Genomic DNA, 57671 nt, shown 5'->3' on the forward strand with positions numbered 1-57671 from the left:
ATGGTAGGCGCCGAACCGAACGCCGTAACGGCGCATGGAGGCACGCGCATCCTGATCCAGCGACTTCACCTCTTCGGTGACGTCACGGCGGAACAGAACGCCCAGGTTTTCCACGAGCTGGAACGCCAGACCCTTGGCAAGACCCTGCAGATCTTCGGCGCGCTGAAGATCGTCGAGCGGCTTCAGGATCGTGCTGATATGATGATTCACGAAGCGCTCGATGCGAGCGGCGACATGATCGCGCGCATTGCCGGTCAACTGCTCGTCGGCGAGCAGGATGACGCGCGGACGCATGATGTGATCGCTACCCGACAGACGCGCAACGGGATCGCCGAGCCAGCGCACGAGTCCATCGGCGCTGATCGCAAGATCGCTGTTGCCGGCCGCATGTATGCGAGCCGCGCGTGCCTCGAATTCCAGCGCAAGCGCCTTCAGCGAGGCGGTCTGGACAGCCTTCGCGTCCGGCCCCTCGGTTCCCGAGATCGGCGTGAACCGGAATCCGGTCAACTGTCCCACATGATGTCCCTCGACGAAGACATCCCCATTTACACTGATTTCAGCTTCCAGCATCGCATTCTCTCTCAGGCGCTTCATGAGCACAGATGTCCTGCGATCAACAAAGCGTTTCGTCAACCTCTCATGTAACGCGTCGGACAATCGATCTTCGATTTCCCGCGTCTTTTCTTGCCAGTGTGTCGGATCGGCAAGCCAGCCGGGCCGGTTCGACACATAGGTCCAAGTCCTTATCTGCGCGATTCGCGCCGAAAGCGTGTCGATCTCGCCATCCGTCCGATCGGCGCGGTGCACCTGCTCGGCAAGGAAATCCTCTTTCACCGTGCCATAGCGCACGAGATCGGAAAAGAGGGTGGCAATGAGATCGGCATGCTGGGCGGGAGTTATGCGCCGATAGTCCGGAAGCGCACAGGCTTCCCATAATTTCTCAACCCTGGCCGGGCTGCTGGCTAAATCGACAATCTCCAGATCGCGTGACAGATATTCCAACGCCTGCTGGTCTACCGCAGGCAGCGCCCGCGTCAAGCCCTGCACGCGCGGCGCGTCTTCAAGACTGCCGCGCAAAGCAGCGATCGAGGAGAAATCGAAATTCTTGGTGCGCCACTGCAGCACCTTCACCGTGTCGAATTCATGACCCTCGATCCGACGAACCAGTTCGTCGTCGAAGGGATCCACATGACCCGTCACCCCGAAGGTTCCGTCTTTCAAGTGACGGCCGGCGCGGCCAGCGATCTGGCCGAGCTCTCCGGGATTGAGATTGCGAAACTGATAGCCGTCGAATTTGCGATCCTGGGCGAAGGCCACATGGTCGACATCGAGATTGAGGCCCATGCCGATCGCATCCGTCGCCACCAGATACTCGACGTCGCCGGCCTGATAGAGCGCCACCTGCGCATTGCGGGTTCGCGGGCTGAGCGCCCCGAGAACGACGGCGGCGCCACCGCGCTGTCGGCGGATAAGCTCGGCGATCGCATAGACCTCGTCGGCGGAAAAGGCGACGATCGCCGTGCGCTGCGGTAGCCGCGTGATCTTTTTCTGGCCGGCATAAAAGAGATGCGAAAGCCTTGGCCGCTCAAGAACGGTAATCCCCGGGAGCAATTGCTCGAGGATCGGCCGCATCGTACCGGCGCCGAGCAGCAGCGTCTCATCCCGCCCGCGCAGGTGCAGGATACGGTCTGTGAAGATGTGGCCACGCTCTAGGTCGCCCGCCAGCTGCACCTCGTCGATCGCGACGAAGGCGGCGCGCGTTTCGCGCGGCATCGCCTCCACGGTGCAGACCGAGTAGCGCGCATTGGGCGGCGAGATCTTTTCTTCCCCGGTGACCAGCGCCACATGCTGCGCCCCGACCTTCTCGACGACACGCGTATAGACCTCGCGCGCAAGCAGCCGCAACGGCAGGCCGATAACGCCGCTGCCGTGCGCCACCATCCGCTCGATGGCATAATGGGTCTTGCCGGTATTGGTCGGTCCGAGCACCGCGATTACACCGCGTCCGCTCAGGATCATAGGCTGCGAGTTTTGAGTCATAGGTCCGTGCATGGGCGAGAAACTACCGTCTTCCGATCAGCAAGCTTCTCCGGGAAGAAAGGAAGAGATGACGACCATATGTGACAAAGGCAAGACCTGAATAAAAAAACAGCGCCAGCAACAATCGATTTTATCAGTGACGATCTCAACCGGAAGATACATTATCGCTGCACTCTCTGCGAGTCCCGACGATTCCGGAACAGCTTGAGAACGAATCGGAGACGAATCGATGACTCCATGAGGTTCCGCATTCGTTCACTACTACATATGGATTTCCAGCGAGAGAATCCCACCAAATCATGAATCGATTTTTCCATGCTTTTCGACGAGAAACAGCGTCAAGCATTGAATCCTACCTAAATGACATTCGAGACGACACTATGGTTAATGATCTGTAAAGTCTTACGATTCTCTGTTTGCCGACAACCGGATTAACGAATGGGCCAAAGCCGGAACGAATCGGAGACGAATCGCTGATTCCAATCGTTTCTACCTTTGTTCGCCACAACATGTAGTGGTTTTGAATTCACGACATACCGGACTCTGAATGGTTGAGACGACGAATCCCGCCTGAATCATGGATTGCGATTAACCTTTAGGCGAGATCAGGCTGAGCGAAGCAAGAAACACAATCAAAGGATGCATTCATTAACACTTCGACCAAAGCCGGAACGAACGGGCGACGAATCGCTGACTGCGCCGCGTATTTCATTTGTTCACGGCTACATATTGTAGCTAGCCGCGAAATTATTTCGATATGGCCACGCCGCCTCAAAAGCATAGCCGTCGGAAACCTCTTAAAATTAACGATTACGCCTAGCGGTCACCACTTTTCGGCGATCGACCCGAGCGATTGTTGCATGGCGGAAGTTATGGGGAGGACAGGAAAGGGCATACCGTCATCAACCCAAGCCCAAACACGGAACGAATCACAGACGAATCGCCGACATCCAGGCTTTCCTGTTTCGTTCCCTACAAGCTATTGTATTATAACGATATTTTAACCATAGACACAGATCGATTTCCTGCTCGCTCCTAAAAACAATCGTCTGCTGCGTTATCGCTTCGCTGTTGTGGAAGCAGGCCTACATTCCGATTTTTATTTCTCAACCGGAACAATTCGAAGCGAGGCAAGTTTCTACGATCAGAAATGCAAAGAACTCCGCTTGTTCGCAACGAACGGACCAAGCTGGAGCCGCTGAAATGTTTCGCCGGCTGCAGAAAGCTTCGGCGGAATATCAAGCAAGGGACACTGGAGGACACGGAAATGCTTGGTACAGTATTGCTTGTCATACTCATTCTGCTGTTGATCGGCGCCTTTCCGAGCTGGGGTTACAGCCGCGGTTGGGGCTATGGCCCATCCGGCGGTCTCGGGCTGGTCCTCGTCATTGTCCTCATACTGCTATTGATGGGGCGGATTTGATCCGCTGAATGATTATTCAAACCTCGCAACACCAGGGAGCTAAAACCATGAAAAAGATCATTGTCGCGATTGCGCTCATCGGCGGGCTGGCATCTTGCACGTCGACCGAAAAAGGCACCGCCATCGGCGCCGGCACCGGTGCTTTGATTGGCGGCGTCGCCACCCACAGCTGGGGTGGCGCAGCGGTCGGCGCAGTCGCGGGCGGCGTCGTCGGCAATCTCATCGGTCGCTCCGAAGATCGCGCCGGCTACTGCATCTATCGCGACCGTTACGGCCGTCGCTACGAGGCTCGTTGCCGCTAACACGAAGCATCATCACTGGCCGGCTGTTATCTAGCCGGCCAGTGATGATTTTCAGAACATCAGCAAGATCGTTCGGGACGACAGAGCCCGACCGTTTCCGTCTCCCCGCACCGACGCGCGGGCGGAGAGCAGAATAGCAGTGTTTTGAGAAAGGAACGGCATAATGGCCGCAATCATCGCAAGCATTGCAGCAGTCGCACTCATCGGCACCACATTTTATGTGCTCATCAGTGCGGCCAGGGCACGCTACAATGAAAAACGCGAGACGGCATTTGAAGCCGTCATTCTGGAATTCAAGCCGCGGCAACGCCAGGCGGCCAGCTCTGGCAGGCGTTGATTGCCGGCAGCCCGGCAATCTCCGTGGCGATCAAGACATAAACCTAAACGACGAACTGACCGCCATTGGCGCTGATCGTCGATCCGGTGATGAAACCTGCATCGTCGCCGGCTAGAAAGACCGCGATGCGAGCAATTTCTTCCGGCTCGCCCAGGCGACCCACCGGGATTTGCGGGATGATTCGCTCGTTCAGAACCTTTTCCGGCACGGCCAGCACCATTTCCGTTCCAATGTAGCCGGGGCAAATGGCGTTGACCGTGATATTCTTGGCCGCACCTTCCTGCGCAAGCGCCTTGGTGAAACCGAGATCGCCGGCCTTCGCGGCGGAATAGTTCGCCTGTCCCATCTGCCCCTTCTGACCGTTGATCGAAGAGATGTTGATGACGCGGCCGAAGCTGCGATCACGCATGCCCTGCCAGACATGATGGGTCATGTTGAACAGGCCGGTGAGGTTGGTATTGATGACCTCATGCCACTGCTGTGGCGTCATCTTGTGGAACATGGCGTCACGGGTGATGCCGGCATTGTTGACCAGAACCTCGACATGACCGAGATCGTGCTCGACCTTGGCGATACCCTTGCCGCACGCCTCATAGTCGCTCACGTCCCACTTGTAGACGGAGATGCCGGTGACCTCATGGAAAGCCCGGGCTTTCTCCTCGTTGCCGGCATAAGTTGCCGCCACCTTGTAGCCTGCATTGCGCAGCGCCATCGAAATGGCCGCTCCGATACCGCGCGTTCCTCCGGTTACCAATGCCACCCTGCTCATGCGCCACTCCCCTTTGTTGCTGCGGGGACGGGAGACCGATCGTCAGGTCGCCCGCTCCGCTTTCATCGCATCTTCTGGAAATTTCGTCTGGAACGCGCTTCAGAGCGCCTCGAAGCACATGGCGACACCCATGCCGCCGCCGATGCACAGGGTAGCCAGCCCCTTGCGGGCGCCGCGACGCTTCATTTCGAACAGCAGCGTATTGAGGATACGCGCGCCGGACGCGCCGATCGGATGGCCGATGGCGATGGCGCCGCCATTGACGTTGACGATCGACGTATCCCAACCGAGGTCCTTGTTGACGGCGCAAGCCTGAGCGGCAAAAGCCTCGTTGGCTTCGACGAGATCGATATCGCCGACGGACCAGCCAGCCTTTTCCAGAGCCTTTCGCGATGCCGGGATCGGGCCAGTGCCCATGATCTGAGGATCGACGCCGGCGGTTGCCCAGGACACGATGCGGGCAAGCGGCTGGATGCCGCGGCGCGAAGCCTCGGCCTCGGTCATCAGAACGGCGGCGGCAGCGCCGTCATTGAGGCCAGAAGCGTTGCCGGCGGTGACCGTGCCTTCCTTGTCGAAGGCTGGACGGAGCTTCACCATGGCGTCGATCGTCGCGCCGTGGCGGATATACTCGTCGGCATCGACGGTGACGTCGCCCTTGCGGGTCTGGATCGTGAAGGGGACGATCTCGTCCTTGAAGCGGCCTGCCTTCTGGGCAGCCTCTGCCTTGTTCTGCGAGGAAACGGCAAACTGATCCTGATCCTCACGCGAAAGTTGCCACTGGCGTGCGACGTTCTCGGCGGTGATGCCCATGTGATAGCCATGGAAAGCATCCATAAGGCCGTCCTTGATCATGGTGTCGACCATTTTCATGTCGCCCATCTTGGTGCCGGCGCGAAGGTGCGCGGCGTGCGGCGCCATCGACATGGATTCCTGACCGCCTGCGACGATGATTTTCGCGTCCCCGGTCAGGATCTGCTGCATCCCGAGTGCGACGGCGCGCAGGCCGGAACCGCAAAGCTGGTTCACGCCCCAGGCGGTGGCCTCCTGCGGAATGCCAGCCTTCATGGCAGCCTGGCGAGCCGGGTTCTGGCCTTCGCCTGCCTGCAGCACCTGGCCGAGGATCACTTCGTCCACTTCCCTGGCTTCGACCCCTGCGCGCTCCAGCGCACCCTTGATGGCGGTCGCGCCGAGTTCATGAGCGGGGACGGTCGCAAATGCTCCGTTGAAGGAACCGACGGCCGTGCGGGCGGCGCTGGCGACGACGATGGATGTACTGCTCATGGAAGCCTCCTCACAAAAATGAACGTGTATATGAGGCGAAACTGTCAAAGCTTTGCGCCGGAGTCAAACTGCAAGAAATCCCCGGCCGCAGATTTCATGAAGCCGTCACTGCCCACGAGAAATGCAATCAAAGGAAAGGGCTTGCCGCATCGCACAAACCGATTGTCACCAAGCTTCTTTTGCGTCTACACTCGGCGGTGGAGGAGTATTCCATACAATCAGACGGGGCCAGGAGACTGATAATGGCAAAAAATGAGGGCCAGATCGTAATCAAGAAATACGCCAATCGCCGCCTATACAACACTGGCACCAGCACATACGTGACGCTGGATGACCTGGCGGAGATGGTCAAGAAGGGTGAGGAATTTACCGTACAGGATGCCAAGAGCGGTGAGGATATTACGCATTCCGTCCTGACGCAGATTATTTTCGAGCAGGAATCGAAGACCGGAAACACGCTGCTGCCAATCTCTTTCCTGCGGCAGTTGATCGGCTACTACGGCGATCAGATGCAGATGGTCGTGCCGAGCTTCCTCGAGCATTCCATGCGCTCCTTCACCGAACAGCAGACCCAGATGCGCGAGCAGATCAATCGTGCCTTCGGCGAAACGCCGCTCGGCAAGAACCTGCAATTGCCCATGCAGATGGTCGAGGAGCAGGTTCGCCGCAACACCGAGATGTTCCAGCAGGCCATGCAGATGTTTTCGCCTTTCATGAAGCAGCCGGCGAAAGAAACACGCAAGGCGGAAGCCAAGGATATCGACGAACTGAAAGAACAGCTTCGCGCCATGCAGAGCAAGCTGGACAGCCTCTGAAACGGACCTCGCATCCAAGGCGGATGCGAGCGCTTCCACGGCTCTTTTCTCAAGGAATTTCAGTTTCTCAAGAAATTTCAGGCCCAAACGAAAGCGCAAAATAAAAAAGGCTGGCGAAACGCCAGCCTTTTTTATTCATGCCATCAAGGCAGCGCTGAATTATGCGCTTTCCTTCGGCGTCAGGACCTGGCGGCCACGGTACATACCGGTCTTCAGATCGATATGGTGCGGGCGGCGCAGTTCGCCGGAGTTCTTGTCTTCAACGTAGGTCGAAGCCTTCAGTGCGTCAGCCGAACGGCGCATACCGCGCTTGGACGGGCTCGTTTTTCTCTTCGGTACAGCCATTTTCGTTACTCCACTTTGCGGATGAAACATGTTAGCGGCCAGCCAGGCGGCCGAAACAGACATGCATCAATTTCGGAAATTGGGGCGGCTTATACATGGCGGATGGGGCTTTGACCAGTCCCTTCCAGCATTTTTTGGCCGCCACGTCCGATTCAGACGCGATGGTGCCGAATCAGCGGTTCAGGCCTCCTCCTCCGGCACGATCCACGTTTCCTGCAGCGCCGCTTCCTCCCACTTCTTCCATGCGGGCAGCGCCTTCATCGCAGCCATATAATCCTTCGTGTCCGCGGAGGTCGCTATATCGTATTTTTCAAAGCGGCTGACGACCGGCGCGAACATCGCATCCGCTCCCGAAAATGCGCCAAACAGGAATGGCCCGCCGGAGCGGGAGCGTGCCTCTTGCCAGATCGTTTCGATCCGCGCGACATCCTCCATGACGCCTTCGGGCAAATCGAGGCGGCTCACCGGGCGCCGCATGTTCATCGGGCAGGCATTGCGCAACGCGCGAAAGCCCGACAGCATTTCCATACTGTAGGCGCGTGCCAGAGCCCGTGACTGCCTGTCCTTCGGCAAAAGCCCGGCATCGGGGAAAAGCTCGGCCACATATTCGATAATCGCAAGCGATTCCCAGATCTTGAATTCGCCATGGGCAAGCATCGGCACCCGGCCCGTCGGCGAAACCGCCCGGATATTCGGGTTGCCAGCAGGAAAATCGAAGGGGATCAGCACCTCCTCGAAGGCAACACCGCATCCCTCAAGCGCGATCCAGGGCCGGAATGACCAAGAAGAATAATTCTTGTTGCCGATATAGAGGGTCAGCTTGTCCATGTTCCCTGCTCCCTTGCTGCTATTTGGCGTCGAAGACCAGAAGCTCTTCGAAATGGTTCATATCCTCAAAAGAGCAGAAAGCCGGCGGCCGCAGCTCCAGAACGGGCACCTCGGCGCGAAGCTCGGCGGCCACCTCGTCGAGCATGGCCTGCCAGCGTGGCAGCGCCTCGTCCGACAAACGCTCGATGACATAGGTGAAGGTGATGTGAAAGGCATAGGTTTCATGATCGGCATGACGATAGCCCAGAAGATCGGCCAGCGCATCGCGCCATTGGCGCATGATCTTGCGATCTGCTTCCGTCGCGCCGTCGACTAGGAGACCGCTCGGACGCGCCTTCATCACGGCCACCTTGAATGGATCGCGCATGGAGAAGGTCTTCAGCCGCTCATCCATGATCTCCGTCATCTCGTCGATCGGCGTATCGAGCGGCAGATCTGGCGGCCAGTGGGGCTGCGTCCGCCGATATTCGATGATGCCCTGAAACAGGGTCATGTGCAGGCTGGAGACGGGCGTGAAGGCAAATTGCCCTGCTTCCGGCATCGCGAGATATTTCTCCCGCGCAGCAACCAACGCTCGCTGTGTCCTCGTCCCCTCCATCACATGACAGACGACGGTATTGCCGGGCTCTGGCTGAAATACACCAGAGATATTGTATCGCGTGCCGAGATGCCTCGGCAGCTCTGGATGCAGGCTCTTGGAGTATTGCAGCAGTTCGGGCGAAAAGGCGGAGAAATCCATGAGGCTTGTCCGATCGACATTGGCAGGTCATCCGCCCTTACGTTACGAGCAAGAATGCCAGATGACGATCATCCGATCGAACGACAAGTTCTGATCTCAATCATAAAGGCATTTGATATATGCATCGGCGTTGTGCGCCCTGCGCTGGATCAGGGAAGCGAGCTGGCTCAGACCCCGCCCCGGCTTGCTCGCCACGCGATCGATCGGGTTCGGCAGCGACACGGCAAGAAGCGCGGCCTGGCGTGCCGTCAATTTGGATGCCGGCACTTTGAAATGGTAGCGCGCCGCAGCCTCGATGCCGTAGATGCCAGGCCCCCACTCCGCAACGTTGAGATAGAGCTCCATCATCCGGCGTTTCGACCAAACCGCGGAGGCGGAGACGGCCAAGGGCAGTTCCAGCGTCTTGCGCACGAAGGAGCGGCTGTTCCAGAGAAACAGGTTCTTCACGGTCTGCATGGGAATGGTGCTGCCGCCGCGCGTGGATTTACCCTGCAGCGTCTCCTGCACCAGCATCCGCATCTCGCCCCAATCGACGCCGCCATGGAAACAGAACTGGCCGTCTTCGGACACCATCACCGATTTCACCAGCACCGGTGCGATATTGTCGAGCGAAACCCAACGTCGGTCATATCCCTGAAACGTCGCAGCATCGCGCAACATCAGCGTCGAAATGGGATGAATGAACGGCAACAGATAGAAAACGATGAGAACATAGGGCAGCAGCAACAGGCCGATCAGCACGAGAACGATGCGCTGCCAGAGAGGACGATCCCGAAAGCGCGCCAAAAGGGAGGTCCGTTGCGGCACCTCGGCTTCCTCCTCATTGTCCGTCGATATGTCCAATTGCCTGACGTCCACGGTCGCTCCATCCCGGCACGGCTTTTCAATGCATCCGGGAAACGCTCTGATGCTTTACCCGTCATACCGTCTACATAAAGCAATGACCAGAGTGCGACGTCATTCCCCACCCGGCTGTTGACAATTCTCGTTGCCAGCCACCGCCTCTCATGCCAAACAGCGGCCATGGACAGCACCTCTTCCTCATTCGAACATCGCCTCAAGGATCATGCGGGCAAGACCGAAGCTCTTTTGAAGCAGCTTCTCGCCGATGCCAACCTTGATGACGAGATCGTTCGGCCGAACAGGCTGCTGAGCGCCATGCGCCATGGCGTCCTGAACGGCGGCAAGAGGCTACGACCTTTTCTTGTCACGGAATCGGCCGCCCTGCTCGGCGGGAAGGCGGATGCCGCCCTCAGGATCGGCGCGGCCCTTGAATGCGTGCACTGTTATTCGCTCGTGCATGACGATCTGCCGGCCATGGACGACGACGACCTGCGCCGCGGACAGCCGACGGTCCACATCGCTTTCGACTACGCAACGGCGATCCTGGCCGGTGATAGCCTGCTGACCTATGCTTTCGACATCATCGCGGCGCCTGAAACGGAGCTGCCGGCAGATCGGAAAATGGCGCTGGTGCTCGCCTTGTCGCGCGCAGCAGGCATTGGCGGCATGGCCGGCGGCCAGGCGCTCGATCTTGCGGCGGAGAAAGAAACGCCGGATGAAACCGGCATCACGACGCTGCAGGCGATGAAGACCGGCGCGCTGATCCGCTTTGCCTGTGAGGCCGGCGCGATCATCGCCGGTGCCACGACGGACGATCGCAAACGCCTGCGCATCTTCGGCGAAAAGATCGGCCTCGCCTTCCAGCTGGCCGACGATCTGCTTGATCTGACGGCCGACGCGGCCACGCTGGGCAAGGCGACCGGCAAGGATGCAGCCCGCGGTAAGGCTACGCTCGTTGGGCTGCATGGGCAGGAATGGGCGGAGACAACGCTTGCAAAGCTGGTGAGCGACGCGGGCGATCTTCTCTCCGGCTACGGCAACAAAGCTGACGTCCTGATAGAGACGGCGCGCTTCGTCGCAAACCGCAAGAACTGACAGCCCTTCGACAGCCACCCACTTCAGGCAAACCGGTTACGGTTTGTTGCGGACGAGATCGTGGTCGAACAGGCTCTTTCCGCAATCGGTGATCGTCAGTGACGAGGGACGCGGCGAGAAACCGAGCAGCTTGCGCGCCTTCTGCGACGTCAAACCGAACTTTCTGCCGATAAGCGGCACCAGCGGCCGCAGATCCCTGAGGAACGGCGCAAGAAGCCGCACGAGAATGCTCGGCATGCGCCGTATCGGGGCTTTGGCTCCGCGCGCGCCCAAGCCTTGTCGTAAGGCTTTCGCGATCTCCTCGAGCCACAAAAACTCGCCGGCGACGATGAAACGCTGGCCAGCGGCATCCGGCGAGATCATCGCCTGCACATGCATATCGGCAATATCGCGAACGTCGACCACCCAGAAGCCAAGCCGTGGCAGGAATTTGGGTTTGCCAAGCAGCAGGTCACGAATGATGCGCACCGAGCCCAGATTGCCGGCCGTCAGCAGCGGGCCAAAGACCGCGCCCGGCAGCACGGTCGAAAATTCCGTCGCGCCGCCATTGGCTTCCATGAACTCCCACGCCGCACGCTCTGCCAGAATCTTCGACACACGATAGATATCGAACTGAGGATCGTGCGGATCGGCCCACATCGTCTCGTCGCTGACGAGATTGAGTTCCAGCGGCGGACGAGCGGTGGCGGCCGCCGAAGTCATCACCACCCGCTTGACTCTCGCATCGACAGCAGCCTTCAGGACCCGCAGCGTGCCCTGACGCGCAGGGCGAACAAAGGCCTCACGATCGCCGGCTGGAGCATTGCTTAACGGCGAGGCGACATGGAGCACATAATCGCAGCCTGCCATCGCCTCGGCCCATCCTCTATCGTCCAGAAGTTCGGCGGCATGGAAGGACAGGTTGGACGTATCCTTCACGATGGAAGCGATCGCGGCACGCGCTGCGGGTTCTTTTGATAGATCGCGCACAGTCGTGCGCACGAGGTAGCCGCGCTGAAGCAGGGCGGCGATGCACCATCCAGCGACAAAGCCTGTGCCGCCGGTAACGAGAACTGTCTCTTTCATCGAATCTCCAAGGCCGTACAGGCCGTTTATTGACCATTAGTATACAAGCGTATACATTAGGAAACAAGATAAGTCTACGGCGGTATATTTGGATGGAAATACATGGATCCGAGGACACACCCCGACCGCGCAACGCAGCCGCCACGCGCGCCGCTATTCTTGAATCTGCAAGGCTTGCCTTCATCCGCTCAGGCTACGAGGGAGCCGGCGTTCGCGAGATTGCAAAAGGCGCCGGCGTTACCGCCATGCTCATCAATCGCTACTTCGGCTCAAAGGAAGAGTTGTTCGCCGAGGTGCTCGAGCGGGCCAATGAAAACCCCATCATCGCCACAAGCGACAATCTTCGCTCGCCCGACAGGGCAAGGATTGTCGCAAGAATGTTGCTGGAGGTGACGGCGCCCAACGCGACGGCTCTGGATGGCTTCATGATCATGCTGCGCTCAGCCTCGAGCGACGCCGCTCTCGAAATCGGCCGAAAGGTCGTCGAAAAGCAAAATCAGCGTAACATCACGGCCGCCCTGTCAGGCAAGGCGGCGCCGCAACGGGCAGCAGTTCTTCTATCGCTGGTCGCTGGCGTACAGATCATGCGGCAGATGATAGGCCTCACGGCCATGAACGCGGAGGCATCCGCGGAATTGCAGGCAATCCTGGAGCCGATCGTGCGCCAACTTATGGATGCCGAAGAAACGGCAAAACTTGGCTAATCGCTGCGGCGATCCATTCAGCGATGGAATGTCACCATCACAAGAATCCATGCGTCGACGGGTGATTTTCGCCGTACGTTATGACAAGTTCGCAAGCTGAATTGGTTCGCAGCCGTGGAATTATCCGCGTCGACGAATGCCCCGGAAAGTTATTCTCCATGCGCGAAGCCCTCGCCTATCTGCCGCAGATCCTGCCGGCCTACATCGCCTATATCGTTGCCGTCGTCAGCCCCGGTCCGGCCATCATGGCCATCATCGGCACCTCGATGACCCATGGCCGCAAGGCCGGGATGACCATCTCGCTCGGCATTTTCGGGGGATCGTTGACATGGGCGATTGCCGCCGCAGCCGGCCTTGCCACGTTGCTGCAGACCTATGCGATGGCGCTGGAAGTTCTGAAAATCTTCGGCGGCCTCTATCTGCTTTATCTGGCCTATAAGGCATTCCGCGCCGTGCGCTCCAACGGCGACCTGCCGACCGCAACCAGCGAAACGAAGGTACCGACGTTCAAGTCGCTGGTTCTGCGCGGCTATGGCATCCACGTCACCAACCCGAAGGCAATTTTCGCCTGGCTGGCCATCATCGCGCTCGGCATGCCGCAGGGTGCGCCCGCGTCTGTCGCAGCGCTGATCATCGTCGTCTGCTGCGCGACGGGTTTTCTGGTGTTCATGGGCTATTCGGCGCTGTTTTCGACGCCGCATGCGCTGCGGATATACCGCAATGCGCGTCGCTGGATCGAGGGCGCCATGGCCGGCTTCTACTGCTTTGCCGGCATCAAGCTGCTGACCGGCAGTCTCTGAACCCAATCAGAGCGGCGGATCACTCCGCCGCGACGTTCTTCTGGCCGAACCGCTTCTCGATGTAGTCGGCAACCAGCGCTTCGAAATCCGACGCGATATTCGGGCCGCGCAGCGTCATGGCCTTCTGGCCGTCGATGAAGACAGGGGCGGCCGGCGTCTCGCCGGTGCCGGGCAGCGAAATACCGATATCGGCATGCTTGCTTTCGCCCGGGCCGTTGACGATGCAGCCCATGACGGCCACGTTCAGCGCCTCGACGCCCGGATATTTCTCGCGCCAGACCGGCATGTTCTTGCGGATGTCGTTCTGGATGTTCTGCGCCAGTTCCTGGAAGACCGTCGACGTCGTACGGCCGCAGCCGGGACAAGCGGCGACGACGGGGATGAACTGGCGGAAACCCATGACCTGCAACAGTTCCTGCGCCACCTGCACTTCGCGGGTGCGGTCGCCGTTTGGCTCCGGCGTCAAGGAAACGCGGATCGTGTCGCCGATACCGTGCTGCAGCACATAACCCATGGCGGCGGACGAGGCGACGATGCCCTTGGAACCCATGCCGGCTTCGGTCAGGCCGAGATGCAGCGCATGGTCGGAACGCTCCGACAGCATGGAATAGACGGCGATCAGATCCTGCACCTGGCTGACCTTGGCCGACAGGATGATGCGGTTGCGCGGCAGGCCGATTTCCTCTGCAAGGCTGGCGGAGATCAGCGCCGACTGCACGATCGTCTCCCGCGTCACCTGCCGGGCCGACAGCGGCGAACCTTCGGCGGCATTCTTGTCCATCAGCGCGGTCAGGAGGTCCTGATCGAGCGAACCCCAGTTGACGCCGATGCGCACCGGCTTGTCGTAGCGGATCGCCATCTCGATGATTTCGGCGAACTGCTTGTCCTTCTTGTCCTTGAAGCCGACATTGCCGGGATTGATGCGGTATTTCGCCAGCGCCTCGGCGCAGGCAGGATGATCGGCAAGCAGCTTGTGGCCGATATAATGAAAATCGCCGATCAGCGGCACATCCATGCCGAGGCGCAGCAACCGTTCGCGAATCTTCGGCACGGCGGCAGCGCTTTCATCGCGGTCGACGGTGATGCGCACCAGCTCGGAACCGGATTTATAAAGGGCGGCGACCTGGGCGACGGTCGAATCGATATCGGCCGTGTCGGTATTGGTCATGGACTGCACGACCACGGGCGCACCGCCGCCGACAATCACGCCGCCAACATCGACGGCAACGGAGGAACGGCGCGGTTTCGGATCGAAATCGGTGACGGACGACATGGAAAGCTCTCGCAGGCCTCGGAAATGGATGCCTTTCAGGTGGATCACGAAACGGTCGTTGTCAACCGCGGCGACAATCTCTTTTGATCGGACGAAGCCATCCGCTATCGGGCAAAAGCGACGAAATTAATGCGAGCTCTCTCCGATGCCGTCAGCGTAGCGCGCCAGCGACGAGAAGGCCAGCACCACGAGCAGCAGCACCGGCAGCGCCATCAGGACCGGTGAGAAGCCGACATGCTCGGCGGCAAAGCCGATCGCGGACGGCGCGACCAGCATGCCGGAGTAGCCCATGGTGGTGACAACCGAGATGCCGATACCGGGTTGCAAACCGGGGATATTGCCGGCTGCAGAAAAGGCGATCGGCACCATGTTGGAAATACCGATACCGCAGAGCGCAAATCCGAGAATGGCGATTTCCGCATTCGGCGCAAGTGCGGCGGTCAGCATGCCGACGATGGCAAAGACCGTGCAGACGCGCAGCGTCTTGATGGCGCCAAGCCAATCGCGCACGAAATCGCCGGCAAAGCGCATTGTCGCCATGGTAGCGGAGAAGGCGGCAAAGCCAAAGCCTGAGAGCGCAACGGACGCGCCCTTTTCCTGGCCGAGATAGAGGGCGCTCCAATCGAGCACCGCGCCTTCCGGCACCATGCAGAACAATGCGACCATGCCGAGCAGCCACGGCAGCGGGATCATCGGCAGCTTCGCCTTCGGCCGCGCATCGTCGGGATGCGGTTGATCGCCGAGGACCATCGGCCACGCGACGACGAGAAAAAGGACGCCAAGGGCGGTAGACACCTCGGCATGGCCGAGAACGCCCCAGCGCGAAATCAGCAGGCCGCCGATCGCCGAACCGAGCAGGCCGCCAAGGCTCCAGAAGGCATGACAGGACGACATGATTGCCCGGCGCATGGATTTTTCGACCGAGACCGCATTGGCGTTCATCGCCACATCCATAGCGCCGATGAAACCACCGAAAAGGAAGAGGGCAATCGCCGCGGTCAAGACATTCGGCGCCAGCGTCAGCGCCAGGATCATCGGCAACAGCAACACCGCAAAAACACGCACGACGACGCGCGATCCCCGCGCCGCGATCTGGGCGCCGGCCAGCGGCATCATGACGAGCGAACCGACACCGAAAACGAGGATCATCAGGCCAAGCTCGAATTTCGACAAATGCAGCCGCTCGGCAAATTCCGGAATCTTCGGCGCCCAGCAACCCACCGTAAAGCCGTTCAGCAAGAACAACAGCGAGACAGCGGCGCGCGATTTCGTGAAAAACCCGCTCCTTCGCGCCTCAAGCCCCTCCGTTCTGATCATCTCGCCCATAAAAGCTCCTCCGATTCCGTGCCGCAGTCTATTTAAATCGATTGAAATCTCAACGACCGAAACAGGTGGAAACGGTCACATTTCGTCTCTGTCTGTTAAAGCGGAGGCAAAGACGCCACAACCCCGAATAAATAATTCGTGACCCGTGTGCCACGATGAAAAGTCCTATTGACGGCGAAAAAACAGGCTCCTATCGCTTTAGACCTGAAACAATCTTCAGCAGGCCCGAGTCGGGCCATCCCTTTGGTGCTTCCGTGAAAAACCCAATCAGCTATGGCATCCTGCTTACGGTGTTTGCCTACATGCTGTTTACCGCCCACGATTCGGCGGTGAAGCTGCTCGTCGCCTCGATCCCGGTCTGGCAAGTACTGTTCATCCGAAGCTGCACCATCCTCGCCGGATGCTTCGTCTTCGAAGGGCCTTCACTCGTTCACAAAGTGGCGCGCTCGCCGATCCTGAAGCCGATGATTCTGCGAAGCATCATCATCCTGATCGCCTGGATTTCCTATTATTCGGCCGCCTCATATCTGCAGCTTGCGGAAGTGACGACGCTTTATTACGCAGCCCCGATCGTCGGCACGATTCTCGCGACCATCGTCCTGCGCGAAAAGGTTACCTTTACCCGCTGGATGGCGGTCGGCGTCGGCTTTTGCGGCGTGGTGATCGCCTCCAATCCCGTCGGCCTGTCGATCTCCTGGCCGGTCTATCTGGCGCTGCAGGCGGCCGTCCTCTGGGCAAGCGGCATGGTGCTGCTGCGCAAGACGGCGCTGCACGAGAAGAGCCATATCCAGATGGCCGTCTCCAACGTCATGTTCATCATCCTGACCGCCGGCATGGCAATCGCCCATTGGCAGACGCCGACGCTCTTTCAGGTCGTGCTGCTTGTACTGACCGGCATCATCGCCGGCGCCGGCCAGCTCGCCCTCTTCGAAGGCATGCGCCAGGCCCCCGTCTCGGTGCTGGCGCCGTTCGAATACACCTCGCTCGTCTGGGCCTTCCTGCTCGGCTACCTGATCTGGGGCGACATCCCCGGCGCCAACACATTTATCGGCGCTATTTTGATCCTGAGCGCCGGGTTCATTATTATCATTAGCGAGCGGTTGAAGCGGCGGGCCGCCACCGCTTGAGGCTGAGCGCTGGACGGTGATTGTCGGTCGCGTTACGTGCTGTCGTTATCGATCAGCCGTGCTCGCGGTTCGATAGCAATTTCCGTCCCGGTGGAACGGTAACCTCGCGCCATCAGCGGACATTCGTTTAAGGCGACGTATGGTCCCGATTTGTGGCCCAAAGCGGACTGTCAAGCTTCAGACGGCGGATCGCCGCAGCGGACATTCATGCAAGTCAGTCGGTGATAGGATTGCGTCCGATGGCTGCCGCTCGACCCGTACGAAACGAAGTTTACGAAGCATTTTGAACCGGCCTCATTGTCTCGTAACATCCGGGTGGTCATTCTTAAACTTTCTTATATCCTGGAGCTACGAACTGACCGGAGAAGAAATTTGATAATTCAGCCAACCCTTCTCAAAACGGCCGCGCAAAATGTGTCTTCTCGGGTGTTTGTTTGTGGCCCCGGCTATTCTTCAGTTGGGATAGCTGTTCGAGATATGGCTCGCGACGCGCTTCAAAAAATACCGAATGTGAAAGCACTTTACGGAGAAGAGATTGAGAGCCAAAGCAGCTATAGGAAGCAGTCAACAGACCTGCAAACGCTCGAGGTTCGGTTTGCTCATGACGTCGACTTTACGCTGCTGATTCTTGAATCCCCCGGCTCTATTGCGGAACTCGGGACTTTCACACAGCTTTCCGGAATCAGAGAGCGACTGGTTGTTTTGCTGTCAGGAAGGTTCTATCGCGCGGAAAGCTACATTTCGAGGGGGCCGTTAAGCTTGCTCACCCGCCTTAATCCAAACAGTGTTATTTACTTTGACGCAGAGAACGAAAGCGAAATGTTGGATCGCGTCAGATACCCACTTACGTTTTTTAAGTACGCGCAATATTTGAAGCGTTTCGATTATCTGAAAAATACGATGCTTAGATACCAGCAAATACCTTCAGATTATTCATCTTACATTAAGCCAATTCGCGACCAATACCAGATGGCAGCCACATTGATTGCCATTTTGACGGAGGATAGGCCAAGTTACGCCGATCTTCTGCTTTCTTCTGGGCTTCACCCAGATCAATTGAACTCGGCCCTGCATGGTCTCTACAACGCCGGCAAGATCAAAAAAGTTGGCTCAGGTCGCTATCGTTCAGTGAACGGCTTCGTGGATGACCTTTTGGAACCTTTTAGCACTACGGCGATCAGCAAAACTCGGTCAAAGAGGCTTGCAGCAGCTTGACGTCGCACACCGCTAAAGTAATGTCTGCACATTCCTAGCAATTCCCTGTAAGGGGAGACGCAATGTCATCGTTGCGGGCACGCGAAGTACGCAGAAGCCTGCCATGCAATAAATAGAAAAGAGGCCTTTCTCTTTTGCAATTTATTGCCTGGCATCGAGAGAGAGAAGAAGTAGGAATGGGTGCTGCGGACGACTGCAAGGACTTGGCGTCTATCGCTAATTACTTGGGGTTCGCTCCGCAGCATATCTTCTATTTGGTTGAAGAGCCTGAAAGATGCTACGTCTCTATTGAGATACCGAAAAACTCTGATCCAAGTAAATTACGAAAATTGGACATCCCAATATCGGAGTTGAAAGGGGTTCAGAGAGCAATTAACAAGAAAATCCTTTCTGAGTTCTCTATTGATGAGTGTGTGCATTCATATATAGCCGCTCGATCAATTCTGACGGCCGCCAGAGAATTTTGCCCCGGCCGCGCTGTTCTAAAGGTCGATATTGAAAATTTCTTTCCGTCCATCACCTTCAAGCGAGTTTTAGGTCTCTTTAGGTCTATGGGCTTTACAGGCCAAGCTTCTTTTATACTTGCTAGATTAACCACGTTTGGTGATCGCTTGGCTCAAAGCGCTCCTACAAGCCCTTCAATATCCAATCTGATCATGAGAGGCATCGACCTCCGTTTAAAAAAATTGGCCGCTACATGGGAATTAAGTTACCTAAGATATAGCGACGATATGTTCTTCCATAAGGAGAAGAACTTCAATCATCCGAAGCTTGCCTCTTACATCATGAAAATCATCAAAGATGGCGGCTTTGCGGTTAACGAGGGAAAAACTAGGTATCATCCAAAAGGGTTGCCGCGAACTACTCTGGGGCTTCTGACACATGGCGAGAAGCCAAAGATACCGGGAAGTCAGCGCCATATTTACCGGTCTATGTTTTTCAAAGCATCAAGGAACATCCATTGGGCACACGAAAACAGAGACCGGCTGCGGGGTATTGCTGAGTGGTACAAGTGTGTTTATGGCCGAGATGACACTTATATTCAGTACCGAGCGATTCTTAACAATGAAGCCCGTTTAAGAATTCACGCCTCCTATCAGAGCCAGTAGTGAACGGAAATCCAGCTGCGATCTTGTAACATAAAAGGTCTTTTCTGCGATTAGCATATACCTCGGCGGAATTCTGCCTTCACCCAATTTTCTCGTTCGATCTACTAGCAATAAAAGGCAGCTTTTCAAAACCGCCTGCAACTTGGCGAACGACCGAAATGAAGGCGCGAAGCCACCCGTCTGCTTGCTACCTCAGATGTCCGCTTCGGGCCGAAGGCGCAAGTTTCGCTGGTTTGCGAACACAGCAAAGTACAGCAGCGGCGCCCGCTGCGGTCTTGTCTTCATGCCAAACTCACCACCCCTCCCCCACTTTTTGAGAAAAATATTCACAATTGCCCTTTTATCGCGCAGTTTTCTACGCTTCCGCGATGCAATTTTTCTGCGATGTATGCGACATTGAATGAAACCGCTCCAGAAACGGAAGAAAACGATGAACTGGTTGAAGACTGTTGCCGCCGCCGCCCTCGTGCAGGCTGCCTTCCTGCTTCCCGCCCATGCCGGCGACAACCTCAAGGCGATCCAGGCCGCCGGCGTGCTGAAGGTCGGCACGGAAGGCACCTATGCGCCCTTCACCTACCATGACGCGGACAACAAGCTCACCGGCTTCGATGTCGAGATCGCCGAGGCGATCGCCGCCAAGCTCGGCGTCAAGGCGCAGTTCCTCGAAGGCAAGTGGGACGGCCTGATCGCCGGCCTCGACGCCAACCGCTACGACACCGTTATCAACGAAGTCGGTATCACCGACGCCCGCAAGCAGAAGTACGACTTCTCCGATCCCTATATCGCCTCCAAGGCCGTGCTGATCGTCAAGGACAGCAATACCGACATCAAGGATTTCGCCGATCTCAAGGGCAAGAAGTCCGCGCAGTCGCTGACCAGCAATTTCGGCAAGCTCGCAACCGAGTCCGGCGCCGAGCTCGTCGGCACCGACGGCTTCGACCAGTCGATCCAGCTGGTGCTGACCGGCCGCGCCGACGCCACGATCAACGACAGCCTCTCCTTCCTCGATTTCAAGAAGCACAAGCCCGACGCGCCGGTGAAGATCGTCGCCCAGCAGGCCAATGCCGATTATTCCGGCGCCATCATCCGCAAGGGTGAACCGGAGCTGCTGGCCGCCATCAACAAGGCGATCGCCGATATCAAGGCCGACGGCACCTATGACAAGATCTCGAAGAAGTACTTCGGACAGGACGTTTCAAAGTAAGTAGGCATAGGCAGCGACATAAAACTGTGAAAAAGATGCGTCCGGGGTCATCTCCGGACGCATTCTCTTATCGAAAGGGCGCTTCTGCGTGGAGCACTGGTTGCAATTGATGTGGGAGTCTCTGGGCACGCTGCTTTGGGCGGGGCTCGTCTTCACCATCCCGCTCACCTTGATTACCTTCGTCCTCGGCCTCCTGCTCGGCCTGCTCACCGCCGTCGTCAGGCTGTTCGGTCCGCCGCCGCTGGTAGCCGTCGCGCGCTTTTACGTCTGGGTCATTCGTGGCACGCCGCTCCTGGTGCAGCTCTTCGTTATCTTCTACGGCCTGCCGAGCCTCGGCATCCTGCTCGACGCCTTTCCGGCCGCCATCATCGGCTTCACGCTGAGCGTCGGCGCTTACACGTCCGAAATTATCCGCGCCGTCATTTCCTCCGTGCCGAAGGGCCAGTGGGAGGCCGCCTATTCCATCGGCATGACCTGGCGCCAGGCCATGAGCCGCACCATCCTGCCGCAGGCCGCCCGCGTCGCCGTGCCGCCGCTGTCCAACACCTTCATCTCGCTGGTGAAGGATACTTCGCTTGCTGCCGCCATCACCGTGCCGGAGCTGTTCCAGGCAGCACAGCGCATCGTCGCGACCACCTATGAGCCGTTGATCCTCTATATCGAGGCCGCCATCATCTATCTGGTGCTCAGTACTTTCCTGTCGACGCTGCAGGGCCACCTCGAACGCCGTTTCGCCCGCTCCGGCGGCACGCTGGAGGCACAGTCATGATCGAGCTCTCGCATATCGAAAAGCATTTCGGCGATAATGTCATCCTGAAGGACATCAGCCTCACCATTCCCGAGGGCACGGTGACGGCGCTTGTCGGCCCCTCGGGCGGCGGCAAGAGCACGCTGCTGCGCTGCATCAACCTGCTGGAGATCCCGACCGCGGGAACGATCCGCATCGGCGAGGAAACGGCGACTTTCCAGCCGGGCAAGAAGCCGGCATGGCAGGAGATCCAAAAGATCCGCCGGCAGACCGGCATGGTCTTCCAGAATTTCCAGCTCTTTCCACATCAGACCGCTATTCAGAACGTCATGGAGGGCCTAACGACCGTGTTGCGCTGGCCGGCCGAGAAGGCACGCGCCCGCGCCGTCGAGCTTTTGACCAAAGTCGGCATGGCGCACAAGATCGATGCGTGGCCCTCGACCCTGTCGGGAGGCCAGCAGCAACGCGTTGCCATCGCCCGGGCGCTTGCACCTTCGCCGCGCGTTCTGCTTTGTGACGAGCCGACTTCGGCGCTCGATCCGGAACTCGCCGCCGAAGTCGTCGACGTGCTTGGCAAGCTCGCCAACGAAGGCACGACCATGGTCATGGCGACGCACGACCTGCGCCTTGCCTCGAAGATCGCCAACAACGTCGTCTTCCTCGAGGCTGGCAACATCGTCGAGACCGGATCTTCCCGCAACGTCTTCAGCGCGCCGACCCAGGAGCGCACCAAGCGCTTCATTTCGACGCTGAATGCCGGTCACAGCTACGACATCTGACGCATGTCGCATAAAGCGTCGGAAGCGAAGCCTGGAGATCGCGACGCGTTTCTAGCCGATTGACCGTAAAAATGCGGGCAGGCGGCTCTGCTGCATGCCGATAAAACGCGCATTGACCGAACGCAACTTTCCAACTAGCTCTAATGGCATGAACACGGCACTCGTTCTCGTAGTGGTAGGAAGGCGCATGGGCAGGATGGTGTAACCATCCGGCGAAAGCACCCATGCGCGGTAAGCAGGCTCCTGACGGGGCCTTTTTTATTGCCCGGAATCCGGGCCTAGCCTCGTCAGGTCTTCCTCGATCTTCCCCACCCAACGACGGACAAGGCCATGACGCGCACCAATAGCTGCATCGACCATTCAGCCACACAGGCAACGAACAATACGATCAAAGAAAGAGCCGCCACACCGCCGCGGCTGACGACCCTCATCCTGCTCTCGGCATTGGCCGTGCTGCCCGTGAATATGATCCTGCCATCCCTGCCGAAGATATCGGCGGCGTTCCATGCCGATTTCGCCTTGGTCAATCTCTCGGTCGCCGGCTTTTCCGTCGTCACCGCATTCCTGGAAGCTATCGGCGGCGCGATATCGGATCGGTTCGGCCGCAGGCCTGTGGTGCTGACGGCGCTCGGCATCTTCATCGTCGCATCGATCGGCTGCGTTTTTGCGCCCGATATCGGCACCTTTCTCGTCTTCCGTTCGATGCAGGCGTGTATCGGGCCGTGCTATTCGGTCGCTCTCGTCATCATCAAGGAAAATGCCAGTGAGCGCGAGGCGGCCAGCAAGTTCGGCTATCTCGCCATGGGATGGGCGCTCGCCCCCATGGTCGGACCGTTGTTCGGTGGCTCCCTGGATGAGGTCTTCGGCTGGCAGGCAAGCTTCGTCGTCCTTGCCGGTCTCGGCGTTGCCGCTTTTCTCCTCTCCATGCGCGAGCTCAGAGGATCGAAAGCGCCACCCTTCGAAGGGCGGAGGAACTATCTTTCCGCCTATGGGCTGCTGCTTTGCTCGGCGCGGTTCTGGGCGTACACGCTCTGCATGGCCTGCTCTATGGGCGTTCTCTATGTCTTCCTCGGCGGAGCGCCGCTTACGATAGGCGATGCGCTCGGCGGCTCCAGCGCCCTTCTCGGCTTTTACATGGGCTTGGTTCCCGCCGGCTTCATTCTCGGCAGCTTTCTGGCGGGGCGCTATGGAGCAAGAGTCCCGCTTGGCACGATCCTCGTCGTTGCCCGACTGCTTACCTGCATCGGTCTCGCAATCGGCTTTGCTTTGTCATTGTCGGGAACGACCCAGGTTTTGGCGCTGTTCGGCCCCTGCATCTTCATCGGCATCGGCAATGGCCTGACCATGCCAGCGGCCAATAGCGGCGCGATGTCGGTGAGATCCGATCTTGTCGGCACGGCCGCGGGTCTCGCCGCAGCACTTCGAATTGCCGGTGGCGCAGTCATCGGCTCTATCGGCGGGATATTTCTGGCGCAATCGGCGACGATCCACACGCTCTTCGCCTTGATGCTCGTCTCCGCATTACTTGCGCTCATGACCGCGGTGTGGGCGGCCATGATCGAGAAGCGGACCTAGTCGGGCCTATCCGATGCGCTTGCTCATGTGCACGAGGAAACCGTCCTTCAACGGCTCCTCACGGTCGATCGCATAGCCGTATCTGAGATAGAGCTGCACGTTTTCAGCAAAGCGTTTGTTGGTGTAGAGCCTGAGTTCGCTCAGACCGAGCATGGCCGCGACCTGCTCAGCATGGGCCAGCAGCGTCTTGCCGATGCCCTGTCCCTGATGCCGTGGCGACACCGCGACATTCTCAATCAGCAGATGATCCTCGCCCGGGACCATCTCGATCAGGGCCACAAGCTCGCCACCCGTCTCCAGCAGATCGATGCGATGCTTGCGCACCGCCTCGGTATAGTCAGCCATCATCGGCAGCGGCTCACGTCCGATCAAAGGCACCCATTTGCCATAGGCTTCGCGCGTCAATGCTCTGATGGCATCGACATCGGCATCGCTCGCCGCTCGCAAGGAAATCACTCCCGTCACTCCTCCACTTCCATAGTTCCTGACGTCAGTTGCGGCATTCCGCACTGTCGTCGTCGACGGCCGTTACAAGCTAGACCTCTTGTCGATATCATCGTTCACGCAGGCATAATCCGGTAGCCGCCGGAAACCTCCTGCACGCGCCCGAAGCTGGTAATATGGCTGCCGGCGACGATCCAGCCTTCACGAGCGGCATCCTCCAAAACGGCCTGTCGCGTTCTGACCGCCAATGCCGGGTCGAGATCATAAGCCACGCCGATCTTCGGATCGCCAGGCTGCAGCGTCCCAAGATGCAAAGCGTCGCCCCAGAGCAGCAGCGACGTGTCATCGCCACGAATGAGATACCCGGTGTGACCGGGCGTGTGTCCCGGCAGCGGACGCGCCTCGATACCGGGCAGCACCTCGCCTGTCCCGATCGGCCGTAGGCGAGATCCATAAACCCGCAGCAACTGCTCCGTCACCTTGAAACCACCGCGTCGTGGTTCCGGCATCGCCTCACGCGCAGCCGCATCGGTGAAATGGGAGAGATCCAGCTCCGGGATGAACACCTCGGCATGCGGAAAATAGGGCGCTTCGTCGTCGAAAAGGCCAAGGGCGTGATCGCCGTGGGGATGCGTGAGCAGAATGCTCTGGATTTCGCCCGCCGCGATTCCCGCTTCGTGCAACGCCGATCGCACATGACCGAGTTTCGAGCCCCAGGAAGAACCTGTCCCCGCATCGACGAGGATCAGACCGGAAGGCCCGCGCAGAAGAAAGCAGTTCACATCAAACTGCAGCGTTGGCTTCCCCCACGCTTCGATCGCCCGTCGGCGCGCTGCATCGCCATCGGCGTGAATCAAGATCTCCGCCGAAGCCTGGAAGAGCCCGTCGAGCAGCAGGGTAATATCGTATGGTCCGATATGTCGGGAACGATCGGTCATGGAACGCGTCCGCTTGAAAAGCTGAATAAAAAGGGCCGGATTAAAGCCGGCCCTTTTCGTATCTCTATGGACGTTTAGGCGCCGTAGACGACGAGCAGATCCTTCGCATCGATCTGATCGCCGGCGCGCACCAGCACCTCGGAGATGGTGCCGTCCTTTTCGGCGTGCAGCGCCGTTTCCATCTTCATGGCTTCGATCGACACGAGCACGTCGCCGGCCTTGATCGCCTGTCCGGACGAAACGAAGACGGTGGAAATGACGCCCGGCATCGGCGCGCCGACATGGGCGGCGTTGCCGGTTTCGGCCTTGCGGCGAACCGCGCTGCCGGAAGCACCGTGAGCGCGATCCGGCACCTTGATGCGGCGCGGCTGGCCGTTGAGTTCGAAGAACACGGTCACCATGCCCTTGTCATCGGTTGCCGTCATCGCCTGATTGACGATCACGAGCGTCTTGCCCTTCTCGATTTCGGCAAACAGCTCGTCACCTTCCTTGAGGCCGTAGAAGTAAGCCGGCGTCGGCAGCACGGAAACCGGACCGTAGGTGTCGGCCGCCAGCGCATAGTCGGTGAAGACCTTCGGATACATCAGATAGGATGCGAACTCGAAATCGTCGACCTGACGCTCCAGCTTGGTTTCGATCGCCTTGCGCTCGGCATCGAGATCGGCTTCGGCGAGCAGCGAGCCCGGACGGACGACATAGGGCTTGTCGCCCTTCAGCGCCTTCTTCTGCAGAGCTTCCGGCCATCCGGCCGGCGGCTGGCCGAGATCGCCCTTCAGCATGGAAACAACCGAATCCGGGAAAGCGATGTCCTTCGCCGGGTTTTCGACGTCGGCAACCGTGAGATCCTGGCTCACCATCATCAGCGCCATGTCACCGACCACCTTGGAGGACGGCGTCACCTTGACGATGTCGCCGAACATCTGGTTGGCGTCGGCATAGGCCTGCGCCACCTGGTGCCAGCGGGTCTCAAGACCAAGCGAACGAGCCTGTTCCTTGAGATTGGTGAACTGACCGCCCGGCATTTCGTGCAGATAGACTTCCGACGCCGGTCCCTTGAGATCGCTTTCGAAGGCGGCGTACTGGTGACGCACCGCTTCCCAGTAGAAGGAGATGCGGCGGATCCATTCGGGATCGAGGCCCGGATCGCGCTCGGTGCCCTTCAGCGCTTCGACGATGGAGCCGAGGCAGGGCTGCGACGTATTGCCGGAGAGCGCATCCATAGCGGCATCGACGGCATCGACGCCGGCATCGACAGCCGCGAGCACGGTCGCCGCTGCAATGCCCGACGTGTCATGCGTGTGGAAGTGGATCGGCAGTCCGGTCGCCTCGCGCAACGCCTTGAACAGCACCTTGGCCGCAGCCGGCTTCAGCAAGCCGGCCATGTCCTTCAGCGCGATAATATGGGCGCCGGCCTTTTCCAGCTCGACGGCGAGATCCGTATAATACTTCAGATCGTATTTCGGGCGTGCGGAGTTGAGAATGTCGCCCGTATAGCAGATCGCCGCTTCGCAAAGCTTGTTCTCTTCGGCGACGGCATCCATCGACACGCGCATGTTCTCGACCCAGTTCAGGCAGTCGAAAACGCGGAAGAGATCGACGCCGCCCTTGGCGGCCTGGCGCACGAAGTGCTTCACGACATTATCGGGATAGTTCGTGTAGCCGACGCCGTTGGCGCCGCGCAGCAGCATCTGCAGCAGGAGGTTCGGCGCGCCCTCGCGGATCAGCGACAGGCGCTCCCAAGGATCTTCCGTCAAGAAGCGCATGGAAACGTCGAACGTCGCACCGCCCCAGCATTCCAGCGAGAGCAGTTGCGGCAGCGCGCGCGCATAGGTTCCGGCGATGCCGGCGATGTCATAGGTGCGCATGCGCGTCGCCAGCAGCGATTGATGGCCGTCGCGCATGGTTGTGTCTGTCATCAGAACACGCTTCTCGTTGCGCATCCATTCGGCGAACTTCTGCGGGCCGAGCTTGTCGAGCAACTGCTTGGTGCCATAAGGAATATTGCTGTCGATGTAGGGCCGTACCGGATCGGCCGCCTTCGACGAGGGTTCCGGGCGACCGCGTGTTTCAGGATGGCCGTTGACCGTGACGTCGGCAAGATAGGTCAGAAGCTTCGTCGCACGATCCTGGCGCTTGACCTGCTGGAACAGCTCCGGCGTCGTGTCGATGAAACGCGTCGTATAGCTGTTGTCGCGGAATTTCGGATGCGTGATGATCGCTTCCAGGAAGGTCAGGTTGGTGGCGACGCCGCGGATACGGAATTCGCGCAGAGCGCGGTGCATGCGCGAAATCGCTTCCTGCGGGTTCGGCGCCCAGGCCGTCACCTTGACCAGCAGCGGATCGTAGTAGCGGGTGATGATCGCGCCCGAATAGGAGGTGCCACCGTCGAGACGGATGCCGAAGCCCGAAGCCGAGCGATAGGCGGTGATGCGGCCATAATCCGGGATGAAGTTGTGTTCCGGATCTTCCGTCGTCACGCGGCACTGCAGCGCATGGCCGTTGAGGCGGATGTCCGCCTGCTTCGGAACGCCCGATTCCGGCGTGCCGATGGCAAAGCCGTCGAGAATGTGGATCTGTGCCTTGACGATATCGATGCCGGTGACGACCTCCGTCACCGTGTGCTCGACCTGGATGCGCGGATTGACTTCGATAAAGTAGAATTTGCCGGTATCGGCATCCATCAGATATTCGACGGTGCCGGCGCCGACATAATTCGTGGCTTCCGCGATCTTCAGCGAATAGGCGGCCAGCTCCTGGCGCTGCGCATCGCTGAGATAAGGCGCCGGAGCGCGCTCGACGACTTTCTGGTTACGGCGCTGAACTGAACAGTCGCGCTCAAACAGATGCACGACATTGCCATGCGTATCACCGAGGATCTGGCTTTCGACGTGGCGCGCGCGCTCGACCAGCTTTTCGAGATAGACCTCGTCCTTGCCGAAAGCGGCCTTCGCCTCGCGCTTGGCTTCCGTCACCTCCTTGGCGAGATCGGCCTCGGAGCGAATGACGCGCATACCGCGGCCACCACCGCCCCAGGATGCCTTGAGCATCACCGGGTAGCCGATTTCCTCGGCCATGCGGGCAACTTCCTTCATATCCTCAGGCAACGGCTCGGTGGCCGGAACGACGGGAACACCGACCGAGACCGCCAGATTGCGCGCGGCAACCTTGTTGCCGAGTTGGCGCATCGTATCGGCGCGCGGGCCGATGAAGATGATGCCGGCGGCATCGCAGGCATCCACGAACTCCGGGCTTTCCGACAGGAGGCCGTAACCCGGATGGATGGCATCCGCACCCGAAAGCTTGGCGACGCGGATAACTTCCTCGATCGAGAGGTAGCTCTCGATCGGTCCGAGATCGCGGGCGAGATGCGGGCCGCGACCGACCTGGTAGCTTTCGTCGGCCTTGAACCGATGGAGCGCAAGTTTGTCTTCCTCGGCCCAGATGGCGACCGTTTTTATGCCAAGCTCGTTAGCGGCGCGGAACACGCGGATAGCGATTTCGGAACGGTTGGCGACCAGGATCTTGGAAATAGGCAATGCGCTCTCCTCACGACATCGAAAACGGGCAATGCTGCACCCGCGAAGAAAATTCTTAACTTCTTGTCACAGGAAGTTCAATTTCCTCATGCTGCCAGAAATCAAAATAGTTGCCGCTACGGAATAAGACCGTTTCTGAAAGCGATTGCGACAATGTGCTGTCGATTTTTGGCGTCGAGCTTGTCCTGAATGCTGTTCATGTACCAATCGACGGTATGATTGGAGATCGCCAGCAGCCGGCTGATCTCGATAGAGGTCATGCCGTCGGCCAGGTGGCTCAGCACTTCCATCTCCCGCTTGGTGAGCTTTGCCGCAAGACTGGATCCCTCTTCCAGTGCCTGCGCTTCGTCGTTCAGCTCCAGCAGCCGCCAGAACGCCTTTCTCGCCACCGCATCGAAAAGCGACAGTTCCGTCGGCGAGAGATCCACAGCCTCTCCGCCGATCGTCAAACTGCCGAGCAGGCCGTTGCGGCCGTGGATCGGGAAGATATAGCCGTCGACCAGCCCGTTGGCACGGGCATCCGCCATCATCTGCTCCATCCGCCGGCGCAGAGGATCGCTCTTCAATGCCGTTACCGCATCGCGCCAGCGGAATGGACGCTGCGCCCGGCTGAGATAGCGGGCGACGGGATCGACAAGCATGTAGCGCTTGTTTTCATAGGTGACCGGCCAATTTTCCGGCCAGCGGCTGGCAAGCATGAAACTTGAGATCTCGACATTTGGTCGCGGCTGCTTCAGCAGGCCGTAGAAATCGAACTTATAGGAGCGAAGCACTTGCTCGAGCTCGGAGACGACACTTTTGGTGGTCTTGCACTCTTCAATGATGACAAGAAGTTGCAATAACGAATGGATATTCACATCTACCCCTTGGACCTGGCGGCCCGGATTACTGGCGGACGGACCTTCGATCGATGTCCGTCTGGCCCCACAGCATGCCCCGAAGGCCGGCAACATACTCACATGGCCGCAAAATTGAACGCCCTTGGCGAAATTTTTGTCATTCAACTATGAATGGCAATCCTTGCGCGATATGACAACGCGGCGCCAAAGCCTTACATAAACTGTCACATTTTAGCGGCGGCCGATAGAGAAAGCTTCGCGCTCGCCCGCGCAAGATGCAAAAAATTCCGATGAAAAAACAGCGTTGGATTCCGTTAATCGCCGGTTCAGGTAGCAATCTGTAGCATCCGATCATTCCGAGTTTTGTTGATGCACAGAGGTGTCTGACGTGTCACTGTTCAAAGTCTATGCAAGAGCCCTGAAGTATCTTGGCGCGTATCGATACCGCGTTTGGATGGTCGTAATTGCCAACATCGCCTTGGCGATGACGACCATCTATGAGCCGGTTCTGTTCGGCCGCATCTTCGATGCCATTGCCAAGAAAGAGGCCGTGACGCCGACCATGATCCTATGGGCCGGCTTCGCAGTCTTCAGTGCTGTCGCTTTCATCGTGGTGTCCCGCGAGGCGGATCGCCTTGCGCATGGTCGCCGCGCTTCCCTGCTGACCGAAGCTTTCGGCCGCATCATTTCGATGCCGCTCTCCTGGCATAGCCAGCGCGGCACCGCGAGTGCGCTGAACACGCTGCTGCGCGCTTGCGAAGCACTGTTCGGCCTGTGGCTCGAATTCATGCGCAATCACCTGACGACCGCCGTTGCGCTCGTGGTCATGATCCCGACCGCGATTGCCATGGACCTGCGTCTGTCGGGCGTTCTCATCCTGCTTGGCGCCTTCTACTGGGTCATCGGCCGTCTGGTTATGAGCCGTACGAAGGATGGCCAGACTTCGGTCGAAAGCCATTACAACACGGTTTTCTCGCATGTGAGCGACTCGATCAGCAACGTTTCGGTGCTGCACAGCTACAACCGCATCGAAGCTGAAACCAAGGCGCTGAAGTCCTTTACCGAACGCCTGCTGCAAGCCCAGTACCCGGTTCTCGACTGGTGGGCACTTGCCGGCGCGCTGAACCGTACCGCATCCACGGTTGCCATGATGGCCATCCTCATGATCGGTACTGTTCTCGTACAGGACGGCAGCCTCAGCCTTGGCGCACTGATCACCTTTATCGCCTTCGCCAACGTGCTGATCGCTCGCCTGGAGCAGCTGCGCAACTTCGCCAACCAGATTTTCGAGGCTCGCGCCAAGCTTGAAGACTTCTACACGCTGGAAGATTCCGTCCGCGACCGCGAAGAGCCTGCCGGCCTTGCCGAAATCAAGGACGTCAAGGGCGAGGTTGAATTCCGCAATGTCTCGTTTGGCTTTGCCAACACCTCGCAGGGTCTGCACGACATCTCCTTCAAGGTGAAGGCCGGTCAGACGGTTGCCATCGTCGGCCCGACCGGCGCCGGCAAGACGACGCTCGTCAACCTGCTGCAGCGCGTATTCGACCCGCAGTCCGGTCAGATCCTCGTCGACGGTAACGACATCACCAAGGTGACGCGCCGCTCGCTGCGCCGCTACATCGCCACCGTCTTCCAGGATGCCGGCCTGCTGAACCGCTCGATCAGCGACAACATCCGCCTCGGCCGCGAAGGTGCGACCCAGGAAGAAATGGTCCGCGCCGCTCAGGCCGCCGCCGCCAACGACTTTATCGAAACCCGCGAGAGCGGTTACGAGACCCGTGTCGGCGAGCGTGGCAACAAGCTTTCGGGTGGTGAACGTCAGCGTATCGCGATCGCTCGCGCTATTTTGAAGGACGCGCCGATCCTTGTCTTAGACGAGGCAACCAGCGCGCTCGACGTCGAAACGGAAAACCGGGTCAAGGCGGCTATCGACAATCTGCGTCAGAACCGCACGACCTTCATTATCGCCCACCGCCTGTCGACGGTTCGCGAAGCCGATATCGTTCTCTTCCTCGACAATGGTCGCGTCATCGAGAACGGCAGCTTCAGCGAACTCAGCCAGAGCAACGGCCGCTTCGCCGCCCTGCTCCGCGCCAGCGGCATCCTGACGGACGAAGAAGTCCGCAAGGCACATGCAACGGAAAACGAAGCCGCCTGATCTTCGCAAGGGGCCCAAGATCGAAGCCGGGAGAGCACCGCTCTCCCGGCTTTTTTATTGCGCGGCCGATGGCTGAACGGATGGCGCTGCCAGCGAGACACGATGCCGGGTTCGATATCTGCCCCCTAAAACCCAACCGTCTCCTGGTTGAAATAGCGCTCTCTCCCCGCAGGCGAAGAGAAGGTTGAGTTGAGGGGTATCGCCTGTGAAAAGCTGCGCGAAGCAGACGCTGCCCATCAAGCACGAAAAAGGCCCGGCGGGAAAACCGGGCCTTTCCGTTTTCTGATCGGAGGTCAATACGGTCGGACGCTACCAGGAGTTAGCATCGGCGCCCGACCGGAGTTGAGGATCAGAACTTGCGCTCGAAGCGAAGGACGCCAGCCCACTGATCGGCATCGGCGGCATCCCAGTTCGTGTAGGACACTTCCGGCTCGATCAGCAGATCCTTGACCGGACGCCATGCGACGTTGGCGGTGGCGGCGAAGATCTTCGAGTCGGTGTAGGCAACCTGGGCATTAGCCTGCAGCTTCGGCGTCAGCTGGTAGCTTGCGCCGGTCCAGAAGGCCCAATCGCCCCAGCCGCAATCCGCACCGTTGGTCGGGCAGGCTGCGCGGTTGCTGTTGAGATAAGAGCCGGCATACTTGTTCAGCTTGTCGCCGTTCGTGTTCCAGCCGCCCATGAGGAAGGCCTTGAAGGCGCCGAAATCGGCATCGATACGAGCCTTGATCGCGCCTTCTTCAACGACGCTGTCATAGCCGCCGATAACGCGCAGCGTCCATGCACCCGTCTTGTAACCGGCGCCGAGAACGACGTCCGGAGCATAGTGGTCACCCTTGCCGGTGCGCCATGCGCCGCCGTAGGAAGACGTATCGCTCGACGAGTTGGAATCTTCCAGCGAGATCACAGCCGTGAAACCGTTGCCGGCATCGTACTTGTAAGTCAGCTGGTTGAGTTCCTTCGGGCCGTCATAGATGACGTCGTCGTTGATGACGTTGCCGGCGTAGCCCATGAAGTAGTTGTACTGCGAGTCGGCCTTACCGACGAGGAAGCCGCCGAGGCTGATATTGGCCCAGAGCAGCTTGGTGCTGGTGGTGTTGCCGTCATTCCAGTCCCAACGGATGACCGTGTTGGTCTTCAGCGGGCCGTATTCAGTGTCGCTTGCGGTATCGACGCTCAGTTCCGCACGGGTATGCCAGAGCGTACCGATGTGGCTGTTTGCGTTGTAGGCATCATACCATTCGCCCTCGGTGCGGACGCGTCCGCCGACCTTCAGGCAGGTTTCGGTGCCGGGAATGAAGAAGTAGCCAGGGCCGTAAGCATCGCAGATACGAACGTATTCCAGCGGTTCCGGCTCGGCAGCCACGATGGCGTCAGCCGCCTGCGCTCCCGAAACAGCTGCCAGGGCGGCGGCCGAACCGAGAAGAAGACTTCTGATATTCATAGATTACTCCAATCCAGTAGCGATTGGGCATGAGTCATCGCGCCGAGAAATCGACGTCCCTACCCCATTCCCGATGTGATAATCCCCACGAATGCCGCGCGCACCCCTTCGGATACGCCAGCGACGCGATGCCGGCGCTCCCCGAGCGACGTCACATCGTCGATATAACAATTAAATTTTGCACAACAAGATTTTGGGCACTCTAATTTCTGCTGCGACGCATCCAAAAAATTTTGCGTTGCAGGAAAATCACGTCACAATTCCTTCGTGAAATTGTCACATGCCAAAAATTACAGGAAATCAGAGAGTTGAGCCGTGCATAAGACACGGCTCAATCATAGCCTCAGGAATGCTTTCCGATCGAGGCTGAGAGGGCGCCGGTGTTCGGCGAGGCCTTCTGGGCGCGCTGGCCGGCAGCGTGAAGGCGTTTGTTTTCCAGATGGTAGGCGTAGAGGAACTGCGCAGCGATGCCGATGACGACGTAAATTGCGCCCACGACCGGGCTTTTATTCGTCACGTAAAGCAGAACCTGGCCAGCCATGGCGAGAATCGTGCCGGCAACGAAGATATTCAGCGAATGGCGGCCAAGAATGGTCAGCGGGTGATGGGCCGAACGCCGTAGGAATTGCGAGATGGCCGGGACGCTGACGATGAGATAGGCAAGCGCCAGAACATGCAGCAACCGCGGCAGAGATAGAAATGTCTTGTCGAAGCCGGTCACCACGGTCGGCAGGCCGAGCATCGCCAGATAGTCGCCAAGGACCCAGAGCTTGTCTGTCACCCAGATGAAGGACAGCAGCACATAGGCGCCAGTCAGTGCGATCAAAAAAGGGTTCGCCGGAATCCGACCGCCGCGTTTCACGTGCATCACGGCGACGAAGCCGATAACGAACAGCAACTGCCAGGACAGCGGATTGAGGAACCAGAAGCCTTCAAGCAGGGTCGTGTGCGGAGCAATGGAATAAACGCCCGATATGAGCCAGACGCTGGCGGAGATCAGAAGCAGCAGGATCGGATTTTTCGCTTCCAGCAGCATGATGAGCGGCAGCATCAAAAACAGCGCCGCGTACATGGGGAGGATATTGTTATAACCGATTTGATGGCCAAGTGTCAGCAGCGCCGGGATACCGCCGGCCGGGTCCATGAGCAGCGCAAGGATATTGACCTCGCACAGCAGGCCTTTCTGGTGAAAGATCCACGCGCCGGAGATGAACAACACGAGCGTCACGAAGGTGGTGATCATATGCGCGGTGTAGAGAGTGAAAGCGCGTTTGACCGCCTTCCAGGTCATGGCGATCCGATTGCCGGGCGAAAAGCGCGTTCCGTAGGCAAGCGCCACGGACATGCCTGAAATCAGCACGAAAGCTTCGGCCCCATCCGAGAAGCCAAAGTTTTTCGAGGTCAGCATTTCAAACAACTGACCCGGTACGTGATTGATGAAGATCATGATCAGGGCGATAGCCCTGAGAACATCCAGCCGTGTATCCCGCGTCGATACCGGCTTCGGCACACTGACTGGCCTTGCCAACGCCGGGCCGATTTCTGCCCTCGAGTCCATCAAACTCTCCTGTTCCGACAATCAAATGCAACCGGGGCCAAAGAGTTCCCTCCTGGTCCCAATCGTCGAAGCAAAACAGTGCAGAAAAAGCGACTGTCCGATCGGGTGATCGTTTTAGAATCGGGCGAACGCCCTGTCATTATTCTGGCCGAGTATCCGTTCGCATCGGGCGCTTTTGAGACGGAAATGCGGTATTTTCCGCCCAAAGGGCAAGTTCCGCCGCAAACACCGGCGATGACTTTGATGCAAATGCCTGAAACACCTGCGATCACGACTCGATATATTGGCCAGCTGACATGCAGATATCAGCGCCGGCCGCCAAGGCCAATCATTTTCCCTGATTCATTAGATATCAGTCGCGGCGACGGAGAGCTTTACACGTTAGCTATCGCTTGATCACGATCATGTGCACGAACACACGCCGACAGCGTCGCTCAATCCCATCAGTTGGATTTTGATGGTGAAGCCAAACCCACGCGCGCTTAACATGGTGATGTCAGGATGCGCTAGGGCGCAAACACCCTCCTAGAAGGCGGAAGCTTTGCTACCGTCAAATCCCGCATTCGGGATCGCGATTATGGGCAGAGGTTAATCTCCGGCGCACCTAAATGGCGGCGGTAGATTGGATCAAACGACGATGCCGCAAACAATCGCGGCAACGAACAGAAACGCCGCCGAAAATAGAACAACGTGAACGGCCGTCTGAATCTTGTGCCGCGTCTTTGCGGCCCGCTTGGAACCATCGAACTGATTCACATGCGTATTCGACATACCCAAATTCGCCATGTGTTGCCTCCGTTCGTTTTTCTTATGCGTCTGAACCTAGAGCGGACATTCATACATTTCCTATCAACTAGGTAGAGATGAATTTCCGTCCAGAAGTTCGCTCGAGAAAAAATAAACCACTGGATTTCTGGGGCTCAAAAGATCGGGATGATGCCGATCAGCAGAGAATGCGACGAGCCCAAATCAAGCTGCGCTCTATAGCGCCGTTGTCCACCGCCTGCTCTTCGGCAGGTCCGGTCTGGCGCAGGCACTTGTCGTCCGAATGGGAGGAAGACCGTGCACCTTCGCGCTTTGCCGGAGCCGGCGGATGAAGATAGCCCATGGTCATGCCACCCATGAAAAACATGCTCTGCCTCCACTTGCGTCTGACCCGTTTTCAGGATCACGAAAGTTAACCGCCATTAACGAGATCATGACAGAATTGCGGCACGTGTCAATAGTCTACACGATTAGTCGTGTTTCAGGGCCGATTCCTTAACGCTCACCGGCACTTGAAGCTCGTCCGCTCAGGCGCGGACGAACCCCTTGCTCGCAATCATCAGATTGCGCGTGTAGTCTTCCTTGACGTCACCCGACGCCAACTCTTTTGCCGTCAATCTCTCGACGACGGCGCCGTTGCGCATGACGGCCAGACGCTCGCACATATGGGTGACGACCCCGAGATCGTGGCTCACCATCACGAAGGTCAGGTTGCGGTCCTTGCGCACCTGTTCGAGAAGGTTGAGCACTTCGGCCTGCACCGAGGCATCGAGCGCCGATGTCGGCTCGTCGAGCAGCAGGATCGACGGTTCGACGATCAGGGCGCGGGCAATGGCAACGCGCTGGCGTTGACCGCCGGAGAGCTGATGCGGATAGCGGAAGCGGAAACCGGTTCCCAGACCCACTTCGTCGAGCGCTCTCGCAATACGGGTTTCCGTATCGCTGATCCCGTGGATGGCCAACGGTTCCAGAAGCAACCGGTCGATCGTCTGGCGCGGATGCAGCGATCCGTAGGGATCCTGAAACACCATCTGCACCTGACGATAAAAGTCCTTGCTGCGCTTTGCGCCGCGCAGCCGCTCGGCGCCGATGCGGATCGTTCCATCGCTGACCGGCGCAAGACCGGCGACGGCCCTCAGCAGCGTCGATTTACCAGAGCCGGATTCGCCGACGAGACCGAAGGATTCGCCTTCGTTTACCTCGACCTTGACGGCATCCAGCGCATAATAGCCGTCATAGACGACGCTGAGACCATCAACTGCAAGTGCCGCCGTCATGCCGCCCACTCCGGTTTGCGGTCGAGAACCGGCAGCGGGTGACGATTCTGTCCGATGACGGGCATGCAGTTCAGCAAGCCGCGGGTGTAGGGATGCTGCGCGTTGTTCAATTCGGAAGCCTTGAGTTCTTCCACGACCTTGCCGGCATACATGACGATGACGCGATCGCAGAAGGACGACACCAGACGCAGATCGTGCGAGACGAAAATCAAGCCCATGCCCCGCTCCGAGACGAGCTTGTCCATGATCTTGAGCACATCGAGCTGCACTGTGACGTCGAGTGCCGAAGTCGGCTCGTCGGCGATCAGGAGCTCCGGTCCGGCAATCAACATCATGGCGATCATGACACGCTGCCCCATACCACCGGATACCTCGTGCGGATGCAGGCCATAGACACGCGCGGGATCGCGAATCTGCACCGCTTCGAGCATGGCCAGGGCGCGATCGCGCGCCTCCGCCTTGCCGATCTTCTCATGCGTGCGCAGCGTCTCGGTGATCTGCTTGCCGATGGTCATGACGGGATCGAGCGAATATTTCGGATCCTGCAGCACCATGGCGATGCGCTTTCCCCGCAGCGCGCGACGCTCTCTGGCCGAAACCGACAGGAGCTCGATACCGCTGAAATCCAGCTTGTCGGCCGTGACGATGCCATGCGGCGGCGTCAGCCCCATGATCGCGCGGCCGGTCTGCGACTTGCCGGAACCGCTCTCGCCGACAATCCCCAGCCGTTCGCGGCCGAGCGTGAAGGACACGCCGCGCACGGCGTCGATGACGCCGGTGCGGGTTGGGTAACGAACCCTGAGATTCTCGACGGTCAAAAGTGTCGTCATTGGCCGCTCTCCTTCGGATCGAGCGCATCGCGCAGACCATCGCCGAGCAGGTTGAAGCCGAGGCTGACAATGAGGATCGCGATGCCGGGCATGGCGGCCACCCACCATTGGTCGAGATAGTATTTGAAGCCGCTTGCGATCATGACGCCCCATTCCGGCAACGGCGGCTGCGCGCCGAGGCCGAGGAAACCGAGACCGGCAGCCGTCAGGATCACGCCGGCCATGTCGAGCGTGACACGAACGATGACCGACGAGATGCAGAGCGGCATGATGTGGCGGAAGATGATGCGCAACGAGGAAGCGCCCATCAGCTTTACCGCCGCGATATAATCGGAGTGCCGCACGGTCATCGTTTCCGCACGCGCCAGGCGCGCATAAGGCGGCCATGAGGTGATCGCAATGGCGATGACGGCGTTTTCGATACCGGCCCCGAGCGCGCCGGCGAAGGCGAGCGCCAGCACCAGCTTCGGGAAGGCGAGGAAGATATCCGTGACGCGCATCAGGATCGTATCGACCCAGCCGCCCATATAACCGGATACCATGCCGATGATCAGCCCGATCGGCGCCGATATGATCGCCACCAGCACGACGATGTAGAGCGTCCAGCGCGAACCATAGATCAGGCGCGAGAGAATATCGCGGCCGAGATCGTCGGTGCCGAGCAGGTAGCCGGGCGTGCCGGGCGGTTTCAGATAGGCGTTCGTAAGGTCGCCGATCACGGGGGAGTGCGGTGCGATGACATCTGCCAGCGCCGCTATCAGCACGAGCGCGACGATGATCAGCAGGCCGAGGACGGCCAGACGATTGGCGGAAAACTGGCGCCACGTAACATAGGCGCGTCCAAGTCTCGCCTGCCGGCGGGACTGCGGCCGCTCGGAGAGCAGCCAGTCCCTCAGGCTGGGTTGGGTGGTCTCAACAGTCATTTACGTCGAGTCCTTGGATCGAGAGTCCGATACAGGAGATCGGAAATGAGATTGATGCCGATGAAGACAGTGCCGACGACGATGGTGCCGCCAAGAACGGCGTTCATGTCGGCATTGCGCAGCGAGCTGGTGATGTAGAAGCCGATACCGGGCCAGGAAAAGACGATCTCCGTCAGTACCGACCCTTCGAGCAACCCGGCATAGGAAAGCGCGATCACGGTAATCAGCGGCACCATGGCGCTGCGAAGAGCATGGCCCCAGATGACCCGCGTTTCCGAAAGCCCCTTGGCGCGAGCAGCGACGATATATTCCTGCCCCAGCTCGTTCAGCATGAAGCTGCGCGTCATGCGGCTGATATAGGCCAGCGAGAAATAGCCGAGCAGCGACGCCGGCAGAATGATGTGACGGAAGACATCCCAGAAGACGTCCCACTGCCCCTGCATGGCGCTGTCGAGCAGGAAAAAGCCCGTGATCGGCTCGAAGGTATATTCAAACGCGATGTCGATGCGGCCCGGGTAAGCCACCCAGTTCAGCTTCGCATAGAAGATGACGAGCGACACCATAGCCAACCAGAAGACCGGCACGGAATAGCCGACAAGGCCGATGACACGGACGATCTGGTCGATGAAACTGTTGCGCCGCACGGCGGCGAGAACCCCGAAGGGAACGCCGAACAGCGCGCCGATGATCGTGCCGACGGTCGCAAGCTCCATCGTCGCCGGGAAGACCCGCTTGATGTCGTCCATGACCGGATTGGTCGTCAGCACCGACGTGCCGAAATCGCCGCTGAGCGCGCTCAGCAGATAATAATAGAACTGCAGATAAAGCGGCTGGTCGAGATGCATCTCGCGCCGAAGACGCTCCAGCACCTGTTGCGGCGCGTGATCGCCGGCGATCGCCAGTGCCGGATCGATCGGTATGACGCGGCCGATGAAGAAGGTGACGGCCAGAAGGCCGAGATAGGTGGTGACTGCCACGACGAGAAATCGCAGCAGCCCCATGAAAAAGGGAGCGGCACGGCCCTTCTTGGGCCGCACCTGCATTTTCCGTTCAACACTGCTCAAAAGACTAATCCCGTCGGACCATCACTTGGAGACCGGCCAGACGAAGTTGTTATCAAAGCTCGGGCCGAGCTTGAAATCCTTCACGTCCTTGCGATAGCCGGCAACTTCCGTCTGCTGATAGAGAATGACGAACGGGCTGGCATCCAGGAACTTCTTCTGAATTTCCTGATACATGGCGCCGCGCTTGGTCGCATCGCCCTCGAAGAGAGCAGCCTTCGCTTCCTTTTCCAGCTCAGGCGAGGTCCAGGTGTTGCGCCAGGTCAGCGTCTTGTTGGTGCTGGCATCGGAATTGTCGTCGTTCGTGGTGAATGTGTCGGCGTTGGAATGGGGATCCCAATAGTCCGGGCCCCAGTTGCCGAAATAGATATCGTGATTGCGGGCGCGATACTTCGTCAGCTTCTGCTTGCCGTCACCGGGGATGATTTCCACCTTGATGCCGGCTTGGCCGAGCGTCTGCTGGATCGCAGTTGCGATGCTGGTATCCGGCTCGATGCTGCGGACGTCCATGGTGATCGGGAATCCATCAGGCAGACCTGCCTTGGCCAGCAATTCCTTGGCCTTGGCGACGTCGAGCTTGAACGGATTTTCGTCGAGCGAGCCGAGCATGCCCTTCGGTTCGAAGGTCTGATGGATCTCGCCGATGCCCTTGATCAGCGTCTTGCCGATGGCATCGTAGTCGACCAGATACTTGAAGGCCTGCTGCACCTCGGGCTTGGCAAGGTTCGCATTCTTCTGGTTGAGGCTCATGTAGTAGATCGTGCCCTTCGGCGCGCTTGTGGACGCGAGCTTCGGGTTCTTCTCGACAGCCTCGAGATCGGTCGGAGAAAGGTTGCGGGCGATATCGATGTCGCCGTTCTCCAGTGCCAGACGCTGCGCGGAGCTTTCCTTCATGAAGCGATAGATGACGCGGTTCAGCTTCGTCTTGTCGCCATAGTAATTGTCGTTGCGCTCAAGCACGACGGCTTCGTTGGCGCGCCATTCGCGCAGCTTGAACGGACCGGAACCGGCAAAGCCCGTTTTCAGCCATGCATTGCCGAAATCGTTGTCATACTTGTAGTCGGCGGTCGGCGTTGCCGGCTTCACGTGCTGCAGGACCAGCTTCTTGTCGACGATTTCGGCGACGGTCGCGGTCAGGCAGTTGAGCACGAAGCTCGGTGCGTAAGGCTTGTCGACGGTGAAGGTGAAAGTATTCGGATCGGTCGCCTTGGCCTTTTCCGTCACGTTGTCGCCGGTAAGGCCGAACTGCGTGAGGATGAATGCCGGGCTCTTGTTCAGCTTGACGACGCGCTCGAAAGACCATGCAACGTCATCGGCGGTGATCGGGTTGCCGGAGGCAAACTTCAGGCCGGGCTTCAGCTTGAACGTATAGGTCAGGTGGTCGTCGGAAACGGACCAGCTTTCGGCAATGTCGCCCTTGATCTTCGAGGTGTCGTCGATGTCGAGGCGCACCAGCAGGCTGTAGGTGTTGCCGGTGATTTCGGCAGCCGAGAGCTCATAGGCTTCTGCCGGATCCATGCTCAGGATATCGTCGAATGCAAAGCCTTCGACAAGTGTGTCCTTCGGCGTTGCGGCATATGCGTTCGGCGCCGCCATCAACAGAAGCGAAAGAGCGACACCGGCGGAAAGCGCGCGGAAACCGCTGTTCATCTTGCTTATCATCATTGTTTTCATTCCCCTCTTAACAAACTCTACGCAACATCAGAACGCAATTGATTAGCTGCCTTCCTTCCAGGCGGATGCCAGGACGCGAAGCCAGTTCTCCCTGCTCAGCTTTACGAGATCGGCTTCACCATAGCCAACGTTTCGAAGAGCGGCAATCAGCTTTTGGTTGCCGGCCGCATCGCCGATTTCAGCAGGGATCGTGGCACCGTCGAAGTCTGATCCGAGGCCGACACAGTCGATGCCGACGCGGCTGACCAGGTGATCCACATGACGCACCATCGCCTCGAGAGGCGTATCGGCATCCGAGCGCGCATCGTCGCGCAGCATGGCCGTCGCGTAGTTGAGCCCGACGATGCCACGGCTTTCCTTGATGGCGTCCAGCTGCTTGTCCGTGAGGTTGCGCGCGACCGGCGTCAGCGCATGCGCGTTGGAGTGGCTGGCGACCAGCGGCTGGTCCGAGGTCTTGGCCACATCCCAGAAGCCTTTTTCCGTGATGTGGGCGAGATCGATGAGGATGCCGAGCTGATTGCAGGCGCGCACCAGCGCGAAGCCCGCGTCCGTAAGGCCGGGTCCGGTATCCGGCGAGCTCGGATAGGCGAAGGGAACGCCGTGGGCAAAAACGTTGTTGCGGCTCCAGACGGGGCCGAGCGAGCGCAAGCCGGCGGCATAAAAGGTTTCGAGTGCAACGAGATCGGCATCGATCGCCTCGCAGCCTTCCATGTGCATGACGGCAGCAAAGATGCCCTTGTCCATGCAATCGCGGATCTCGGCGGTGGAGCGGCAAAGCTTCCAGACGCCGGCGCGGTCGAGCCGCAGCGCGATCGCCGCCATATCCAGCGCAATATCGAGCGAGGGCGCACGCTCCAGCGGAGCCGCAAGCGGCGTGGCATAATGGCCGTTGCTGTCCGGATCGGCAAAGACGAGATCGCCCGAGGGAATATAGATGGCGCACAGACCGCCGGCGAGGGCGCCGGCCTTCGAACGAGGCGCATCGATATGGCCGCTGGATGTGCCGTCCCAGAATTCGGCGACCGGATCGGCGCCATCGCGCGCATGATGCCAAAGTCTCAGCAGAACGTCGTTATGACCATCGAATACGGATTGCATCGTCTATCCCGGATGAAGCGCTCAAAGAGGTGAGCAAATGGAAAGCGGCCAGAATAGAAAAGCTGACAGGATTCGCCATACCCAAATGAAAAAAATTTGCATTTGCATGGAATTGCCATGCCAGACGGAAAAGGCGGGGTAAAACCCCGCCTTGAAAGTATGCTGGAACGCTGACGATATTCTAGCGTTTTAGCGCTTGGCCCGCTTCTTCTGGCGATAGACGTCGATGGCCACGGCTGCGACAATGATGAAGCCCTTGGCGATTTCCTGGTAATAGGCATCGACGTTGAGGAAGGTGAAGCCGGAAATCATCACGCCGAGGATGACGGTACCGATCACGGTGCCGGCGATGCGGCCGACGCCGCCGGTCAACGACGTACCGCCGATGACGGCAGCCGCGATCGCATCCAGCTCGTAGTTGACGCCCATGCCCGCCTGCGCCGTCTGAACGCGGGCAGCCGTGATGATGCCAGCGAGACCGGCAAGCAGGCCAGCAATTGCATAGACCTTGACCAGATGCCCTTCGACATTGATGCCCGAGACACGTGCCGCCTGCACATTGGCGCCGATCGCGTAGGTGAACTTGCCGTAGCGCGTGTAGCGCAGGACGACATGGAAGAGCACCGCGATGATCAGGAAGACGACGACAGGCCAGATGCCCGAACCGATGAAGTTGAACTGGTCGGTGAGACCGGAAATCGGCTGACCCTTCGTGTACAGCTTCGACAGGCCGCGGGCCGAGACCATCATCCCGAGCGTCGCGATGAAAGGCGGGATCTTTGTCTGCGTGATCAGCTGGCCGTTGATGAAGCCGGCGGCGAGCCCGATGAGCAGACCGATGCCGATCGGCACGACGAAAGGCATGTCGGTCAGTGCCGGATAGACGGCGCGTGCCCATGTCGACGACTGCGCGAAGCTCGCCGCGATCATGGCAGTCAGGCCGACGACCGAGCCGGATGAAAGATCGATGCCGCCCGTGATGATGACCTGCGTCACGCCGACAGAGATGATGCCGATGACGGAAACTTGCAGGATCATGATCTTCAGGCGCTGCAGGTTCATCAGGAAGCTCTGCCCGACGAAGATCCAGCCGAGGACCTCACAGAGCAGCGCAATGCCGATCAGCACAAGGAAGATGCCGAGTTCGGGCGGAACACGACGGCGTCTTGGCCGCGTGACTGCCGGAGCGGTCGCCTCTGCAACTTTGGTAACCATGGTTCAATCCTCCCTTGCAATGGTTGGCGGCGTCACTGCGCGGCCAGCTCCATCACCTTCACTTGAGTTGCGTCCGCCCGATCCAGGAAGCCCGTGACCCGTCCTTCATGCATGACCATGATGCGGTCGCTCATGCCGAGCACCTCGGGCATTTCCGACGAGATCATGATGACGGCGACGCCGTTGCGCGCCATTTCGGTGACGAGACGATGGATTTCCGCCTTGGCGCCGACATCGATGCCGCGCGTCGGTTCGTCCAGAATGAGAATGCGGGGATTGGTGAGCATCCACCGGCCGATCAACGCCTTCTGCTGATTGCCGCCGGAGAGGTTTTCGATGCGTTCGTCGAGGTTCGGCGTCTTGACGCGCAATTTCTTGGCCATCTCCTCGCAGGCCTGCTCAATGGCGCCTTCCTGCACGAATCCGCCACGCACGAACTGGTCGTGCAGGACTGCGACCTGCATGTTCTCCAGCACGCTGAGGATCAGAAGACAGCCCGTATCCTTGCGGTCCTCGGTCAAGAAAGCCATGCCGTGGCGGATGGCAGCCGCCGGCGAAGCGATCGCGGTCTTCTTGCCGAAGAGCTCGATCGTGCCGGACGAGGCGGGCGTGACGCCGAAGATGGCTTCGGCAACATTGGACCTGCCTGATCCCACCAGCCCGGCCACGCCGAGAATTTCGCCTGCCCTGACATCGAAGGAAACATTGGAGAAGACGCCGTCGAGGCTGAGATCCTTGACCGAGAGAACGGTCTCGCCGATCGGCACCTCTTCCTTGGGGAACATCTGGGTAATCTCGCGGCCGACCATCATGCGGATGATGTCGTCGCGCGTCACATCGGTAGAGGCATGCGTGCCGATATATTTGCCGTCGCGAAACACCGAGAATTCGTCGGCGATCTCGAACAGCTCGTTCATCTTGTGGGTGATGTAGACGATACCGATGCCCTGCGAGCGCAGGTCGCGAATGATCTGGAAGAGATGCGCCACCTCGCGCTCGGTGAGCGCCGAAGTCGGTTCGTCCATGATGAGGACGTCGGAATTATAGGAGACCGCCTTGGCGATCTCGACCATCTGCCGGCTTGCAACGGAAAGCTCGCGCACCTGGATTTCCGGGTCCAGGGAAATGTTCAGCCGCTGAAAGAGCTCTTCGGTCTTACGGCTCATCTCGGCATGATCGACAAGGCCGAAGCGGTTCTTCGGCTCACGCCGGATCCAGATGTTCTCGGCGACTGTCATGAAGGGCATCAGGTTCAGTTCCTGATGGATCATGGCAATCCCGTTTTCGAGCGCATCGAGCGGCGATTTCAACCGGATCTCGACGCCCTTCAAACGCACTTCGCCCTGGTCGGGAATATAGATGCCGGCGAGGATCTTCATCAACGTCGATTTGCCCGCGCCGTTTTCACCCATCAGCGCATGCACCGTGCCGCGCTTCAGGCGGAAGGAAACGTCGTCGAGCGCCAGAACGCCAGGAAACTCCTTGCGCACGCCTTCGGCGCTCAGCAGATAGGCGGCATTGGGGACAACGCCGCTGGCGCGCACCGCCGCCATGGTGGATGGGCTCACAACCATTTTTCCCTCCCGGGCAGATCGGATTTCAAAGGATGCGGGCCTTTGACCCGCATCCGTCGATCACTCTCATCATCAGTTCTTCTTGACGAAGTCCTTGACGTTGGCCGGCGTGACGAGCTGGAAGGGGATGTAAACCTTCTTCTCGATCTTATCGCCCTTGGCGAGCTTGAGGGCCGCATCGACTGCGCCCTTGCCCTGGCCGGCTGCATCCTGGAACACGGTGACCTTCAGGTCGCCGGCCTGCATAGCGGCAAGCGCGTCCTGCGTGGCGTCGACGCCGGCAACGACGATCTTGTCCAGCGACTTGCCGGATGCCTTCAGCGCCTGGATTGCGCCGATCGCCATTTCGTCGTTGTTGGAGATGACGGCATCGAATTCGAGACCGCTGGAGAGCCAGTTGGTCATCAGGTCGGCGCCCTGGTACGCTGCCAGTTGGCGGTCTGTTCCTGAACGATCTGGATGCCCTTGCACTCGTCGGTCGCGACCACGTCATGGACGTCCTTGGTGCGCATGCGGGCAGCCTGGTTTGACAGTTCGCCCATCATGATGACGGCCTTGCCCTTGCCACCCAGCAGGCGGCAGACTTCCTTCGCTTCAAGCGTGCCGGATTCCTGTTCGTTGGAGGCAACGAAAGCCTGCTTGTCCGGAAGGCTGTCGACGTTGGCCGGCTCGCGGTTGACGTAGACGAGCGGGATCTTCGCATCGGCGGCGAGCTTGGAAATTGCAGCCGTCGCGTCGGTATCGACCGGGTTCACGATGATGGCGTCGACCTTACTGGCGATGAAGTTCTGGATCTGGCTCTGCTGCTTGGCAATATCGTTCTGCGCATCTTCGACCTGTAGCGTAACGCCCTTGTCCTTCGCATAGTCCTGCATGCCGTTGCGCAGAACGGTCAGGAAGTTGTCGTCGAACAGCGCCATGGAAACGCCGATGGTTTCGGCATGAGCAGCCGTGGACAACAGAAGCGCCATTGCCGAGCCAAGAATAAATTTCTTCATGTTTTCCTCCCAGATACGGTGTCCGGCCACACCCCTCCTAAATGCCGGAGCCCCCAGTCTCCACCGCAGGGCCTTCGTTCAATCGACCGCCACTCCCATGGCTGCCATCTTGAAAAACGGAACAAACAAACCGTAAAATTCCATATGCGGAATATTCATTCCATTTTTCACGTCAAAGGTCAACAGCAAATTCCGATGGTGCGGCAGCACGCAACAAAGGCGGATTTTCTCGTCGTTGCCGCTGTAACAACCTGAGACCGAACCTACATACGGGCGCCCGGCCCGACGGAATGGCCATTCCATCACGACGGGAACGGAATAGAATACCGACGATCAACCGGCCGCCTGCCGGCCAGCAACGGAGAACACACATGCCCTCGATGTACAGTTTCTCGGTCCCCGTCTTTCAACGCGGCCTGCAAAACCTTTCGACCTATCTCGAGAAGATCGAAGCCCAAGCCGCGGAAAAAGGCATCTCGGCCGAGGAACTCGTTTCCGCGCGCCTGATCGATGACATGCTGCCGCTCTCCGGCCAGTACCAGCGCGCTTCCGATACGGCGAAACTCACCATCTCCCGTCTCGCCGACATCGAAGCACCGCGTTTCGAGGACAATGAGGTCACCGTCGCCGATCTGCGCGAACGCCTGAAAAAGACACAGGATTTTCTGGCGACGATTACGCCCGAGGCCATGGAAGGCAGCGATACGCGGGAGGTGACGATATCGCCCGGCGGCAACAAGGTCGTGTTCAAGGGCGAGGATTATCTGGCAAAATTCGCTTTGCCGAACTTCTTCTTTCACGTCACCACGGCACACGACATCCTGCGCAGCCGTGGGCTGTCAGTCGGCAAGATGACCTATCTCGGATCGTTCGCCTAAACCTTGGATAACGGGAAAACACGCAGCGTTTTCCCGCGTAGACTTGCCGAAAGCAAATAACGAAAACTGTTCAGGGCCGGCGTGAAACCGGCCCTTTTTCCGTCAGCTCCGTATAGGCGAGCGTCTGGTCGAGATGTTGCGCCCGCAAGGAGAGCAGCTTTTCGGCATAGGCAAGCCTGATCGCCGTATAGGCGTTGTCATCAGCGACATTGGTAAGCTCGGCCGGATCCTTCTCAAGGTCGAAGAGCAGCGGCGGAAGCCCGGCGCAATGGACATATTTGAAGTGCTCGTCGCGCACGACGGCCAGGTTGCAGGCATTCGACCGCAAGCCGAAATGCCGCTCGGGAATGCCCTCTGCTATATCGCGGAAATCGAACTCCCAGAAGGCCGCATCGCGCCAATTTTCCGGCTCGGAACCAGAGAAGAACGGCAGCAGGCTTTCGCCATCGACATGATTTGCCGGCTCGATGTCCAGCCGGTCACACAGGCTCGGGAAAATATCGGCAGCGCTGGTGAAGCGCGCGACCTGTAGCCCATGCGTGGCAGGCTGGCTGGGATCGCGAATGACGAGGGGCACATGATAGCTGCCGTCGAAGAAGCCGCCCTTGCCGAGAGACCAGTGATCGCCCATCATTTCGGCATGGTCGGACGTGAAGACGATGACGGTGTCCTCCCAGGCTCCGGCATCCTTCAACGCCTGCCAGATCCGACCGAGCTGCGCATCGACCTCGGCAATCATGCCGTAATAGATCGCGCGGATCGCGGAAAAATCCTCGGAAGACCACTCGTTGATAGGCCCTTTACCGCCATGCATGAAGCCGCCCTTGCCGATCAGGGGCATGCCGAACGCGAGCAGCGGATGGAGAGCCATTTCCGTCTCCCGGTCAGCCGCACGCGCAAAAGCCGGGCCGTCGGCAGCCGAGAACATGCGGTTATAGGGTTCCGGCACCGAGAAAGGCGGATGCGGCCTCAGGAAGGAAACATGCGCAAACCACGGCTGATCCTGCTCTCCCAGCCAGCGGATGAACTCGCCGGCCATGAAAGCCGTCTGCGTCTCGTCCTTGGAATAGGCAGGCGCATTGTTGGAAATTGCGCCGGGCTCGGCCCCGACCGGAATGTGAATGTCGCGGCTAACGGCATCGGCATGACCGCGAGCCCGCAGCCAGGACAACCACTGTTTCTCATGCTCGGGCAGAAGTTGCCGCGGCGTGAAGCCGGGCAATACGCCCTCGTAAGACGTCAGATGCGGATCGTGGGAATCCTTGATCCGCGGATCGGGAGCCGTGTCCGTGTAGCCGAATAGCGTCGGATCGTAGCCCGCCCGCCGAGCCGCGAGCGCAACATTGTCGAAACGGGCATCCAGCGGCGAACCATTGCGGCAGACGCGATGGTTCATCTGATATAGGCCGGTATAAAGCGTCGCCCGCGCCGGCGAACACGGAGCCGTTCCGGCATAATGCCGCCGAAAGAGCACGCCTTCCCGGGCGAGCGCATCCACATTCGGCGTCTTCACGCATTCATGGCCGACGGCGGAGAGGCAATCTCCCCGCCATTGGTCGGCCGAAATCAGAAGCACGTTCGGGCGCTTGGCCGGATTGCCAGAGCCGTTGTCAGTGCTGGTTGGATTTGGCATGCCAGTTCCATGCGGATTCGACGATTTTGGTCAGATCGTATTTCGGCGACCAGCCAAGAATATCGCGAGCCTTGTCGTTGTTGGCGACCAACGTCGTCGAATCGCCCTCGCGGCGGCCGACATATTCGACCGGGAACGGTCGCTTCGATACCGTCTCGATGGTCCCAAGCAGCTCCTTCACCGTCGTACCGGTGCCCGTGCCGAGATTGAGCGCGACGGAATCGCCTCCATCAAGCAGATACTCAACGGCGCGCACATGGGCGTCGGCAAGATCGAGCACGTGGATGTAGTCGCGTACACACGTGCCGTCGCGGGTGTCGTAATCGCTGCCGAACACCTTGAAGCCCTGCCGGCGGCCGAGCGCCGCCTCGATGGCCAGCGGGATCGCATGGGTTTCCGGCTTATGCCACTCACCGACGCGCCCCTCGAAATCGGCACCAGCGGCGTTGAAATAGCGCAGAACGACGGAGCGCAGGCCTTTGTACAGATCGTAATCGGCAAGCGCCTGCTCGACGATGTATTTCGTGCGGCCATAGGGATTGATCGGCACCTGCTGATGGCTCTCGTCGAGCGGCACGCTCTGCGGCAAACCGTAAGTCGCGCAGGTGGACGAAAAGACGAAAGCCTTTATGCCTGCGGCCTGGGCAGCCGAAAGCAGAGTCAGCGTGCCAATGACGTTATTCTCGTAGAAGGAGACCGGATCCTTGACCGACTCGCCAACCTCGATCAACGCGGCGAAATGGAGGATGGCGGCAGGCTTGTGCTTGGCCAGGACTTCATCAAGACGGGCGCGATCGCGGATATCGCCTTCCTCGGCCGGACCCCATTTGACGAACTCACGATGCCCGTTGGAGAAATTGTCGTAGACGACGGGCTTGAACCCCTTGTTCGCCAGATCCAGACATGTGTGCGAACCGATATATCCGGCGCCGCCGACCACAAGCACGGTTTCTCCTGCCATCACTACCCCTTCTCTACTCACAAACGATATGCCGCCCCAAAATGCGGCGGACCGGGTACGATCCGACGCGTACACTTAGAGAGCTGTAGCCGACTTGCAAGGCGGGAGAAAGGCGCAAGATGGGCGGGATCAGGAATGGACGCAGACGGGAAATTACGCCGGCTTTGCTTCCACCTTGCCGGCATGCATGAGAATTCCGGCAAGCGCCAAAACCGGCGGTAGCAGGAAGCAAGCCATGCCGATCAGCAGGAAAAGGCTGGCCGCCACCGCGCAACCGAGGGCGAAGCCGCCGACGGCCGCTCCCATGCGGCCAAGCCGTGCCTTCATCGCGGCTTTCTCTTCCGGCTTGGCGCCTCGCAGGAGGTCGGCAATATCGATCATGATTTGCGTCGTCGTTCCCGTCATCATCGTGGTCGGCGGCGCCGAGCCGAGGTGGATACGATGCGCTGTCGTCTGGATCGCCATCGCGGCGATAAGAGTCATGCCGGTCAAGATCGCCTGCCAGCCGTCCCCGTCACCGAACGGACCGAAGCGCATCGCAAAAATCGCGGCGAGCACGAGCAGCACGAGTTTCAGGGTGAGAACGATCTGCAGCGTCGGCAGATTGCGACGCGAAAGATCGCCGCCCAGCAGCCGCGCGAGAACGACGACGATACAAAAAACCGGGAGAGCCAGCAGCTTGGCAACCGCCCCCGAAGCTCCGAGCGCCAGCGTTGCGCCAAGAGTGACGAAATTGCCCGTGACATGCGCGGTAAAAAGGCCATGGAGGGCAAGAAAGCCGGCGGTATCGACATAACCGCCGTTGATGCTCAAAAGAATAGGCAGGCTCGGCTTCATCGGTTCCTCGCGCGCTTCGATCGTCTCCGACCTTATCGCGCCGAAAGGTCGCCTATGTCGAGATGCTTGCGTGGCCGCGAAACGAAACATCGCCGTGGAACGCCAACTGGACGGGGGCGACATGCTGCAGATCAAGGTTGCATCGACTTGCTTAACGGAGTTGTGTTTTAGTGGCCGTCCATCACACAGATTCTGGGAGGCGTCGCTTTATGATTCCAGTGGTTTTCTTGCATGTTGCGCGCCTCCTTGTCCAATCCCGCCGGCTGGCAGCCATGGCGGGATTGGCGCTCTTTATCTTTGCGCCGATCGCAGCAGCTCAGGTACCGGGCGCACCCATGCAGTTCATGCTCGTTCACGCCGATCCCGGCTCCGGCGACTGTCGACCCGAGGGATGCGCCGACTGGATTGCCGCCGAGGGCATGATCGATGCGAAATCCCCTGGCGATCTGCGTAAGCTTCTGGCCAGTATCGGCAACAGGAAGCTGCCCATAATCGTGAACTCGCCCGGCGGAAATGTAGCGGCTGCGATGGAAATGGGGGAGATCATCCGAAAGCACGGCCTGTCGGTGGCCGTGGGCGGCACGAGACTTCGATCCTGCCCGAACGACCAGCCGCTCTGTGGCGACGGCTGGCGCGCCGGCGCAAAAGGCACCGTTTATTCCATTGGCGCCAGATGTTTTTCAGCGTGCCCTTTCGTACTGGCCGCCGGCATCAGGCGCGTCATCAGCCCTTTCGCTATCGTCGGCGTCCATCAGGTCAAGACGACTTACGATCAGGAGCGGATATTCTACCGGATGAAATATCAGATCGTTAACGGCAAGAAGCGCCTAATCAGTCGCCAGGAAATCAGCCGCAAGTTCATCGGGATGCGCGACAGCACGACCCTGTCGAAATCACAGCGATCGAAATTTCTCGCTTACCTGAAGGAAATAGGCATCGATCGGTCGATCCTCGATATGGCAATGAGCGCCGCTCCGAGTTCGATACGATTGATTACACCGGATGAGGCGATGAAGATCAGGCTGGTGACCGATCAAGCATCCGCTGACGACTTGATAAAGGCCGGAGCCTGTGCGCCCGGCCAGCCGTTTTCGGCTTGCCAAGCACCGGTATCCACGGATTCGGTTGCTCTCATTGCCAACCCACCCTTTGCGAATTGGCAGCTGAATCCCGTTCAGGACTTCCTTGCACCTTCTATCGCACCGAGTACGGGCCGACGCTCGCAAGGCAGCGACTGCGTTCAGCAATCGTCCGACTATTCACCCCATTGGGTTTCAAGCTCGGTGATTTCGTCGGACAGTTCGGCGATACGTTGCCGCAGCTCCGCCTCTGTGCCGTCGTCCACCTCGCCGTCGCCGAAACAATAGCGCGCTATATGCAGCTCAAGCCTGGCTTCAAGCTCCTCGCGCTGGGAGCGGAGTTGTTTGAGATAGCTGTTTCGCATTGCGAACCACGCTTTCCGAGAAATTGGGTCTCACCCTAATAAATAGGGTCGGAACCGAAAAGTTTCGATAGGCGCCCTGTGCATCCGCCCGGTGTTGCGGTGGCAAGACCGGGCAAAACCTGCCCGGTGCGCCCATTGCAAAGGTGATGGCCGGTCATCACATTCATGCGATCCACACCTGAAATGATCCTGAAGGCAAATATTAGGCGCTGACACGAGCTTCGGATTTGGGCTAATTCAGGCGGAATGTTCGAGGTATGCTGTGTTGAACGAAAAAATTGCCGTCATTGGTCTCGGTTATGTAGGCCTGCCCGTCGCAATCGCGCTCGCTGAAAAATTCCATGATGTGGTCGGTTTCGATATCAAGGCTTCGCGCATCGCTGCGTTGAAGGCCGGCGAGGACGATACCCAAGAGGTCTCTCTCGAAAGATTGCGCTCGAGCGGCCTGCGCATCAGCAGCGAGATCGAAGATCTGCGGGATCGCGATATCTTCATCGTTGCCGTGCCGACGCCGATCGACCAGAATCGCCAGCCGGATCTGCGCCCGATGATCTCAGCCTCGCGCACGGTCGGCAAGATTTTGCGCAAGGGCGCGATCGTTGTCTACGAATCCACGGTCTATCCCGGCGTCACTGAAGAGGTCTGCGGCCCGGTGCTCGCGGAGGTTTCCGGCCTTCGTCAGGGTGTGGATTTCCACGTCGGCTATTCGCCGGAGCGCATCAACCCCGGCGACAAGGAACATACGTTCGAGCGTATCGTGAAGGTGGTCGCCGGCGACGACGAGGAAACGCTGGATAGAATTGCCGCCATCTACGGCGCTGTCGTCGAGGCTGGTATCCATCGAGCTCCCAGCATCAAGGTCGCCGAGGCAGCCAAGGTAATCGAGAACACCCAGCGTGACCTCAACATCGCGCTGATGAACGAGCTTTCGATCATTTTCGAGAAGATGGATATCCGCACGGCCGATGTGTTGAAGGCCGCGCGAACCAAATGGAATTTCCTGCCCTTCACTCCCGGCCTGGTGGGTGGCCACTGCATCGGCGTCGACCCCTATTATCTGACGGCCAAGGCCGAGGAACTCGGCTACCATCCGGAAGTCATCCTCTCCGGCCGGCGCATCAATGACGGCATGGGCGCCTTCATTGCCCAGAAGCTCATCAAGATGCTGGTCTCCGCGAAACGGCCCATCAATGGCGCCCGCATCGGCATCTTCGGCCTGACTTTCAAGGAAAACGTGCCTGATCTGCGCAACAGCCGCGTGCCCGATATCATCCGCGAACTGCACCAGTTCGGCCTCGAGCCGCTGATCCATGACCCGATGGCAAGCCACACCGAAGCCGAAGAGGAATATGGTATACGCCTGAGAGAGCTGAAGGATTTCGGCAAACTTGACGCGCTGGTACTTGCCGTGCCGCACAAATCCTATCTCGCCGATGGCGCAGCCGAAATCCTGAATCTGCTGAACGAAAATGGCGTGGTCGTTGACGTGAAAGCCGCGCTCGATCGAACCAACCCATTGTTTGAAGGCCATTTGGTCTGGAGCCTTTGAGGCACCTTCGCCAAATCAGCGAGCACTCGTTGTATCGGCAGCAACCGTCGCCGCCAGCCCCTCTTCGACCGAGTAAGGCGGCGACCAGCCGGTGCTCTCTCTCGTTTCGCTGATATCGACCTGCAGCGAGCCCAGCAGCCGCTGTGCAGCCGCCTTGCGGCCGAGAATTGCCGCAAGGCCCTCCAACAGCGCCGGAGGCACGGGCAGCATGAGGGCCTTCTTGCCCTTTGCCAGCGACAACTTGGAAATCAGCTGGCCGATCGAAAGGTCTTCCCCGTCGCTGATCAGGAATACCCGATTGCCGGCGAGCGGATGTCGTGCACAAAGTAGCATGAAATCGACGAGATTGCCGACGTAAACGAGCGACCTGCGATTTCGAACCGCCCCGAACGGCCAGGGAAACGGCCGGGCGGACAATTTCATCAGGCTGGCGAAATTCGCCTTCACGCCGGGACCGTAGACCAGCGGCGGCCGAATGATGACGACCTCCATGCCCGTTTCCGCCCCGATCGCCAGCAAGGCTTGCTCGGCTTCCAGCTTAGAGCGACCATAGGCATCGTCCGGATTTGGTGTATCCGACGCCCGGAACGGCTTCCCGGCCGCCGTCGCCTCACCATTGACCTTTATCGAGCTCAAAAAGATGAAACGCCGGACGCCTGCGCTGGCCGCCTGCCGCGCCAGATTGGCCGTTGCATCGACATTGACGGCTCGGAAGGCGGCCAAGGGATCGGCGGCGCTCTCGTTCATAACATGGACGCGAGCCGCCAGATGCATGACTGTCTCGACACCGGCAAGCGCTTCCGACCAATCCACAGCGCCATCCATTGCGCCGATCGCAACGAAGCCAGGGCGCAACATGCGGCTGACCGGCCGATAGTTCATCTGCCGACGGCTCAGCTCGGCACACAAGGCCTGCCCGACAAAACCCGTCGCACCTGTCACCAGGATCATCTGTCCACCGCCTTCCGAACGTCCGCAGCATCGTCGAAGACATGCTTTGCACGGTATACTGACACCAAACAAGGCCGGGGAATCTTGGGCATGGCCAGTTGTGCTTAAATTCGCGATATGACATGCACAGGACAACCGCGACCTTCATCGCCGCCCGAAAATCGGCGCCGATGCGACAAACAGAGACGATGTTTTATACGATCGCCAAGCGCCTGTTCGATTTTCTCGCTGCTCTTGCTGCGACGATCGTCTTTTTCATTCCCATCCTGATCGTTGCGCTCGCCGTGCGGCTGACCTCGAAAGGCCCGATCCTTTACTGGTCTGATCGTGTCGGCCGAAGCAACAAGATCTTCCGCATGCCGAAATTTCGCAGCATGCGCACGGACACGCCTGCGGTCGCCACACATCTCCTCAAAGATCCGAAGATCTTTCTGACGCCGATCGGCTCCTTCCTTCGCAAGTCGAGCCTCGACGAGTTGCCGCAGCTCTGGTGCATCCTGAAGGGGGAGATGAGCATTGTCGGACCGCGTCCTGCTCTTTTCAACCAGCATGATCTCATTGCGCTGCGCACCGAACGCGGCGTCGACACGCTTCTGCCTGGTCTTACCGGCTGGGCGCAGGTGAATGGACGCGACGAGCTGCCGATCCCGCAAAAGGTGGCGCTGGACGAGGACTATTTGCGTCAGCGCTCGTTCGTCTTCGATCTCAAGATCATCATTCTGACCGTGCTGAAAGTGGTGCGGCGCGATGGAGTTGCCCATTAGCAAGCCTCGCGTGAAATCGATCGCACCGACAGGCTTACATGCGAAAAATGCCGCATTCCTGCCCCTTTACGCCCCTAACGGCCGGTGTGGGGCGTCTGGAACGCAGAACAGTGAAACAAATGTGGACGAAGGCGGAAGACGACATTGGACGAAGCGCGCATGAACCAACCGCATGCTGATCTCGCAATGCGCCCTCCCGGCACGGTCAAAGCCGCAAGCACGATACCGAAGGCCGTGGCAATCATCGGCGGCCTGCTCTGGCTTCTGTTGGCTTCGCCGACCGTCGTTGAAAGCGATGCCTATCGCTATGCGACCGCACTGATGTCGCTGATCGCTCTCTATTATTATATGAGAGCGCCGATCCGCCCGCGCACGGACTGGATCGGCTGGCTGTGCATGGGCTGGGCCATCTATGTCATGGCCCGCTTCGGCATCACGCTCTGGCTGACGCCGCAGCACGACATCGGCGCCTCCGACTGGCTCTATGCCTTCCCGTTCTTTTTCCCCATCATGGGCGTTGCCTTCCTTCTTTACGAAGAGGTGATGGAGAAGATCGTCGCAGCTTATTTCGCTCTGGTTCTGGTCATGCTGGTCGCCACGCAGCACCTGCGCGAGGTCTTTGCCGGCGAAACCATCCGCCCGCTGATCATGAACAACCAGATCCACGGCGCTGTCGCCTGCGGCATGATCGTCATCTTCACGCTGTTCTGGCTGCTGCATTATCTGACGGAAAAGGATAGCGATCGCCGTGTCGCGCGCTTCGCCTATATCGTCTCGCCGTTCATCTTTGCACTCTGTTTCATCGCCATCTACGGCGCGAAATCGAAGGGCGTCTGGCTGGCGCTCGGCATCAGCCTGCCGGTCATGGCGCTGGTAACACTCACCTACCTGCGCATGAAGAGCGGCGTCGTCATCATCCTCGCGGTGGCCGCCCTGCTGGTTGCCGGCATCTATGGCGTACGCCACAATCTCGACAAGACAGCAGGCCCGACCCTGTCGGCAGCTGTTGCCATGGTCGAAAATGTGATCGAGGGCCATGAAATGGGTGGCGTGGTGTCGAACGCAATCAGTTCCACCAACACGCCGGTTTCGATGGATGAGCGCCTGCAGCTCTGGTCCAACAGCTGGGAGGTCTTCTCCTCCGCCCCCGTCTTCGGCTGGGGCAATCGTTGGCTGGAACGCTGGGCCGAGACGCGCTACTCGCATGTGCAATACACATTGCTGCACAACGGCTATCTGGAAATCCTGGTGCGCTACGGCCTCTTTGGCGCCGCCGTCATGGGCTTCATGCTCGCCGTCTTCATTCGCGCCGTCTGGCGCGCCCGCAAGGCCGGCATCATCCCGCGCGCCGCATGGCACGCCTATATCCTCTGCCTGTTCTTCTTTTCACTCACTCTGCTCAGCAACTCCAACAACCGCCTCGCCATCGGCGAAAGCCTGGCCTTCGCCAGCTCCGCCTTCGCCTGCTGGTGTCACATGCGACTAAAGGGGGAGTATCTGACGGCGGCGAGGAAGCGGCCGGAGCTACAAGCTCCCACAAGGAGCTGAGCGTTTGAACTCAATGGGAAACTGCGTACTCATTTTGTCGATGGTTCATTCTGCATTGCGCCACTCACCTTCAAGCGGCTTCATCGGAGGCTCTCGTTGAGCTTGCATCACTGTCGGTACCATACATATGGCAAACTTGATTCCGTAAGAGGTCTGGGCTATACGCGCCAACGGCTTGGAAGGACAAACTCTACCTTAGGTAGAGTCAAAAACTTTCAAGAAGAAGAATTGATTCTATCGGTCAGGGATAAAGAAAGAGAATATTACCCTAATTCCGCAAGTTGCCTGCACATGGCAAATAAGGGATCTCTCTCTATCTCTGAAATTGTAGCATATTTTGACAGATATCGCCTGCAATTCGAGCAACGACAGGCCTGCAGCAGAGCTAATAAAAGGGTAAATGGATTGATGAGCACGGGCAACGCTCGGCGAGCCTCGCGCTCAAAAGCACCTGATTGCAGCCTTGGACTAATGCAGGCTAACGCGATGAGAGAAATTGCCCGCTGGCGCGATTGCTTCTTCATCGAAGCTCGCAAGAAAGTTCAATGATGCAGAATTTCTCTCTCTCACCAAAAGGAATGCTGAAGAGCTTTTGGAGCAATCGTGGCCTCATTCTGGCGTTGACAGAACGCGAAGTGATTGGACGCTACAAAGGGTCGTTTCTTGGCATCATGTGGTCTCTGTTCAATCCACTTTTGATGCTGACAATCTATACCTTCTTTTTCAGCACGGTATTCAAAGCACGCTGGCCCGGCGGAAGCGACTCAAAAACTGAATTTGCTTTGATCTTGTTCTCCGGTTTGTTGATATTCAACTTCTTCTCGGAAAACCTCGGACGAGCGCCATCCCTGATTGTCGGAAACGTCAACTATGTCAAAAAAGTTGTTTTCCCGCTCGAAATCATGGGATTTGTCTTGGTGGCCTCTGCAGGGTTTCATTTCCTTGCCAGCATGGTGATATGGCTCCTATTTTATTTTATATTTTTCGGTTTGCCCTCTGTTCAAGCTCTCTATTTTCCGTTCATCTTGATCCCAT

At 58.9% G+C, this 57671-nt stretch carries 55 protein-coding genes and 1 pseudogene (2 of these 56 only partly in view); 22 read left to right on the forward strand and 34 right to left on the reverse strand.

The features are described from left to right. Positions 1-2040 carry the 5' portion of a helicase-related protein gene (locus HGP17_RS21300; protein ID WP_168812440.1) on the reverse strand. The gene continues 1104 nt to the left of window position 1, outside the view, so only the first 2040 of its 3144 coding nucleotides appear in the window; its start codon is at positions 2038-2040; its stop codon lies off the left edge, out of view. Between the two features lie 1267 nt (positions 2041-3307). On the opposite strand from HGP17_RS21300, the gene HGP17_RS21305 reads away from it, so the two are divergent. From HGP17_RS21305 to HGP17_RS21315, 3 genes are all read left to right on the forward strand, one after another. Next, positions 3308-3463 carry a DUF3309 family protein gene (locus tag HGP17_RS21305; protein WP_168812441.1) on the forward strand — a complete coding sequence of 52 codons (156 nt, stop codon included), beginning with the start codon at positions 3308-3310 and terminating at the stop codon, positions 3461-3463. A 47-nt stretch (positions 3464-3510) separates the two neighbouring features. Continuing rightward, the gene (locus HGP17_RS21310) at positions 3511-3765 is read left to right on the forward strand and encodes a YMGG-like glycine zipper-containing protein (RefSeq protein ID WP_168812442.1); all 255 of its coding nucleotides are present in this window, start codon (positions 3511-3513) and stop codon (positions 3763-3765) included. A 163-nt stretch (positions 3766-3928) separates the two neighbouring features. Continuing rightward, positions 3929-4102 carry a hypothetical protein gene (locus HGP17_RS21315; RefSeq protein ID WP_168812443.1) on the forward strand — a complete coding sequence of 58 codons (174 nt, stop codon included), beginning with the start codon at positions 3929-3931 and terminating at the stop codon, positions 4100-4102. 43 nt (positions 4103-4145) lie between these two features. On the opposite strand, the gene phbB is transcribed toward HGP17_RS21315, so the two are convergent. Both phbB and HGP17_RS21325 read right to left on the reverse strand, forming a co-directional pair. Next, the gene (gene phbB, locus HGP17_RS21320) at positions 4146-4871 is read right to left on the reverse strand and encodes an acetoacetyl-CoA reductase (RefSeq protein WP_168812444.1); all 726 of its coding nucleotides are present in this window, start codon (positions 4869-4871) and stop codon (positions 4146-4148) included. Positions 4872-4970: 99 nt separating this feature from the next. Then, positions 4971-6152: an acetyl-CoA C-acetyltransferase gene (locus tag HGP17_RS21325; RefSeq protein ID WP_168812445.1), complete on the reverse strand. Its 1182-nt coding sequence runs from the start codon at positions 6150-6152 to the stop codon at positions 4971-4973. Positions 6153-6394: 242 nt separating this feature from the next. Between HGP17_RS21325 and phaR the strand changes: the two genes are divergently transcribed. After that, complete coding sequence (gene phaR / locus HGP17_RS21330; RefSeq protein ID WP_168812446.1) at positions 6395-6967, forward strand: polyhydroxyalkanoate synthesis repressor PhaR; 573 nt, start codon at positions 6395-6397, stop codon at positions 6965-6967. Positions 6968-7126: 159 nt separating this feature from the next. On the opposite strand, the gene rpmF is transcribed toward phaR, so the two are convergent. The 4 genes from rpmF to mtgA all read right to left on the reverse strand — a co-directional run bounded on the left by rpmF (position 7127) and on the right by mtgA (position 9722). Then, positions 7127-7312 carry a 50S ribosomal protein L32 gene (gene rpmF, locus HGP17_RS21335; RefSeq protein WP_006724402.1) on the reverse strand — a complete coding sequence of 62 codons (186 nt, stop codon included), beginning with the start codon at positions 7310-7312 and terminating at the stop codon, positions 7127-7129. A gap of 180 nt (positions 7313-7492) precedes the next feature. After that, entirely contained in the window at positions 7493-8140 is a 648-nt protein-coding gene (locus HGP17_RS21340) for a glutathione S-transferase family protein (protein WP_168812447.1), read from the reverse strand. A 19-nt stretch (positions 8141-8159) separates the two neighbouring features. Continuing rightward, the gene (locus tag HGP17_RS21345; protein ID WP_168812448.1) at positions 8160-8879 is read right to left on the reverse strand and encodes a DUF1868 domain-containing protein; all 720 of its coding nucleotides are present in this window, start codon (positions 8877-8879) and stop codon (positions 8160-8162) included. 96 nt (positions 8880-8975) lie between these two features. Continuing rightward, positions 8976-9722 (reverse strand): monofunctional biosynthetic peptidoglycan transglycosylase, encoded by a 747-nt coding sequence (gene mtgA, locus HGP17_RS21350; protein ID WP_168812518.1) that lies wholly within the window; start codon positions 9720-9722, stop codon positions 8976-8978. A 180-nt stretch (positions 9723-9902) separates the two neighbouring features. Here mtgA and HGP17_RS21355 point away from each other — a divergent pair, with 180 nt between their 5' ends. Beyond that, positions 9903-10817, forward strand: a complete 915-nt coding sequence (locus HGP17_RS21355; protein ID WP_168812449.1) for a polyprenyl synthetase family protein — start codon at positions 9903-9905, stop codon at positions 10815-10817. Between the two features lie 36 nt (positions 10818-10853). Here the strand turns inward: HGP17_RS21355 and HGP17_RS21360 are convergent, their stop codons facing one another. Beyond that, positions 10854-11882, reverse strand: coding sequence for an NAD-dependent epimerase/dehydratase family protein (locus HGP17_RS21360; RefSeq protein ID WP_168812450.1), 1029 nt, complete (start codon positions 11880-11882; stop codon positions 10854-10856). 92 nt (positions 11883-11974) lie between these two features. Here HGP17_RS21360 and HGP17_RS21365 point away from each other — a divergent pair, with 92 nt between their 5' ends. Beyond that, positions 11975-12586: a TetR/AcrR family transcriptional regulator gene (locus HGP17_RS21365; protein WP_168812451.1), complete on the forward strand. Its 612-nt coding sequence runs from the start codon at positions 11975-11977 to the stop codon at positions 12584-12586. Positions 12587-12744: 158 nt separating this feature from the next. Then, positions 12745-13386: a LysE family translocator gene (locus tag HGP17_RS21370; protein ID WP_168812452.1), complete on the forward strand. Its 642-nt coding sequence runs from the start codon at positions 12745-12747 to the stop codon at positions 13384-13386. Positions 13387-13405: 19 nt separating this feature from the next. Here HGP17_RS21370 and ispG read toward each other — a convergent pair whose 3' ends face one another. Together ispG and HGP17_RS21380 are read right to left on the reverse strand one after the other, a co-directional pair. Next, positions 13406-14659: a flavodoxin-dependent (E)-4-hydroxy-3-methylbut-2-enyl-diphosphate synthase gene (ispG, locus tag HGP17_RS21375; protein WP_168812453.1), complete on the reverse strand. Its 1254-nt coding sequence runs from the start codon at positions 14657-14659 to the stop codon at positions 13406-13408. Between the two features lie 126 nt (positions 14660-14785). Then, positions 14786-15985, reverse strand: a complete 1200-nt coding sequence (locus HGP17_RS21380; protein WP_168812454.1) for an MFS transporter — start codon at positions 15983-15985, stop codon at positions 14786-14788. Between the two features lie 254 nt (positions 15986-16239). Here HGP17_RS21380 and HGP17_RS21385 point away from each other — a divergent pair, with 254 nt between their 5' ends. From HGP17_RS21385 to HGP17_RS21415, 7 genes are all read left to right on the forward strand, one after another. After that, complete coding sequence (locus HGP17_RS21385; RefSeq protein WP_168812455.1) at positions 16240-17112, forward strand: DMT family transporter; 873 nt, start codon at positions 16240-16242, stop codon at positions 17110-17112. Between the two features lie 372 nt (positions 17113-17484). Beyond that, on the forward strand, positions 17485-18327 hold the full coding sequence (locus HGP17_RS21390; protein ID WP_168812456.1) for a retron St85 family effector protein: 843 nt from the start codon (positions 17485-17487) through the stop codon (positions 18325-18327). Between the two features lie 176 nt (positions 18328-18503). Then, positions 18504-19436, forward strand: coding sequence for a reverse transcriptase domain-containing protein (locus tag HGP17_RS21395; RefSeq protein WP_168812457.1), 933 nt, complete (start codon positions 18504-18506; stop codon positions 19434-19436). A 430-nt stretch (positions 19437-19866) separates the two neighbouring features. Further along, positions 19867-20640: an amino acid ABC transporter substrate-binding protein gene (locus HGP17_RS21400; protein ID WP_168812458.1), complete on the forward strand. Its 774-nt coding sequence runs from the start codon at positions 19867-19869 to the stop codon at positions 20638-20640. Positions 20641-20728: 88 nt separating this feature from the next. Then, complete coding sequence (locus HGP17_RS21405; RefSeq protein ID WP_168812459.1) at positions 20729-21409, forward strand: amino acid ABC transporter permease; 681 nt, start codon at positions 20729-20731, stop codon at positions 21407-21409. After that, positions 21406-22167, forward strand: coding sequence for an amino acid ABC transporter ATP-binding protein (locus HGP17_RS21410; protein ID WP_168812460.1), 762 nt, complete (start codon positions 21406-21408; stop codon positions 22165-22167). Before HGP17_RS21405 ends, HGP17_RS21410 begins: the two co-directional genes overlap by 4 nt. A gap of 330 nt (positions 22168-22497) precedes the next feature. Beyond that, on the forward strand, positions 22498-23742 hold the full coding sequence (locus HGP17_RS21415) for an MFS transporter (protein ID WP_168812461.1): 1245 nt from the start codon (positions 22498-22500) through the stop codon (positions 23740-23742). A gap of 6 nt (positions 23743-23748) precedes the next feature. Here HGP17_RS21415 and HGP17_RS21420 read toward each other — a convergent pair whose 3' ends face one another. The 4 genes from HGP17_RS21420 to HGP17_RS21435 form a co-directional block, all read right to left on the reverse strand. After that, positions 23749-24198: a GNAT family N-acetyltransferase gene (locus HGP17_RS21420; RefSeq protein ID WP_348648978.1), complete on the reverse strand. Its 450-nt coding sequence runs from the start codon at positions 24196-24198 to the stop codon at positions 23749-23751. Positions 24199-24302: 104 nt separating this feature from the next. Further along, positions 24303-25124, reverse strand: a complete 822-nt coding sequence (locus tag HGP17_RS21425) for an MBL fold metallo-hydrolase (RefSeq protein ID WP_168812463.1) — start codon at positions 25122-25124, stop codon at positions 24303-24305. Between the two features lie 74 nt (positions 25125-25198). Continuing rightward, entirely contained in the window at positions 25199-28660 is a 3462-nt protein-coding gene (gene pyc / locus HGP17_RS21430) for a pyruvate carboxylase (RefSeq protein ID WP_168812464.1), read from the reverse strand. A gap of 116 nt (positions 28661-28776) precedes the next feature. After that, entirely contained in the window at positions 28777-29517 is a 741-nt protein-coding gene (locus tag HGP17_RS21435) for a LuxR family transcriptional regulator (protein WP_168812465.1), read from the reverse strand. A gap of 370 nt (positions 29518-29887) precedes the next feature. Between HGP17_RS21435 and HGP17_RS21440 the strand changes: the two genes are divergently transcribed. Then, a complete protein-coding gene (locus tag HGP17_RS21440) occupies positions 29888-31657 on the forward strand; it encodes a glucan ABC transporter ATP-binding protein/ permease (RefSeq protein WP_168812466.1) in 1770 nt (589 codons plus the stop codon). A 349-nt stretch (positions 31658-32006) separates the two neighbouring features. On the opposite strand, the gene HGP17_RS21445 is transcribed toward HGP17_RS21440, so the two are convergent. Together HGP17_RS21445 and opgC are read right to left on the reverse strand one after the other, a co-directional pair. Beyond that, positions 32007-33098, reverse strand: a complete 1092-nt coding sequence (locus HGP17_RS21445) for a porin (RefSeq protein WP_168812467.1) — start codon at positions 33096-33098, stop codon at positions 32007-32009. A 343-nt stretch (positions 33099-33441) separates the two neighbouring features. After that, on the reverse strand, positions 33442-34656 hold the full coding sequence (gene opgC / locus HGP17_RS21450; RefSeq protein ID WP_168812468.1) for an OpgC domain-containing protein: 1215 nt from the start codon (positions 34654-34656) through the stop codon (positions 33442-33444). 78 nt (positions 34657-34734) lie between these two features. Between opgC and HGP17_RS21455 the strand changes: the two genes are divergently transcribed. Further along, positions 34735-35052, forward strand: coding sequence for a hypothetical protein (locus tag HGP17_RS21455; RefSeq protein ID WP_168812469.1), 318 nt, complete (start codon positions 34735-34737; stop codon positions 35050-35052). A 231-nt stretch (positions 35053-35283) separates the two neighbouring features. Here the strand turns inward: HGP17_RS21455 and HGP17_RS21460 are convergent, their stop codons facing one another. The 12 genes and pseudogenes from HGP17_RS21460 to HGP17_RS21515 all read right to left on the reverse strand — a co-directional run bounded on the left by HGP17_RS21460 (position 35284) and on the right by HGP17_RS21515 (position 46374). Further along, positions 35284-35442: a hypothetical protein gene (locus tag HGP17_RS21460; RefSeq protein WP_168812470.1), complete on the reverse strand. Its 159-nt coding sequence runs from the start codon at positions 35440-35442 to the stop codon at positions 35284-35286. Between the two features lie 157 nt (positions 35443-35599). Continuing rightward, a complete protein-coding gene (locus HGP17_RS21465; protein ID WP_168812471.1) occupies positions 35600-35788 on the reverse strand; it encodes a hypothetical protein in 189 nt (62 codons plus the stop codon). A gap of 160 nt (positions 35789-35948) precedes the next feature. Further along, positions 35949-36698 (reverse strand): ABC transporter ATP-binding protein, encoded by a 750-nt coding sequence (locus tag HGP17_RS21470; RefSeq protein ID WP_168812472.1) that lies wholly within the window; start codon positions 36696-36698, stop codon positions 35949-35951. Further along, positions 36695-37528 carry an ABC transporter ATP-binding protein gene (locus HGP17_RS21475; protein ID WP_168812473.1) on the reverse strand — a complete coding sequence of 278 codons (834 nt, stop codon included), beginning with the start codon at positions 37526-37528 and terminating at the stop codon, positions 36695-36697. The genes HGP17_RS21470 and HGP17_RS21475 overlap by 4 nt, the downstream gene beginning before the upstream one ends. Then, positions 37525-38451 (reverse strand): ABC transporter permease, encoded by a 927-nt coding sequence (locus HGP17_RS21480; RefSeq protein WP_168812474.1) that lies wholly within the window; start codon positions 38449-38451, stop codon positions 37525-37527. Before HGP17_RS21480 ends, HGP17_RS21475 begins: the two co-directional genes overlap by 4 nt. Further along, positions 38448-39515 carry an ABC transporter permease gene (locus tag HGP17_RS21485; protein ID WP_168812475.1) on the reverse strand — a complete coding sequence of 356 codons (1068 nt, stop codon included), beginning with the start codon at positions 39513-39515 and terminating at the stop codon, positions 38448-38450. The genes HGP17_RS21480 and HGP17_RS21485 overlap by 4 nt, the downstream gene beginning before the upstream one ends. A gap of 21 nt (positions 39516-39536) precedes the next feature. After that, the gene (locus tag HGP17_RS21490; RefSeq protein WP_168812476.1) at positions 39537-41177 is read right to left on the reverse strand and encodes an ABC transporter substrate-binding protein; all 1641 of its coding nucleotides are present in this window, start codon (positions 41175-41177) and stop codon (positions 39537-39539) included. A 51-nt stretch (positions 41178-41228) separates the two neighbouring features. Then, positions 41229-42284: a dipeptidase gene (locus HGP17_RS21495; RefSeq protein WP_168812477.1), complete on the reverse strand. Its 1056-nt coding sequence runs from the start codon at positions 42282-42284 to the stop codon at positions 41229-41231. A 189-nt stretch (positions 42285-42473) separates the two neighbouring features. Further along, positions 42474-43499, reverse strand: coding sequence for an ABC transporter permease (locus tag HGP17_RS21500; RefSeq protein ID WP_168812478.1), 1026 nt, complete (start codon positions 43497-43499; stop codon positions 42474-42476). Positions 43500-43531: 32 nt separating this feature from the next. Next, complete coding sequence (locus HGP17_RS21505) at positions 43532-45073, reverse strand: sugar ABC transporter ATP-binding protein (RefSeq protein WP_168812479.1); 1542 nt, start codon at positions 45071-45073, stop codon at positions 43532-43534. A 72-nt stretch (positions 45074-45145) separates the two neighbouring features. Then, a pseudogene (locus tag HGP17_RS21510) lies at positions 45146-46071 on the reverse strand (sugar ABC transporter substrate-binding protein). A gap of 78 nt (positions 46072-46149) precedes the next feature. Further along, on the reverse strand, positions 46150-46374 hold the full coding sequence (locus tag HGP17_RS21515) for a hypothetical protein (RefSeq protein WP_168812480.1): 225 nt from the start codon (positions 46372-46374) through the stop codon (positions 46150-46152). Positions 46375-46442: 68 nt separating this feature from the next. Here HGP17_RS21515 and HGP17_RS21520 point away from each other — a divergent pair, with 68 nt between their 5' ends. Further along, a complete protein-coding gene (locus tag HGP17_RS21520) occupies positions 46443-46949 on the forward strand; it encodes a DUF1993 domain-containing protein (protein ID WP_168812481.1) in 507 nt (168 codons plus the stop codon). Positions 46950-47019: 70 nt separating this feature from the next. On the opposite strand, the gene HGP17_RS21525 is transcribed toward HGP17_RS21520, so the two are convergent. The 5 genes from HGP17_RS21525 to HGP17_RS33780 all read right to left on the reverse strand — a co-directional run bounded on the left by HGP17_RS21525 (position 47020) and on the right by HGP17_RS33780 (position 51824). After that, positions 47020-48582 carry an alkaline phosphatase family protein gene (locus HGP17_RS21525; RefSeq protein WP_168812482.1) on the reverse strand — a complete coding sequence of 521 codons (1563 nt, stop codon included), beginning with the start codon at positions 48580-48582 and terminating at the stop codon, positions 47020-47022. Further along, complete coding sequence (gene galE / locus HGP17_RS21530) at positions 48560-49543, reverse strand: UDP-glucose 4-epimerase GalE (protein WP_168812483.1); 984 nt, start codon at positions 49541-49543, stop codon at positions 48560-48562. Before galE ends, HGP17_RS21525 begins: the two co-directional genes overlap by 23 nt. A 153-nt stretch (positions 49544-49696) precedes the next feature. Next, a complete protein-coding gene (locus tag HGP17_RS21535; protein ID WP_168812484.1) occupies positions 49697-50380 on the reverse strand; it encodes a DUF1275 family protein in 684 nt (227 codons plus the stop codon). A gap of 167 nt (positions 50381-50547) precedes the next feature. Continuing rightward, on the reverse strand, positions 50548-50937 hold the full coding sequence (locus HGP17_RS33775; protein WP_168812485.1) for a hypothetical protein: 390 nt from the start codon (positions 50935-50937) through the stop codon (positions 50548-50550). A 698-nt stretch (positions 50938-51635) separates the two neighbouring features. Next, positions 51636-51824: a hypothetical protein gene (locus tag HGP17_RS33780; protein WP_168812486.1), complete on the reverse strand. Its 189-nt coding sequence runs from the start codon at positions 51822-51824 to the stop codon at positions 51636-51638. A 262-nt stretch (positions 51825-52086) separates the two neighbouring features. Between HGP17_RS33780 and HGP17_RS21550 the strand changes: the two genes are divergently transcribed. Then, a complete protein-coding gene (locus HGP17_RS21550) occupies positions 52087-53373 on the forward strand; it encodes a nucleotide sugar dehydrogenase (protein ID WP_168812487.1) in 1287 nt (428 codons plus the stop codon). Between the two features lie 15 nt (positions 53374-53388). Here the strand turns inward: HGP17_RS21550 and HGP17_RS21555 are convergent, their stop codons facing one another. After that, positions 53389-54324 (reverse strand): SDR family oxidoreductase, encoded by a 936-nt coding sequence (locus HGP17_RS21555; protein WP_168812488.1) that lies wholly within the window; start codon positions 54322-54324, stop codon positions 53389-53391. Positions 54325-54512: 188 nt separating this feature from the next. Between HGP17_RS21555 and HGP17_RS21560 the strand changes: the two genes are divergently transcribed. The 4 genes from HGP17_RS21560 to HGP17_RS21575 form a co-directional block, all read left to right on the forward strand. Next, a complete protein-coding gene (locus tag HGP17_RS21560) occupies positions 54513-55088 on the forward strand; it encodes a sugar transferase (RefSeq protein ID WP_168812519.1) in 576 nt (191 codons plus the stop codon). A gap of 159 nt (positions 55089-55247) precedes the next feature. Next, positions 55248-56636 carry an O-antigen ligase family protein gene (locus tag HGP17_RS21565; protein WP_168812489.1) on the forward strand — a complete coding sequence of 463 codons (1389 nt, stop codon included), beginning with the start codon at positions 55248-55250 and terminating at the stop codon, positions 56634-56636. 96 nt (positions 56637-56732) lie between these two features. Next, positions 56733-57185: a hypothetical protein gene (locus HGP17_RS21570; protein ID WP_168812490.1), complete on the forward strand. Its 453-nt coding sequence runs from the start codon at positions 56733-56735 to the stop codon at positions 57183-57185. After that, positions 57182-57671, forward strand: partial view of an ABC transporter permease gene (locus HGP17_RS21575; RefSeq protein ID WP_246704159.1) — the 5' portion only. Its footprint extends 332 nt past the window's final position; only the first 490 of its 822 coding nucleotides appear in the window; its start codon is at positions 57182-57184; its stop codon lies off the right edge, out of view. The genes HGP17_RS21570 and HGP17_RS21575 overlap by 4 nt, the downstream gene beginning before the upstream one ends.

Origin of the sequence: Rhizobium sp. P38BS-XIX (genome assembly GCF_012641435.1) — a bacterium.
In the GTDB taxonomy this organism is placed as follows: domain Bacteria; phylum Pseudomonadota; class Alphaproteobacteria; order Rhizobiales; family Rhizobiaceae; genus Rhizobium.

Bases quoted from the DNA above. Each gene is read 5' to 3' on its own strand.
- HGP17_RS21305 (WP_168812441.1), top strand. From the start codon at position 3,308: ATGCTTGGTACAGTATTGCTTGTCATACTCATTCTGCTGTTGATCGGC.
- HGP17_RS21310 (WP_168812442.1), top strand. From the start codon at position 3,511: ATGAAAAAGATCATTGTCGCGATTGCGCTCATCGGCGGGCTGGCATCT.
- HGP17_RS21315 (WP_168812443.1), top strand. From the start codon at position 3,929: ATGGCCGCAATCATCGCAAGCATTGCAGCAGTCGCACTCATCGGCACC.
- phbB (WP_168812444.1), bottom strand. From the start codon at position 4,871: ATGAGCAGGGTGGCATTGGTAACCGGAGGAACGCGCGGTATCGGAGCG.
- HGP17_RS21325 (WP_168812445.1), bottom strand. From the start codon at position 6,152: ATGAGCAGTACATCCATCGTCGTCGCCAGCGCCGCCCGCACGGCCGTC.
- phaR (WP_168812446.1), top strand. From the start codon at position 6,395: ATGGCAAAAAATGAGGGCCAGATCGTAATCAAGAAATACGCCAATCGC.
- rpmF (WP_006724402.1), bottom strand. From the start codon at position 7,312: ATGGCTGTACCGAAGAGAAAAACGAGCCCGTCCAAGCGCGGTATGCGC.
- HGP17_RS21340 (WP_168812447.1), bottom strand. From the start codon at position 8,140: ATGGACAAGCTGACCCTCTATATCGGCAACAAGAATTATTCTTCTTGG.
- HGP17_RS21345 (WP_168812448.1), bottom strand. From the start codon at position 8,879: ATGGATTTCTCCGCCTTTTCGCCCGAACTGCTGCAATACTCCAAGAGC.
- HGP17_RS21355 (WP_168812449.1), top strand. From the start codon at position 9,903: ATGGACAGCACCTCTTCCTCATTCGAACATCGCCTCAAGGATCATGCG.
- HGP17_RS21360 (WP_168812450.1), bottom strand. From the start codon at position 11,882: ATGAAAGAGACAGTTCTCGTTACCGGCGGCACAGGCTTTGTCGCTGGA.
- HGP17_RS21365 (WP_168812451.1), top strand. From the start codon at position 11,975: ATGGAAATACATGGATCCGAGGACACACCCCGACCGCGCAACGCAGCC.
- HGP17_RS21370 (WP_168812452.1), top strand. From the start codon at position 12,745: ATGCGCGAAGCCCTCGCCTATCTGCCGCAGATCCTGCCGGCCTACATC.
- ispG (WP_168812453.1), bottom strand. From the start codon at position 14,659: ATGTCGTCCGTCACCGATTTCGATCCGAAACCGCGCCGTTCCTCCGTT.
- HGP17_RS21380 (WP_168812454.1), bottom strand. From the start codon at position 15,985: ATGGGCGAGATGATCAGAACGGAGGGGCTTGAGGCGCGAAGGAGCGGG.
- HGP17_RS21395 (WP_168812457.1), top strand. From the start codon at position 18,504: ATGGGTGCTGCGGACGACTGCAAGGACTTGGCGTCTATCGCTAATTAC.
- HGP17_RS21400 (WP_168812458.1), top strand. From the start codon at position 19,867: ATGAACTGGTTGAAGACTGTTGCCGCCGCCGCCCTCGTGCAGGCTGCC.
- HGP17_RS21410 (WP_168812460.1), top strand. From the start codon at position 21,406: ATGATCGAGCTCTCGCATATCGAAAAGCATTTCGGCGATAATGTCATC.
- HGP17_RS21415 (WP_168812461.1), top strand. From the start codon at position 22,498: ATGACGCGCACCAATAGCTGCATCGACCATTCAGCCACACAGGCAACG.
- HGP17_RS21425 (WP_168812463.1), bottom strand. From the start codon at position 25,124: ATGACCGATCGTTCCCGACATATCGGACCATACGATATTACCCTGCTG.
- HGP17_RS21445 (WP_168812467.1), bottom strand. From the start codon at position 33,098: ATGAATATCAGAAGTCTTCTTCTCGGTTCGGCCGCCGCCCTGGCAGCT.
- opgC (WP_168812468.1), bottom strand. From the start codon at position 34,656: ATGGACTCGAGGGCAGAAATCGGCCCGGCGTTGGCAAGGCCAGTCAGT.
- HGP17_RS21460 (WP_168812470.1), bottom strand. From the start codon at position 35,442: ATGGCGAATTTGGGTATGTCGAATACGCATGTGAATCAGTTCGATGGT.
- HGP17_RS21465 (WP_168812471.1), bottom strand. From the start codon at position 35,788: ATGTTTTTCATGGGTGGCATGACCATGGGCTATCTTCATCCGCCGGCT.
- HGP17_RS21470 (WP_168812472.1), bottom strand. From the start codon at position 36,698: ATGACGGCGGCACTTGCAGTTGATGGTCTCAGCGTCGTCTATGACGGC.
- HGP17_RS21475 (WP_168812473.1), bottom strand. From the start codon at position 37,528: ATGACGACACTTTTGACCGTCGAGAATCTCAGGGTTCGTTACCCAACC.
- HGP17_RS21480 (WP_168812474.1), bottom strand. From the start codon at position 38,451: ATGACTGTTGAGACCACCCAACCCAGCCTGAGGGACTGGCTGCTCTCC.
- HGP17_RS21490 (WP_168812476.1), bottom strand. From the start codon at position 41,177: ATGATGATAAGCAAGATGAACAGCGGTTTCCGCGCGCTTTCCGCCGGT.
- HGP17_RS21495 (WP_168812477.1), bottom strand. From the start codon at position 42,284: ATGCAATCCGTATTCGATGGTCATAACGACGTTCTGCTGAGACTTTGG.
- HGP17_RS21500 (WP_168812478.1), bottom strand. From the start codon at position 43,499: ATGGTTACCAAAGTTGCAGAGGCGACCGCTCCGGCAGTCACGCGGCCA.
- HGP17_RS21505 (WP_168812479.1), bottom strand. From the start codon at position 45,073: ATGGTTGTGAGCCCATCCACCATGGCGGCGGTGCGCGCCAGCGGCGTT.
- HGP17_RS21515 (WP_168812480.1), bottom strand. From the start codon at position 46,374: ATGGAATGGCCATTCCGTCGGGCCGGGCGCCCGTATGTAGGTTCGGTC.
- HGP17_RS21520 (WP_168812481.1), top strand. From the start codon at position 46,443: ATGCCCTCGATGTACAGTTTCTCGGTCCCCGTCTTTCAACGCGGCCTG.
- HGP17_RS21525 (WP_168812482.1), bottom strand. From the start codon at position 48,582: ATGCCAAATCCAACCAGCACTGACAACGGCTCTGGCAATCCGGCCAAG.
- galE (WP_168812483.1), bottom strand. From the start codon at position 49,543: ATGGCAGGAGAAACCGTGCTTGTGGTCGGCGGCGCCGGATATATCGGT.
- HGP17_RS21535 (WP_168812484.1), bottom strand. From the start codon at position 50,380: ATGAAGCCGAGCCTGCCTATTCTTTTGAGCATCAACGGCGGTTATGTC.
- HGP17_RS33780 (WP_168812486.1), bottom strand. From the start codon at position 51,824: ATGCGAAACAGCTATCTCAAACAACTCCGCTCCCAGCGCGAGGAGCTT.
- HGP17_RS21555 (WP_168812488.1), bottom strand. From the start codon at position 54,324: ATGATCCTGGTGACAGGTGCGACGGGTTTTGTCGGGCAGGCCTTGTGT.
- HGP17_RS21560 (WP_168812519.1), top strand. From the start codon at position 54,513: ATGTTTTATACGATCGCCAAGCGCCTGTTCGATTTTCTCGCTGCTCTT.
- HGP17_RS21565 (WP_168812489.1), top strand. From the start codon at position 55,248: ATGAACCAACCGCATGCTGATCTCGCAATGCGCCCTCCCGGCACGGTC.